This window comes from Variovorax sp. 01N425 (genome assembly GCF_056399465.1).
In genome coordinates, this window is the sequence record NZ_JBFTRJ010000008.1 from 279,486 (window position 1) to 334,164 (window position 54,679).

Annotated in this window: 53 protein-coding genes and 1 pseudogene (2 of these 54 only partly in view); 30 read left to right on the forward strand and 24 right to left on the reverse strand. The window is 66.9% G+C overall.

Going from position 1 to position 54,679, the window contains the following annotated elements; all coding sequences use genetic code 11:
* Positions 1-503 carry the end of a TRAP transporter substrate-binding protein gene (locus AC1DSC_RS16840; protein ID WP_015865771.1) on the forward strand. It extends 511 nt beyond the left edge of the window, so 503 of the gene's 1,014 nt are visible here — the last part of the coding sequence; the start codon falls outside the window, past its left edge; the stop codon is at positions 501-503.
* A 16-nt stretch (positions 504-519) separates the two neighbouring features.
* On the opposite strand, the gene AC1DSC_RS16845 is transcribed toward AC1DSC_RS16840, so the two are convergent.
* Positions 520-1,113, reverse strand: a complete 594-nt coding sequence (locus tag AC1DSC_RS16845; RefSeq protein WP_015865770.1) for an NADPH-dependent FMN reductase — start codon at positions 1,111-1,113, stop codon at positions 520-522.
* A 31-nt stretch (positions 1,114-1,144) separates the two neighbouring features.
* Here AC1DSC_RS16845 and AC1DSC_RS16850 point away from each other — a divergent pair, with 31 nt between their 5' ends.
* From AC1DSC_RS16850 to AC1DSC_RS16875, 6 genes are all read left to right on the forward strand, one after another.
* Positions 1,145-1,861, forward strand: coding sequence for a GntR family transcriptional regulator (locus AC1DSC_RS16850; RefSeq protein ID WP_015865769.1), 717 nt, complete (start codon positions 1,145-1,147; stop codon positions 1,859-1,861).
* A gap of 33 nt (positions 1,862-1,894) precedes the next feature.
* Positions 1,895-2,446, forward strand: coding sequence for a VOC family protein (locus AC1DSC_RS16855; RefSeq protein WP_015865768.1), 552 nt, complete (start codon positions 1,895-1,897; stop codon positions 2,444-2,446).
* Between the two features lie 36 nt (positions 2,447-2,482).
* On the forward strand, positions 2,483-3,346 hold the full coding sequence (locus AC1DSC_RS16860) for a fumarylacetoacetate hydrolase family protein (protein WP_015865767.1): 864 nt from the start codon (positions 2,483-2,485) through the stop codon (positions 3,344-3,346).
* Positions 3,347-3,413: 67 nt separating this feature from the next.
* On the forward strand, positions 3,414-4,418 hold the full coding sequence (locus AC1DSC_RS16865; protein WP_015865766.1) for a tripartite tricarboxylate transporter substrate binding protein: 1,005 nt from the start codon (positions 3,414-3,416) through the stop codon (positions 4,416-4,418).
* Between the two features lie 10 nt (positions 4,419-4,428).
* A complete protein-coding gene (locus tag AC1DSC_RS16870) occupies positions 4,429-5,007 on the forward strand; it encodes an amino acid synthesis family protein (RefSeq protein ID WP_015865765.1) in 579 nt (192 codons plus the stop codon).
* Positions 5,007-6,029: a zinc-dependent alcohol dehydrogenase family protein gene (locus AC1DSC_RS16875; RefSeq protein ID WP_015865764.1), complete on the forward strand. Its 1,023-nt coding sequence runs from the start codon at positions 5,007-5,009 to the stop codon at positions 6,027-6,029. Before AC1DSC_RS16870 ends, AC1DSC_RS16875 begins: the two co-directional genes overlap by 1 nt.
* Positions 6,030-6,071: 42 nt before the next feature.
* On the opposite strand, the gene AC1DSC_RS16880 is transcribed toward AC1DSC_RS16875, so the two are convergent.
* Together AC1DSC_RS16880 and AC1DSC_RS16885 are read right to left on the reverse strand one after the other, a co-directional pair.
* Positions 6,072-6,641, reverse strand: a complete 570-nt coding sequence (locus tag AC1DSC_RS16880; protein WP_015865763.1) for a flavin reductase family protein — start codon at positions 6,639-6,641, stop codon at positions 6,072-6,074.
* Between the two features lie 50 nt (positions 6,642-6,691).
* Positions 6,692-7,387, reverse strand: coding sequence for a GntR family transcriptional regulator (locus tag AC1DSC_RS16885; protein ID WP_015865762.1), 696 nt, complete (start codon positions 7,385-7,387; stop codon positions 6,692-6,694).
* 82 nt (positions 7,388-7,469) lie between these two features.
* On the opposite strand from AC1DSC_RS16885, the gene araD (AC1DSC_RS16890) reads away from it, so the two are divergent.
* From araD (AC1DSC_RS16890) to AC1DSC_RS16900, 3 genes are read left to right on the forward strand one after another with little or no spacing between them, the layout of a single operon-like run.
* Complete coding sequence (gene araD, locus AC1DSC_RS16890; protein WP_015865761.1) at positions 7,470-9,197, forward strand: L-arabinonate dehydratase; 1,728 nt, start codon at positions 7,470-7,472, stop codon at positions 9,195-9,197.
* Positions 9,198-9,217: 20 nt separating this feature from the next.
* Positions 9,218-9,928, forward strand: a complete 711-nt coding sequence (locus AC1DSC_RS16895; RefSeq protein WP_015865760.1) for a ribonuclease activity regulator RraA — start codon at positions 9,218-9,220, stop codon at positions 9,926-9,928.
* A gap of 46 nt (positions 9,929-9,974) precedes the next feature.
* Positions 9,975-10,958, forward strand: coding sequence for a Bug family tripartite tricarboxylate transporter substrate binding protein (locus AC1DSC_RS16900; RefSeq protein ID WP_015865759.1), 984 nt, complete (start codon positions 9,975-9,977; stop codon positions 10,956-10,958).
* A 103-nt stretch (positions 10,959-11,061) separates the two neighbouring features.
* Here the strand turns inward: AC1DSC_RS16900 and AC1DSC_RS16905 are convergent, their stop codons facing one another.
* Positions 11,062-12,570 carry a PPC domain-containing protein gene (locus AC1DSC_RS16905; RefSeq protein ID WP_150106890.1) on the reverse strand — a complete coding sequence of 503 codons (1,509 nt, stop codon included), beginning with the start codon at positions 12,568-12,570 and terminating at the stop codon, positions 11,062-11,064.
* A gap of 282 nt (positions 12,571-12,852) precedes the next feature.
* Between AC1DSC_RS16905 and AC1DSC_RS16910 the strand changes: the two genes are divergently transcribed.
* Both AC1DSC_RS16910 and AC1DSC_RS16915 read left to right on the forward strand, forming a co-directional pair.
* Entirely contained in the window at positions 12,853-13,125 is a 273-nt protein-coding gene (locus AC1DSC_RS16910; RefSeq protein ID WP_015865757.1) for a type II toxin-antitoxin system Phd/YefM family antitoxin, read from the forward strand.
* 4 nt (positions 13,126-13,129) lie between these two features.
* The gene (locus tag AC1DSC_RS16915; RefSeq protein ID WP_208856353.1) at positions 13,130-13,516 is read left to right on the forward strand and encodes a type II toxin-antitoxin system PemK/MazF family toxin; all 387 of its coding nucleotides are present in this window, start codon (positions 13,130-13,132) and stop codon (positions 13,514-13,516) included.
* 138 nt (positions 13,517-13,654) lie between these two features.
* On the opposite strand, the gene AC1DSC_RS16920 is transcribed toward AC1DSC_RS16915, so the two are convergent.
* Positions 13,655-14,755 carry an ABC transporter ATP-binding protein gene (locus tag AC1DSC_RS16920; RefSeq protein WP_015865756.1) on the reverse strand — a complete coding sequence of 367 codons (1,101 nt, stop codon included), beginning with the start codon at positions 14,753-14,755 and terminating at the stop codon, positions 13,655-13,657.
* A gap of 31 nt (positions 14,756-14,786) precedes the next feature.
* Entirely contained in the window at positions 14,787-15,551 is a 765-nt protein-coding gene (locus tag AC1DSC_RS16925) for an FCD domain-containing protein (RefSeq protein WP_015865755.1), read from the reverse strand.
* A gap of 164 nt (positions 15,552-15,715) precedes the next feature.
* Here AC1DSC_RS16925 and AC1DSC_RS16930 point away from each other — a divergent pair, with 164 nt between their 5' ends.
* From AC1DSC_RS16930 to AC1DSC_RS16965, 8 genes are all read left to right on the forward strand, one after another.
* Positions 15,716-17,083, forward strand: coding sequence for an ABC transporter substrate-binding protein (locus tag AC1DSC_RS16930; RefSeq protein WP_015865754.1), 1,368 nt, complete (start codon positions 15,716-15,718; stop codon positions 17,081-17,083).
* A 28-nt stretch (positions 17,084-17,111) separates the two neighbouring features.
* On the forward strand, positions 17,112-18,014 hold the full coding sequence (locus AC1DSC_RS16935; protein WP_015865753.1) for a carbohydrate ABC transporter permease: 903 nt from the start codon (positions 17,112-17,114) through the stop codon (positions 18,012-18,014).
* The gene (locus tag AC1DSC_RS16940; RefSeq protein ID WP_015865752.1) at positions 18,011-18,847 is read left to right on the forward strand and encodes a carbohydrate ABC transporter permease; all 837 of its coding nucleotides are present in this window, start codon (positions 18,011-18,013) and stop codon (positions 18,845-18,847) included. The genes AC1DSC_RS16935 and AC1DSC_RS16940 overlap by 4 nt, the downstream gene beginning before the upstream one ends.
* Positions 18,848-18,851: 4 nt before the next feature.
* The gene (locus tag AC1DSC_RS16945) at positions 18,852-19,655 is read left to right on the forward strand and encodes a shikimate dehydrogenase family protein (RefSeq protein WP_015865751.1); all 804 of its coding nucleotides are present in this window, start codon (positions 18,852-18,854) and stop codon (positions 19,653-19,655) included.
* Between the two features lie 24 nt (positions 19,656-19,679).
* Positions 19,680-20,663, forward strand: a complete 984-nt coding sequence (locus AC1DSC_RS16950) for a tripartite tricarboxylate transporter substrate binding protein (protein ID WP_015865750.1) — start codon at positions 19,680-19,682, stop codon at positions 20,661-20,663.
* Between the two features lie 20 nt (positions 20,664-20,683).
* The gene (locus AC1DSC_RS16955) at positions 20,684-21,502 is read left to right on the forward strand and encodes an aldolase/citrate lyase family protein (RefSeq protein WP_015865749.1); all 819 of its coding nucleotides are present in this window, start codon (positions 20,684-20,686) and stop codon (positions 21,500-21,502) included.
* A 26-nt stretch (positions 21,503-21,528) separates the two neighbouring features.
* On the forward strand, positions 21,529-23,292 hold the full coding sequence (gene araD / locus AC1DSC_RS16960) for an L-arabinonate dehydratase (protein WP_015865748.1): 1,764 nt from the start codon (positions 21,529-21,531) through the stop codon (positions 23,290-23,292).
* A 115-nt stretch (positions 23,293-23,407) separates the two neighbouring features.
* The gene (locus tag AC1DSC_RS16965) at positions 23,408-24,187 is read left to right on the forward strand and encodes a sulfite exporter TauE/SafE family protein (RefSeq protein WP_015865747.1); all 780 of its coding nucleotides are present in this window, start codon (positions 23,408-23,410) and stop codon (positions 24,185-24,187) included.
* Positions 24,188-24,209: 22 nt separating this feature from the next.
* On the opposite strand, the gene AC1DSC_RS16970 is transcribed toward AC1DSC_RS16965, so the two are convergent.
* From AC1DSC_RS16970 to AC1DSC_RS16990, 5 genes are all read right to left on the reverse strand, one after another.
* Complete coding sequence (locus AC1DSC_RS16970; RefSeq protein ID WP_015865746.1) at positions 24,210-24,677, reverse strand: MarR family winged helix-turn-helix transcriptional regulator; 468 nt, start codon at positions 24,675-24,677, stop codon at positions 24,210-24,212.
* A 79-nt stretch (positions 24,678-24,756) separates the two neighbouring features.
* The gene (locus AC1DSC_RS16975) at positions 24,757-25,722 is read right to left on the reverse strand and encodes a PDR/VanB family oxidoreductase (protein ID WP_015865745.1); all 966 of its coding nucleotides are present in this window, start codon (positions 25,720-25,722) and stop codon (positions 24,757-24,759) included.
* Positions 25,719-26,777, reverse strand: a complete 1,059-nt coding sequence (locus AC1DSC_RS16980) for an aromatic ring-hydroxylating dioxygenase subunit alpha (RefSeq protein ID WP_015865744.1) — start codon at positions 26,775-26,777, stop codon at positions 25,719-25,721. Before AC1DSC_RS16980 ends, AC1DSC_RS16975 begins: the two co-directional genes overlap by 4 nt.
* 44 nt (positions 26,778-26,821) lie before the next feature.
* Entirely contained in the window at positions 26,822-28,159 is a 1,338-nt protein-coding gene (locus tag AC1DSC_RS16985; protein WP_015865743.1) for an MFS transporter, read from the reverse strand.
* Between the two features lie 189 nt (positions 28,160-28,348).
* Positions 28,349-29,854, reverse strand: a complete 1,506-nt coding sequence (locus AC1DSC_RS16990) for a sensor domain-containing diguanylate cyclase (RefSeq protein ID WP_230537800.1) — start codon at positions 29,852-29,854, stop codon at positions 28,349-28,351.
* Positions 29,855-30,237: 383 nt separating this feature from the next.
* Here AC1DSC_RS16990 and adh point away from each other — a divergent pair, with 383 nt between their 5' ends.
* From adh to AC1DSC_RS17025, 7 genes are all read left to right on the forward strand, one after another.
* Entirely contained in the window at positions 30,238-31,758 is a 1,521-nt protein-coding gene (gene adh / locus AC1DSC_RS16995; protein ID WP_015865741.1) for an aldehyde dehydrogenase, read from the forward strand.
* A gap of 130 nt (positions 31,759-31,888) precedes the next feature.
* Positions 31,889-32,329, forward strand: coding sequence for a hypothetical protein (locus tag AC1DSC_RS17000; protein ID WP_041945782.1), 441 nt, complete (start codon positions 31,889-31,891; stop codon positions 32,327-32,329).
* 117 nt (positions 32,330-32,446) lie between these two features.
* Positions 32,447-32,797 carry a hypothetical protein gene (locus tag AC1DSC_RS17005; protein WP_015865739.1) on the forward strand — a complete coding sequence of 117 codons (351 nt, stop codon included), beginning with the start codon at positions 32,447-32,449 and terminating at the stop codon, positions 32,795-32,797.
* On the forward strand, positions 32,794-34,221 hold the full coding sequence (locus AC1DSC_RS17010) for a TolC family protein (protein WP_015865738.1): 1,428 nt from the start codon (positions 32,794-32,796) through the stop codon (positions 34,219-34,221). Before AC1DSC_RS17005 ends, AC1DSC_RS17010 begins: the two co-directional genes overlap by 4 nt.
* Before the next feature lie 37 nt (positions 34,222-34,258).
* A complete protein-coding gene (locus AC1DSC_RS17015) occupies positions 34,259-35,674 on the forward strand; it encodes a copper oxidase (RefSeq protein ID WP_015865737.1) in 1,416 nt (471 codons plus the stop codon).
* 58 nt (positions 35,675-35,732) lie between these two features.
* Positions 35,733-36,239, forward strand: coding sequence for a cupredoxin family protein (locus AC1DSC_RS17020; RefSeq protein ID WP_015865736.1), 507 nt, complete (start codon positions 35,733-35,735; stop codon positions 36,237-36,239).
* A gap of 30 nt (positions 36,240-36,269) precedes the next feature.
* A complete protein-coding gene (locus tag AC1DSC_RS17025; RefSeq protein WP_015865735.1) occupies positions 36,270-36,557 on the forward strand; it encodes a copper-binding protein in 288 nt (95 codons plus the stop codon).
* A 152-nt stretch (positions 36,558-36,709) separates the two neighbouring features.
* Here the strand turns inward: AC1DSC_RS17025 and AC1DSC_RS17030 are convergent, their stop codons facing one another.
* From AC1DSC_RS17030 to AC1DSC_RS17085, 12 genes and pseudogenes are all read right to left on the reverse strand, one after another.
* A complete protein-coding gene (locus AC1DSC_RS17030; protein WP_150106889.1) occupies positions 36,710-37,048 on the reverse strand; it encodes a hypothetical protein in 339 nt (112 codons plus the stop codon).
* A 216-nt stretch (positions 37,049-37,264) separates the two neighbouring features.
* On the reverse strand, positions 37,265-37,447 hold the full coding sequence (locus tag AC1DSC_RS17035) for a hypothetical protein (protein WP_086012243.1): 183 nt from the start codon (positions 37,445-37,447) through the stop codon (positions 37,265-37,267).
* Positions 37,448-37,477: 30 nt separating this feature from the next.
* Positions 37,478-37,960: a hypothetical protein gene (locus AC1DSC_RS17040; protein ID WP_150106887.1), complete on the reverse strand. Its 483-nt coding sequence runs from the start codon at positions 37,958-37,960 to the stop codon at positions 37,478-37,480.
* 253 nt (positions 37,961-38,213) lie between these two features.
* On the reverse strand, positions 38,214-38,609 hold the full coding sequence (locus AC1DSC_RS17045) for an immunity 50 family protein (protein WP_080515781.1): 396 nt from the start codon (positions 38,607-38,609) through the stop codon (positions 38,214-38,216).
* Positions 38,606-39,259: pseudogene (locus AC1DSC_RS17050) on the reverse strand (RHS repeat-associated core domain-containing protein); the annotation flags it as partial. The gene AC1DSC_RS17045 and the pseudogene AC1DSC_RS17050, both read right to left, overlap by 4 nt.
* A 64-nt stretch (positions 39,260-39,323) precedes the next feature.
* Entirely contained in the window at positions 39,324-39,767 is a 444-nt protein-coding gene (locus AC1DSC_RS17055) for a hypothetical protein (RefSeq protein WP_015865734.1), read from the reverse strand.
* The gene (locus tag AC1DSC_RS17060) at positions 39,764-44,593 is read right to left on the reverse strand and encodes an RHS repeat-associated core domain-containing protein (RefSeq protein WP_015865733.1); all 4,830 of its coding nucleotides are present in this window, start codon (positions 44,591-44,593) and stop codon (positions 39,764-39,766) included. The genes AC1DSC_RS17055 and AC1DSC_RS17060 overlap by 4 nt, the downstream gene beginning before the upstream one ends.
* Positions 44,594-44,645: 52 nt before the next feature.
* Complete coding sequence (locus AC1DSC_RS17065; protein ID WP_015865732.1) at positions 44,646-47,573, reverse strand: type VI secretion system tip protein VgrG; 2,928 nt, start codon at positions 47,571-47,573, stop codon at positions 44,646-44,648.
* 261 nt (positions 47,574-47,834) lie between these two features.
* Positions 47,835-49,001 (reverse strand): mandelate racemase/muconate lactonizing enzyme family protein, encoded by a 1,167-nt coding sequence (locus tag AC1DSC_RS17070; protein WP_015865731.1) that lies wholly within the window; start codon positions 48,999-49,001, stop codon positions 47,835-47,837.
* Positions 49,002-49,030: 29 nt separating this feature from the next.
* Positions 49,031-49,738, reverse strand: a complete 708-nt coding sequence (locus AC1DSC_RS17075) for an SDR family oxidoreductase (RefSeq protein WP_015865730.1) — start codon at positions 49,736-49,738, stop codon at positions 49,031-49,033.
* Positions 49,728-50,699: a tripartite tricarboxylate transporter substrate binding protein gene (locus AC1DSC_RS17080; RefSeq protein ID WP_015865729.1), complete on the reverse strand. Its 972-nt coding sequence runs from the start codon at positions 50,697-50,699 to the stop codon at positions 49,728-49,730. Before AC1DSC_RS17080 ends, AC1DSC_RS17075 begins: the two co-directional genes overlap by 11 nt.
* Positions 50,700-50,756: 57 nt before the next feature.
* Positions 50,757-51,695, reverse strand: a complete 939-nt coding sequence (locus tag AC1DSC_RS17085) for a dihydrodipicolinate synthase family protein (RefSeq protein WP_015865728.1) — start codon at positions 51,693-51,695, stop codon at positions 50,757-50,759.
* Positions 51,696-51,807: 112 nt separating this feature from the next.
* Between AC1DSC_RS17085 and AC1DSC_RS17090 the strand changes: the two genes are divergently transcribed.
* Positions 51,808-52,734 carry a LysR family transcriptional regulator gene (locus AC1DSC_RS17090; protein ID WP_015865727.1) on the forward strand — a complete coding sequence of 309 codons (927 nt, stop codon included), beginning with the start codon at positions 51,808-51,810 and terminating at the stop codon, positions 52,732-52,734.
* Between the two features lie 6 nt (positions 52,735-52,740).
* Here AC1DSC_RS17090 and AC1DSC_RS17095 read toward each other — a convergent pair whose 3' ends face one another.
* Positions 52,741-53,625: a LysR family transcriptional regulator gene (locus AC1DSC_RS17095; RefSeq protein ID WP_015865726.1), complete on the reverse strand. Its 885-nt coding sequence runs from the start codon at positions 53,623-53,625 to the stop codon at positions 52,741-52,743.
* Positions 53,626-53,743: 118 nt separating this feature from the next.
* On the opposite strand from AC1DSC_RS17095, the gene AC1DSC_RS17100 reads away from it, so the two are divergent.
* Both AC1DSC_RS17100 and AC1DSC_RS17105 read left to right on the forward strand, forming a co-directional pair.
* A complete protein-coding gene (locus AC1DSC_RS17100; RefSeq protein ID WP_015865725.1) occupies positions 53,744-54,295 on the forward strand; it encodes a PCC domain-containing protein in 552 nt (183 codons plus the stop codon).
* Positions 54,288-54,679 carry the 5' portion of a PCC domain-containing protein gene (locus AC1DSC_RS17105; RefSeq protein ID WP_015865724.1) on the forward strand. The gene runs 10 nt beyond the window's last position, so only the first 392 of its 402 coding nucleotides appear in the window; its start codon is at positions 54,288-54,290; the stop codon falls past the right edge of the window. The genes AC1DSC_RS17100 and AC1DSC_RS17105 overlap by 8 nt, the downstream gene beginning before the upstream one ends.

Genomic DNA, 54,679 nt, shown 5'->3' on the forward strand with positions numbered 1-54,679 from the left:
TCAAGATCCGCGTCATTCAATCGCCGATCTACATCGACCTGTTCAGCGCGCTGGGCGCCAACCCCGCGCCGCTGCCGTTCCCCGAGCTCTATCCGGCGCTCGACCAGAAGGCGGTCGACGGGCAGGAGAACCCGAACACCACCATCCTTGCCTCCAAGTTTGCCGAGGTGCAGAAGTACATCACCCAGACGCGGCACGTCTACAACCCGCAGGCGCTCCTGGTGAGCAAGAAGACCTGGGACGGCATGAGCGCCGACGAGCGGCAGATCCTCACCGAGGCCGCGAAGGATTCGACCGTGTTCCAGCGTGCGGCCTCGCGCAGCGCCGCCGACAGCGCGCTCGAGGCGCTCAGGAAGGCGGGCATGACCGTCTCGGAACTGCCGCCGGAAGAAATGGAGAAGCTGCGCGCCAAGGTGAAGCCGGTGATCGACAAGTATTCCGCATCGGTGGGCGAGGCCACGGTCAAGGAACTGATGTCGGAGATCGCCAAGGTGCGCAAGTAGCTCCGAGGCAGTCCGTCTAGAGGGACTGGAGGGACGCGGCGCCGTCCAGCAATTCGATCTCCCGGAGCAGATCGGCGAGCGCCGCCCGCAGGAAGTCGAGCGTCGGTTCGTCATGGAGCCGGCCGTCGCGGATGCGCGTGGCAACGTTCGCAATGGCGACGTGCTGCCGCACCACGGGCCGCGCGAGCGTGGCGGCCAGGGCATCGCGGATCTGCGCCTGCGCGCGCACGCCGCCCGCGGTGCCGGGCGAGGCGGTCGCGATCAGGACCGGCTTGCCCTTGAGCGGCGAGGCGAAGCTGGGCCGCGATGCCCAATCGATCGCATTCTTCAGCACGCCGGGCATGCCGTAGTTGTATTCGGGCGAGCACAGGACCAGGCCGTCGGCCTCTGCAATCGCTGCCTTGAGCCGGGCCACGGCTGCGGGCGGCGCATCGCCGTCCAGGTCGGCGTTGTAGAGCGGAACATCGTTCAGCGCAAAGAGCTCGATGGTTGCCGGCGCAGGCAGCAACGGCTGCAGGCTGCGCAGCACCGCAGTGCAGTGAGAGTCGCGCCGGATGCTCCCGGAAATGCCGAGCAGGCGGATGCCGGCGATCGATGTGCTGCGTGTCATGGTGATCCCTTATCTCCAAAATCCAGAGTTTATGCATAAAATTAACTCCATGCACAAACCAGAAGTTACCGCCAACGAGCCGCCACTGGCCGAGCAGGCATTCAACCGTTTGCGGCAGGACGTCCTGGCCGGCACCTTCGAGGCCGGCGCCAAGCTCAAGCTCGACGAGCTCCAGTCGGCCTATGGCTACTCGAGCAGTCCGCTGCGCGAGGCGCTCAGCCGCCTGGCGCAGGAAGGGCTCGTGCGCGCCGACGAGCGCCGCGGCTTTCGCGTGGCGCCGATCTCCGAAGAGGACCTGGCCGACATCACGCGCATGCGCATCATGCTGGACGTGCCCGCGCTGCGCGAATCCATCGCGCACGGCGACGACGCCTGGGAGGCCACGGTACTCGCCGCTTTCCATCGGTTGGAGAAAGTCGAGTCGCGCCTGAGCGACGGGCCGGTCATTCTCGATGGCGAGTGGTCGCAGCTGCACCGCAGCTTCCACCTCTCGTTGCTGGCCGCCTGCCCGTCGCTGCGCCAGCGCGGCTGGGGCGCGAGCCTGTTCGACCAGGCCGAGCGCTACCGGCGGTTTTCCGCGCGCCACCGGAAGACCGCGCGCCGCAAGTCGAGCGAGCACAAGAAGATCATGGACGCCGCCTTGCGCCGCGATGCGGACACGGCCTGCGCGCTGCTGGAGGAGCACATCCTGAGCACGCAGCGCAACGTGATTGCCGCACTCAAGGCGGCCCAGGCCGCGCAATCCTAGGGACGCCAGAGCCCGCCACCGGAGACAGACAGCATGCTCAAGGTCGCACGACCCACGCCTTCGCATTTCGGCATCTTCGTCACCGACCTGGAGCGGATGGTGGCCTTCTATACCGAGACCTTCGACCTCACGATCACCGACCGCGGCGAGGGCCGCACCTTCAGGAACCAGCTGGTGTTCACGAGCGCGAGCCCCGACCAGCACCACCAGCTGGTGCTCGCCTCGGGCCGGCCGGCGGAGGCGACGTTCAGCACCGTGATGCAGATCTCGTTCGTGGTGCCGAGCATCCAGCACCTGCGCGACATCTCCGCGCGCGCCGAGGCCCGGGGCGCCACCAACATCCGCGGCCTGAACCACGGCAACGCGCTCTCGGTCTACATGCTGGACCCGGAAGGCAACACGGTGGAGATCTACGTCGACACGCCGTTCTACATCGCGCAGCCGCATGGCGATCCGCTCGACCTCACCAAGGACGACGAAACCCTCATGCGCGAGACCGAGGAGGCCTGCCGCAAGGACCCGAGCTTCATGCCGCTCGCGCAGTGGCAGGCGCAGTTCGAGTCGCGTTCGCCGGCCGCGCCCTGACTCTTCATCCAACCGCACATTTCAACCGGAGTTCCCATGAAGCTTTTGTCATTTGTCCATCAAGGCCGCGAAACCTGGGGCGCCGTCGTCGGCGACGGCGTGGTCGATCTCGGCAAGGCGCGGCCGCAGCATGCGGGCCTGGTCGACTACATCGCCTCGGGCGAGTACCTGCAGGCGGCGCAGCATGTCGAAGGACTGCCCATCGCGGCCAGGCTCGCCGACATCACCTACCTGCCGCCGATCCCCAGGTCCGAGAAGATCGTGTGCGCGGTGCGCAACTACATGGACCACCACCAGGAGGTGCTGGCCGCCGGCATGCATCGCGAGCTCTCCGAGCAGCCGCCGATCTTCCTGCGCGTGTGGCGTTCGCAATGCGCACACAACCAGCCGATCGTGCGGCCGCACGTGTCGGAATCGCTCGACTGGGAAGGCGAGCTCGCCGTCATCATCGGCAAGGGCGGGCGCAACATCGCCGAGGCCGACGCCTTCGATCATGTGGCAGGCTATTCCTGCTACAACGACGGCAGCGTGCGCGAGTGGCAGTTCCATGCCAAGCAGATCGCCTCGGGCAAGAACTTCGAGTCGACCGGCGGCTTCGGCCCCTGGATGGTGACGGCCGACGAGATCGCGCCCGGCCGCGAACTCAAGCTCGAGACCCGGCTCAACGGCGAAGTGGTGCAGAGCAGCCACACGGGCCACATGATCTTCAGCATTCCGAAGCTCATCAGCTACTCGTCGACCATCTTCACGCTCGCGCCCGGCGACGTCATTGCCACCGGCACGCCGGCCGGCGTGGGCTGGAGCAAGAAGCCGCCGCGCTTCATGAAGCCGGGCGACGTGTGCGAGGTCGAGATCGAAGGCATCGGCGTGCTGCGCAATCCCATCGTCCAGCAGGACTGAGGCCCCCGGACCCGGACCGCGGCGGCACAAGCCGCGGCCTTCATTCCACAACATTGGAGACAAAACCATGTGGCACAGACGCTCGCTCGTCGCCGCAGGCCTGGCCCTGGCCTGCGCGGCACCCCTTCACGGCCTGGCCCAGGGCTTCCCGGACAAGCCGATCAAGATCTACCAGGGCTTCCCGGACAAGCCGATCAAGATCTACCAGGGCTTTGCGGCCGGCGGCAACGCCGACACCATCGCGCGCGTGGTCAGCACGGAAATGGCCAAGGGGCTCGGCCAGCCCTTCGTGGTCGAAGCGCAGACCGGCGCGGGCGGCACCATTGCCTCGGGCACGGTGGCGCGCGCCAAGCCCGACGGCTACACGCTGCTGCTGGCCACGGGCGGCCACGCGGTGGCCGGCGCGCTCTACAACAAGCTCAGCTACCAGACAGTGACGGACTTCCAGATGGTCTCGACGATCACCTACTTTCCGTTCCTGCTGGTGGTGCGGGCCGACTCGCCCTACCGCGGGCTGGCCGAGATGCTCGCCGCGGCGCGTGCCGATGCGCGCGGCGTGTCGTACGGCTCGGCCGGCATCGGCTCCACGCATCATCTTGCGGGCGAGCTGCTGGTGAAGAGCGCCAATGTCGAGATGCTGCACATTCCCTACCGCGGCGATGCGGCCTCGGTGGCGGCGCTGCTCGGCGGCGAGGTGCCGATGATCATCGCGCCGCCCACGGCCGTGCTGGCCAACATCAAGGCCGGCAAGCTCCGCGCGCTGGCCACCACCGGCGCACAGCGCTGGAGCCAGATGCCCGAGCTGCCGACCGTGGCCGAGCAGGGCGTGCCCGGCTACGACGTGCGCTCCTGGGCCGGCTTCATGGCGCCCGCGGGCACGCCGCGCCCGGTCGTCGACCGCCTGCGCGCCGAAGCGCTCAAGGCCCTGCAGGCGCCGGCCGTGCGTGCGCGGCTCGAAGAAATGGGCGGTGAAGCGCGCGGCAGCACGCCCGAAGAAATGACCGCCATGGTGGCCGCCGAGCTCAAGCGGTGGACCGCCGTGGTGAACGATGCTCACATCCCCAAGCAATAAGGACCCCTCCATGTCCCTGATCGACATCCGCAAGCGCAGTCTTTGCATCGAGACCATCTACCACGAGGGCGGTCCGCCGGCCGCGACGCCGCTCAGGCTGGCGGCCGCCTGCGCGGTCATCCACAACCCCTACGCAGGCCGCTACGAGCCGGACCTGCTGCCCTTCATGGCCGAGCTGCGCGCGCTCGGGACGCTGCTGGCCACCGAACTGGTCGAGACGCTCGGGCGCGACAAGGTCGAGGTCTACAGCAAGGCCGCGATCGTTGGCGTGAACGGCGAGATGGAGCACGGCGCCGTCTGGCACGAAGCCGGCGGCTGGGCCATGCGCGAGGTGCTCGGCGAGCCGAAGGCGATCGTGCCGTCGGCCAAGGCGGTGGCCGCCACCGGCTACCGGCTGATGGTGCCGCTGCACTACATCCACGCCGCGTACGTGCGCAGCCACTACAACTCGATGGAGATCGGCATCCAGGATGCGCCGCGGCCGAACGAGATCCTGTTCGCGCTGGTGATGGGCACCGGAGGCCGCGTGCATGCGCGCCTGGGCGGGCTCACCAAGGACAAGGTGTCCGTGCACGACGGGCAGCGTTGATGTCGCGCCCCACGATGAAGGCGATCCAGCTGCAGGCACCGGGCGGCCCCGAGGTGCTGCAGCTCGTGGAACTGCCGCTGCCGCAGCCGCAGGCCGGCGAAGTTCGGGTCAAGGCCATGGCCATCGGCGCCGGCGGCCCCGACGTGCTGATCCGCAACGGCACCTACAAATGGATGCCGCCAATGCCGGCGATTCCCGGCAACGAGATGGCCGGTATCGTCGATGCCATCGGCCCTGGCGTCACCGCGCTGCAGGTGGGCCAGCGCGTGTTCGTGAGCGCGCGCGAGCTCGCGCAGCGCGGCGGCTGCTATGCCGAAGCCATCTGCGTGCCCGAGGCCGCGCCCTTCGTGCTGCCCGATGCGATCCGCTTCGAGGATGCCGTGAGCCTCGGCAACTTCCAGTTGGCGCTGGCCATGCTGTCGAGCAACGGCAACCTGCCGGCGCAATCCGTGCTGATTCCTGGCGCGGCCGGCGGCGTGGCCACGGCACTGGTGCAGGTGGCACGCGACCGCGGCTTGCGCGTGATCGGGACCGCGTCGACGCCGCAGAAGCGGGATTTCGCGCGGGCCAACGGCGCGCACGAGGTGATCGAGAGCGACCCGCAAGGCCTGACCGAGAAGGTCATGCAGCTCACCGGCGGACGCGGCGTGGACCTGGCCTTCGACCACCTGGGCGGCGATCTTTTCATCGCCTGCCTGCGCGCCCTTGCGCCGTTCGGCATGGCGGTTTCCTACAACATCGTCAACGGCCCACCGGCCGGTGACGTGTTCGAGGAGCTTCGGCGGCTGCTGGGCAGGAGCCTGGCCGTACGCACGTTCTCGATCCACGCCATCGACGCCGACGCGGCGCAGCGGCGCGGCTTCATGGAGGCCGCGATCGCGCTGATGGCGCAGGGACGCGTGCATGCGCCCCCCGCCACCTGCTTCGCGCTGGCGGATTCGCGCCGTGCACACGAAGTGCTCGACAGCGGAAGCGCGGTCGGCAAGATCGTGCTGCTGCCTGGCGGCTCGCCTCGTGACTAGGCAACGACGCGAGAACCCGCCGCGGGCGTCGGGCGCAGCGATTCAAAGCAGCGCGCTCCGGAACAAGGATCGCCGGCTGAACGCCTTGCCCGATTCAAGAAAAACGCCGTCGCCGGTGTAGTGGATCGTCTTCGGATGCCGGGGCGACTCGGCGGCGTGGGCTTTCACCACCTCGAGGATGAAGAAGTCGTACTTGCCGACCAGGCTGCGGTCGTGAACGCGGCATTCGAAGCTTGCGTGGCATTCGCCGATGAGCGGCGCCTCCACGCGCTCGGCATTGACTGCCGTGAGGCCGAAGACCGCGAACTTGTCGATCTCGGCGCCCGAGCTGTTGCCGATGCGCACGACCTCATCGGTGAGCGGCCGCGTGGGGAGGTTGATCACGCACTCGCCGCTGCGGCGGATCATTTCGAAGCTGTGGTTCGTGCGTGCGATCACGCAGCCGACCAGCGAGGGCGTGAACTCGATCACCGTGTGCCAGCCCAGCGTCATGATGTTGTTCTTCCCCTGCCATCGGGAAGACAGGAGCACGACCGGGCCCGGCTCCAGGAACCGGCGCACCTGGGAAACAGGGAAGTCCGCCTTGGCGAAAAGCTTTTTCTTTTTCGTCATTGCGATACCTTTTCGCATTCGGAAATGCGTACGGTACCGCGAAGCGCGTCTCAGCTCCTCCCCGCAATGAAATCCGGATGCCGCGCGCAGATCTCCGGCAGCGAGCTCAGCGTGCCGGAGAGATGCTCGCGCAGCGCCTTCTGCGCCGCCGCGCCGTCGTGCTTTGCAATGGCGCGCACGATGGCGCGGTGGTCGCGCAGGATCGCCTCGGTCTTGCCGGCCGTGGGCAGGTGCAGGCGGCGCAGGCGGTCCACGTGGCCCGAGACGCGGGACACCATGTCCCACAGGCTCGGCACGCCCGCGGCTTCATACATGAGGTGATGGAACTTGCGGTCGGCGCCGACGAAGTCGCCGTACTGCCGCGCCGCCGCCAGCGTGGCCTGCAGCGCGACCTGGGCCTGCAGCTGGGCCACGAGTTCGGGCGGCGCCTCTTCGGCCAGCTGGTGCACGATCTCGAGCTCGATCGAGCGGCGCAAAAAGTGCGCCTGCTTCGCGGCGTCGACGTCGATGCGGCTCACCAAGGTGGCGTGCTGCGGGAACACATCCACCAGGCCTTCCTCGGCCAGGCGCAGCAGGGCCTCGCGCACCGGCGTCTGGCTCACGCCGAAGCGGTCGGCCAGCTCCTGGCGGACCAGCACGGTGCCGGGCACGAGTTCGAGGGAAAGGATGGCACCGCGCAGCTTTTCGAGCACCTGGGGTGCTGCAAGGCGTGTGCGGTCGAGTCGGATCCGGGGGAGGGCTGTCATTCGTTCGAATTTTCGCTTTGACCGGGTGATATATTAGTGTTTTAATGTAGTTGATTCCACGAAGAATACCGGTTCCGCCCCGATGCCACGTTCCTACGACACCCTGCGCAGCGCCCGCTGGTTCGCGCCCGACGACTTCCGCTCCTTCGGCCACCGCTCGCGCGTGATGCAGATGGGCTATGCGCCCGCCGACTGGGTCGGCAAGCCGATCATCGCCATCGTCAACACCTGGAGCGACGCCAACCAGTGCCACTCGCACTTCAAGCAGCGCGTGGACGACGTCAAGCGCGGCATCTTCCAGGCGGGCGGCTTTCCGCTCGAGCTGCCGGCCATTTCGCTCTCGGAGAGCATGGTCAAGCCCACCACCATGCTCTACCGCAACTTCCTCGCGATGGAGACGGAAGAACTCCTGCGCAGCCATCCGGTGGACGGCGCGGTGCTGATGGGCGGCTGCGACAAGACCACGCCGGGCCTCACGATGGGCGCGCTCTCCATGGGGCTGCCGTTCATCTACCTGCCGGCCGGCCCGATGCTGCGCGGCAACTGGCGCGGACAGGTGCTGGGCTCGGGCTCGGACGCCTTCAAGTACTGGGACCAGCGCCGCGCCGGCCAGCTGAGCGACCAGGCCTGGCAGGAGATGGAAGCGGGCATCGCGCGCAGCCACGGCACCTGCATGACCATGGGCACCGCCGCCACCATGATGGGCATCGCCGAGGCCGTGGGCTTCACGCTGCCGGGCGCTTCGAGCATTCCGGCGGCCGATGCCAACCACGTGCGCATGAGCGCCGAGTGCGGCCGCCGCATCGTCGAGATGGTGTGGGACGACCTCACGCCCGCCCGCATGCTCACGCGCGCCAACTTCGAGAACGGCATCGCCTGCGCGATGGCCATGGGCTGCAGCACCAACGCCATCGTCCACCTGATCGCCATGTCGCGCCGCGCCGGCCATCCGGTCACGCTGGACGACTTCGATGCGGCGAGCCGCCGGGTGCCGGTGGTGGCCAACATCCGGCCGAGCGGCGACACCTACCTGATGGAAGACTTCTTCTATGCGGGCGGCCTGCCCGCGATGCTCGAGCGCATCCGCGGCCACCTGAAGACCGAGGCGCGCACGGTCAACGGCCGCACGCTCGGTGAGAACATCGTGGGCGCCGAGGTGTTCAACGACGACGTCATCCGCCCGCTCGCCAACCCCATCTATGCCGAAGGCGCGCTGGCCGTGCTGCGCGGCAACCTCGCGCCCGACGGCGTGGTGATCAAGCCCAGCGCCTGCGCGCCGCACCTGCTGCAGCACACCGGGCGCGCGCTGGTATTCGACGACTATCCGGCGCTCAAGCAGGCGGTGGACGATCCCGCGCTCGACGTGACCGGCGACGACATCCTGGTGCTGCGCAACGCCGGCCCCAAGGGGGCGGGCATGCCCGAGTGGGGCATGCTGCCGATCCCGACCAAGCTGCTGAAGCAGGGCGTGAAGGACATGCTGCGCCTGTCGGATGCGCGCATGAGCGGCACCAGCTACGGCGGCTGCCTGCTGCACTGCTCGCCCGAGGCGGCCGTGGGCGGGCCGCTGGCACTGGTGCGCACGGGCGACCGCATCACGGTGGACGTGCCCGCACGCACCATCCATCTCGAGGTGAGCGACGAGGAACTGGCCCGCCGCAAGGCCGCCTGGACACCGCCGCCTGCGCGCTACGAACGCGGCTACGGCTGGATGTTCGGCCGCCACATCCTGCAGGCCAACGAGGGCTGCGACTTCGACTTTCTCGAAACCACCTTCGGCCGGCCGGTGCCCGAGCCGGACATCTTTTGAAGACCTGAACGGAGACCCACGTGAATCCCCAAACCCGCGAGAAGCTGATGAAGGTCAGCACCGCCACCCTGTGCACGGCGCTGTTCAAGCGCGGACTGCGCAACCAGTTCATCCAGGACGTGCATCCGCTCGACCCGACGCTTCCCAACATGGTCGGCGAGGCCTTCACGCTGCGCTACATGCCGGCGCGCGAGGACCTGAACCCGATCACCGTGTTCAACGACCGCAGCCATCCGCAGCGCCAGGCCGTGGAGCAGTGCCCGGTGGGCGCGGTGCTGCTGATGGACAGCCGCAAGGACGCGCGCGCCGCCTCGGCCGGCGGCATCCTGGTGAGCCGGCTCATGAAGCGCGGCGTGGCCGGCGTGGTCACCGACGGGGGCTTTCGCGACAGCCCCGACATCGCGAAGCTCGGCTTTCCCGCCTACCACCAGCGCCCGAGCGCGCCCACCAACCTGACCTTGCACCAGGCGATCGACATCAACGTGCCGATCGGCTGCGGCGACGTGGCCGTGTGGCCCGGCGACGTGGTGGTGGGCGATGCCGAAGGCGTCATCGTGATTCCGGCGGCCATGGCCGACGAGGTCGCGGCCGAGGCCACCGAGATGACCGTCTTCGAGGACTTCGTGCAGGAGAAGGTGCTCGAGGGCCGCTCCATCCTCGGCCTCTATCCGCCGACCGACGAGCAAAGCCGCACCGAGTTCGCCGCCTGGCGCGAGGCCCGCGGGCGCTGACGCCGGCTTTTTTCCGACGACGACCAACGACAACAGAGACAACACCATGCCCTTCATCCAACGCGCCGCGGGCCTTTTGCTCGCCGCACTTGCATTGGCCCCGGCCGCGGCCCTCGCACAAGCCGAATGGCCCGCCGCCAAGACCATCACCTACGTCGTGCCCTTCACGGCCGGCGGCTCCACCGACATCGTGGGCCGCATCCTGTCGAACAAGCTGCAGGAGAGCCTTCACCAGTCGGTGGTGGTGGACAACAAGCCGGGGCAGGCCGGCGGCATCGGAGCGGCCTACGTGGCCAAGGCCGCGCCCGACGGCTACACGCTGTTCGGCGGCACCATCAGCACGCACGCCATCAACGCCAGCCTCTACAAGAAGCTGCCCTACGATCCGATGAAGGACTTCGAGCCCGTGTCGCTGGTCGGGCGGCTGCCCAACGTGCTGATCGTCAACAGCCAGCTCGGCGTGAACTCGGTGGCCGAACTCATCGCGCTGCTCAAGAAGGACGAGTCCAAGCGCACCTTCGCATCGTCCGGCGCCGGCACCTCGACGCACCTGGCGGGCGAGATGTTCGCCGACATGATCGGCGTGAAGCTCACGCACGTGCCGTACAAGGGCACGCCGCCGGCCATGACCGACGTCGCGTCGGGCCTGGTGCCCTTCATGTTCGACCAGGTGACGGCCGCGCTGCCGCTCGTCAAGAGCGGCCGGCTCAAGCTGCTGGCCGTGACCACCGGCAAGCGCATCGCGCTGGTGCCCGAACTGCCCACCATGATCGAGTCGGGCGTGCCGGGCTTCGAGATGTCGTCGTGGCAGGCGGTCTATGCGCCCAAGGGCACGCCCAAGCCCATCGTGCAGCGTTTGAATGCCGAGATCGTCAAGGCGCTGAAGCAGCCCGACGTGCAGGCCAAGCTCTCGGGCCAGCTGGCGATGGAGATCGTCGGCAGCACGCCCGAGGAACTGCGCGACCACATGGCGCGTGAGATCCCGCGCTGGGCCGAGCTGGTGAAGAAGTCGGGCGCGACCGCGGACTGAGAGTCTGCCTGGAGCTCCCACCCCTCTCGCGGCACATCAGACCGAAGCTTTCGCCGCCGACGCCGGGTCGGGTGCACGGCGAAAGCTCTTCAGGAGGCGGGCCTCAGTCGTAGCTGGCGGTCAGGCCGACCGACGAGTACGCGCTGCGCCCGTGGATCGCGATGTAGAAGTCGCCAGGCAGGGGATTGCTGATCGCGATGGCTTCGTTGCTGCCGTTTACGTAGGGGCGATAGTCCCAGGCCGTCAACGACGGAAGTGCGCCGAGGCGGACGTACATGTCGCCATCACCACCGCCGACGGGGCCGGTCATGTTGACGTTGAGTTGCGCGACGCCGGGTGGGACGGTGATCCTGTAGTAGCTCCAGCTGTCGGTGCCGCCGGCCAGGCCTTGGACGGCCTGGTTGTCCAGGAGCTGCACAAGGGGCGGCCGGGTGTCCATCTTGAAGGAGCGCACCATGACGTCCCACCCGGTCGCGGCAGAGGTGCTAACCCATGTCACTGCAAAATTTCCCACCGGGTCCATGGCCAGCAGCGGGTTGGCTCCAAATTGGGGTTGCGGCGGGTCGACTCGGAATTCGTCGGCAATTGGAGTTCCGTCGCTGCGAAATTGCCTGGCCGCCAATGTAGAGGTCTGGGGGCCACCGACCACGCCGCTCGATGCAATCCACGAAACGACAAAATCGCCGTTCTCTGCAACCCCCGGATTCGGCCAGGGTTGGCCTTCGTGGATGCGTTGGTTGACTCGCACCAATCCGCTGCTGGGGTTGCCATTCGCGTCATAGGGGCGGGCATAGATGTTCCAGGTGTAGTTGTCATCCTGGGAAGCACTCCAGCTGATGACGGATCTTCCGCCGGGGTCCATGGCAATGCGGCCGCCCGAACTGTAGATCGATCGGATGGCGCCGACGACAAGCGCCGGAGTCAGCGCAACACCTGCGCGGCTGAAGCGCTGGATCATGATGTTGGATTGGTTTGCCGTGGGACCGGGCCTGGTCGCAAATGACAATGCGATGTTTCCTGCATCGTCGGTGGCAATCGAACTGGGGCCGGAGAGTTTGTCCGGGGCATCCGATGCAACGATGACTTCGGGACCGATGGGAACTCCGCGGGTATTGAATCGCCTGATTGCAATCGTACGAGGCGCCCCTTCCGAGGCCGAGCGCGAGTAGGCGGCAGTGATGTTGCCATCCGTGTCCATGCTGGCGACCGTGCTCGATGAATCCGGAGTGGTTTGGAAACTGGAGAGCAGAGTGCCGCTTCTGTCATAGGCCGTGACTCTTCCCGGCTCGCTTCCGAAGACGAAGTTGCCGATGCGGTCGACCGAGAAATTCGCATACGCCGGAGGCGCCTGGATCAGGTGTTTGGTCAGATAAGGCGTTCCTGACGACCTGATTCTTTGAGCGTATGTGGCATTTGCCGCGGCGTCGGACCAGATCAGAAGTTTCTCGCCGTTCGATCCTGCGGAGAAGTAGACCGGACGCTGGTTGCCCGCGGTGGCGGTATTCACCATGAAGGGATCGCCGAGCGGCGCGGCCTGCGCCAGAGAAGCAGCGGCAAATCCCGACAGGCAGCCCAGTGACATCAAAAGTCGTCGCAGCAAGGTATGGGGCATGGATTCCTTCTTTCGCGATGGGCATCGGAGGGCTTCCCCCGATCCGCGGGAATCATGATGTCGGGGTCGATGAAGTTGTCAACGTAGAGTTAAGTTGCCATCAGCCTCTGCGTAAGTCTTTTCGCAGCGGTAGTGCACGGGTAGTTCGAACCGCGACCTCAGTACGGCAAACAGGTCGTGTGCGTGCTGCAGATGCGGGTATGGCGCGAAAGCCCAGCGTGGCAAGGATGCCGCCTTCTTGCAGGCTGGACGGAATTTGCGAAAAATACGGAAAACACGGAGATGATCGTGATCACTGTTCCTTCCACCGAGTTCGCCAAGAACTTCGGCCACTATCGCGAGATCGTCCAGGCCGAGCCTGTGGCAGTCACGAGTCACAACCGTGTGACGGGCTACTTCATCTCTCGGAAGGAGTTCGACGAGCTTGTGCGCCTGAAAGCTCGTGCCACGAAGGCCTATGCCGTGCAGGACCTACCCGAAGAGGCGATTCGGGCCCTTGCAAATAGCCGCATGGATGCGCGGCACGACACGCTGAACGAACTCCTGGCCGACTGAGCGAATGGCCTTTCCTGTGCCCGAGGTGGGCCTTGTGGTGTCCTTTGCCTATCTATGGAGTCACGAGCAACAGAGCGGAAGCACCGAAGGGGCAAAGAATCGCCCCTGCGTCATCGTGACGGCCGTGGAGGAAGACGAGGGGCAGGCCGTTGTCACAGTGTCGCCAATCACGCACTCGCAACCAGAGGATGCTTCGTTGGGAATCGAGATTCCACCAAGGGTTAAAAGTCACCTTGGGCTGCACGGCGAAAGGTCGTGGGTGATCTTGACCGAAGTCAATCGCTTCACGTGGCCGGGCTATGACTGCGGCCAATTGCGACCGGGGATTCGCGTGTCGATTACGGGTTCCTCCCGCCAGCCTTATTCGACCAGATCAAGGCGGGAATTCTGACCGCGATTCGTTCGGGAAAGCGAGCCACCACGTCAAGGGATTGAGACCGGATCGGTCGACCGTGCGCGAACTCGAAGGCCTTCCGCGCCGCGCCCGCACCCAACCGTCTGCCGCGCCCCCCGCATTCACCCGAAACCTTCAAGCCGCCAGCCGCCGCTCCTCGCTGCCCAAGGCCATACCCTCGGTATCGAAGAAATGAAGCGAGGCCGGCGCGATGGCCAGGCGCAGGGTGCCCGAGAGGTCCGCCGCAGCATCGGGCGCCATGAGCACCAACTCGCCAAGCGACGAGCGCAGATAGCAGTACGCGCGATCGCCCAGCTGCTCGATCGCCAGCGTTTCGCAGCCCTGCAGTTCGAGCAGCACTTCGCCGGGCGCAGGTTCGCCGATGCGGGCCTGCTCGGCGCGAAAGCCCAGCATGACGGGCTGGCCCGGCACGTGGCGCGGGATCTGCACGCGGGCATCGCCGAGCCGCAGCCGCGTGCCGTTCGCGTCGGCCTGCGCGGCATCGATCTTGAAGAAGTTCATGCGCGGCGTGCCGATGAAGCCGGCCACGAACAGGTTGGCGGGCGAGCGGTACAGCGCGAGCGGCGAGCCCACCTGCTCGATGCGGCCCTTGCGCAGCACCACGATCTGGTCGGCCAGCGTCATGGCCTCGGTCTGGTCATGCGTCACGTAGACGGCGGTGGCCTTCAGCGTGCGCTGCATGCGCGCGATCTCCAGGCGCAGCTTCACGCGCAGCTCGAGGTCGAGGTTCGACAGCGGCTCGTCGTAGAGGAACACCTCGGGCTTGCGGATCATCGCGCGGCCCATCGCCACGCGCTGGCGCTGGCCGCCCGAGAGCTGGCGCGGATAGCGCTCCAGGAGCGGCGTGAGCTCGAGCTTGTGCGCGATCTCGTCCACGCTGCGCTCCTGCTCGGCGGCCGTGGCCTTGGCCATGCGCAACGGAAAGGCGAGGTTCTGCCGCACCGTCTTGTGCGGATAGAGCGCGTAGTTCTGGAACACCAGCGCGCAGCCGCGCTCGGCGGGCGGCACATCGTTCACCACGCGGCCGCCGACCAGCACCTGGCCGCCGCTCGGCGTCTCCAGCCCCGCGATCATGCGCAGCAAGGTCGACTTGCCGCAGCCCGAAGGCCCGAGCAGCACCGTGACCTGGCCGTCGGGCATGGTGAGATCGATGCCGGGGATCACCTCGACATCGCCGAAGCGCTTGCTGATGGATTGGAGTTGGATCTCTGCCATGGTGGTGGGTTGCTTGCTGATAAGGAGGAGGTCAGGCCGGCGGCGTGGCGCCCGACCTGGCGACCCCGCGCTGGATGTTCGATTCGGTGAGGCCGAGCAGCTCTTCCATGGCCTTGCGCGCCGCGGCCGGCTTGCGGGCCCAGATCTGGTCGAGCACCGCGCGGTGCATCGGCAGGCTCTTGCGTGGCGCGCCCGGCTGGCGCGTCGACAGCTCGAAGGACATGCGCAGCGCCGCCTCGATGGTGGCGCCGAAGGCCACCAGGAACGGATTGCCGGTGGCGCTGAGGATCGCCTGGTGAAAGCTCAGGTCCGGCCCGGCATAGGCCACCGGGTCCATGCCGGCGGCATCCATCAGGCGGTAGGCGCGCTCGATCGCGGCAATGGCCGCGTCGGGCGCCGAAGCGGCCGCAATCTCGCAGGCGGCCGGCTCGACGATGCGCCGCAGCTGCATCAGGTGCTGCGCCATCTGCGCGCGGTCGTGGCCCGACCAGGTCCAGCGCAGCACGTCCTCGTCGAGCATGTTCCATTGCATGCGCGGCAGCACCCGCGTGCCGGCCTTCTGGCGCGACGCGAGCAGGCCCTTGGCCTTCAGCCGCGTGAGCGCCTCGCGCACGGAGGTGCGGGCCACGCCCAGTTGCTCGGCCAGTTCGACCTCGGTCGGCAGTGTCGATTCGTCATCCCATTCGCCGCCGATCACGCGCCGCGCGAGCGCCTCCGTCACGGCCAGCGGACCGCGCCGGGCAGGCGTCTCCGGGGCGGCGGGTTTCTTCGGCGTTTTGGTTTTATGGTCTGACATATTTATTGATGGAATGAGATTATATGGATGAGTGGCGCAGGGAATTTCGGGTTTTCCATGATCTTTGGAATCTTATTTGTCTGTCATATTCGCTTCCACGAGCAAGTTGAACATGCCGGCCGCCCTCGTTGCGCCGCGTGATTCTGATCGAAAGAGAGACAAGCATGAGCCTCCTGCAATCCCCCGCCGTCGACACGCAGCGCCGCCGGTTGATCAAGGCCGCGGCCGCCACGGCGGTGGCCGGCGCCGGCAGCGCGCTGGCCTTTCCCGCCATCGCGCAGGCCAAGCCCTTTGCCGGCCTCAAGCTGCGCGGCGCGGCGTACCAGCACGGCTTCTTCAACATCCTGCGCAAGTACATCCCGGAGTTCGAGCAGCAGACCGGCATGACGGTCGACCTCCAGCTGTCGGCTTTCCCGGTCTACAACCAGCAGGCCGACCTGGAGCTGTCCTCGGGCGGCAGCGCCTGGGACTTCTGCAACGTCACCTTCATCCTTGCCGCGCGCTGGGTCGCGGCCGGCCTGCTTGCCAACCTGAGCGACTTCGCAGCCGACCGCAAGCTCACTCCCGCCAGTTGGAACCCGGACGACTTCGTCAAGGGCGCGCAGCTGCCGTACCTCGACAAGGCCGGCAAGGCCTACGGTTTCGCATGGGAAGGCGGCGCGATGCTCATGGGCATGAGCCGCACCGACCTGATGAAGAAGCGCGGGGTCGAGGCGCCGCAGACCTTCGACGAGCTGATGAAGGTCTGCGAGGCGGTGCACGGCCAGGACGGCGTGACGGGCTTCGTGAGCTCCAACCTGCACCACTGGTTCCTGCCGCCGTACATCCACGGCTTCGGCGGCGACCTGTTCGCGAATCCGCCCGCGGACATCAAGCCCACGCTCGACTCGGCCGCGGCGGTGCAGGCGGCGGGCTTCTATTCGACGCTGCTGTCCAAGTACAGCCCGCAGGGCGTGCTCGGCTACACCGAGGATCAGGCGCGCGCCGCGCTGATCGGCGGCCGCTCGAACATCTTCATCCATTCGAGTTCCTGGGTCACGGCAATGCTGAGCTCGCCGGAGAGCAAGGTGAAGGACACCGCGCGCGTGGTGCGCATGCCAGCCGGGCCGAAGGGCGACTTTCCCGCCGCCAACAGCCAGGGGCTGGGCATTCCGAAGAACGCGAAGAACAAGGAAGCGGCCTGGGAGTTCATCAAATGGGCGCTGAGCCCCGAGCTCACCGCGCGCATCGTGAAGGACACCGGGCATCCGTCGATCTGCCGGCGCTCGGTGATCGAAAGCGCCGAGTACAAGCGCATCAACACCATCAACGGCCAGGACATCGGCAAGCTCTACCTCGAAGTGCTCGAGCAGCCCGGCAAGACGCGCAACTACATGGCGTACCGCACGGTCAAGGAGTTCCCGCTGGTGGGCGACGTGCTGAACAAGGCCGTGGAGCGCGTGGTCTCGGGCCAGGCGCCGGCCGCGGATGCCATGAAGACGGCGCAGGAGGCCGCGCTCGGCAGCCTGCGGCGCGCCGGAGCCAAGGTATGAGCGCAGCAGCAGCGCCAAGGGTGCAGCAATGAGCGCAAAAGGGGCCTCCTACGAGGCGCAGCGGAGCCGCTTCGTGCGCATGGCGATGGCGCCGAGCCTGCTGTTCCTGCTGGTGGTGGCGGGGCTGCCCACCGTCTTCCTGCTGGTCACGAGCCTCACGCCCGGGGCGCTGGTGAACCCGGGCTCGCTGGGCGACTTCTCGGAGCCGCTGCGCAACTACAGGCTGCTGGGCAGCGACGAGCGCTTCGTCGGCTCGCTGGGCGTGCAGGCGCGCCTTTCGGTCTACACGGTCGTGCTGCAGGTGCTGCTGGGCACGGGGCTCGCGCTGCTCGTGCATTCGGGGCAGGAGCGCTGGAAATCGCTGCGCCACCTGTTCGTGATTCCGATGGTGCTGCCGCCGATCGTTGTCGCAGTGATCTGGAAGCTGGTCTACACGCCCGACATCAGTCCGATCTACCAGGCCGCCCGCATGCTCGGCGTGACACTGCCGGCGCTCACCACGCACGTCGACTTCGCGCTGTGGTCCATCGTCATCGCCGACACCTGGGAGTGGGCACCGTTCACCTTCCTGATGGTGCTGGCCGCCTTGCAGACGCTGCCGGCCGAATACGTCGAGGCCGCCCGCATGGACGGCGCCGATGCCTGGCGCGTGTTCGGCCACATCGTGCTGCCGTACATCGCACCGGTGCTGCTGGTGTGCACCCTGTTCCGCCTCATCGACAGCATCAAGGCCTTTCCGCTGATCTTCCTCTTGACCGGCGGCGGGCCGGGTTCGGTGACGGAGGTGACCAACTACTACGCCTACCTCGTGGCGTTCAACTTCGGCGAGCTCGGCTATTCGAGCGCGATCACCGTCGTGCTGCTCGCGGCCACCGTGCTGATCAGCTGGGGTGCGATGCGCGTGAGCCGCAATGCGGGAGGTGCGGAATGAGCACCAATCGAATGGCGTCGCTGCGCCGGCGCTGGCCGCTCGCGCGCTGGGCCGTGCCGCTCGTCCTGTTCGCGATGCTGCTGCCGTTCCTGTGGCTGCTGCAGATGTCGTTCAAGCCGACGCCGCTGATCCTCGAGTTTCCGCCGCGGGTCTTCTTCATGCCCACGCTGGAGCACTACGTGGGGCTCTGGCAGGCCGGCTTTCCGGAGTCCTTCGCCAACAGCCTGGTCACGAGCATCGTGTCGACGCTGCTCGCGCTGGTGTTCGGCATTCCGGCGGCCTATGCACTCTCGCGCTGGACCGGGCGCGGGCGCTTCGGTCTCGGCCTGGGCATCCTGCTGACGCGCATGGCGCCGCCGATCGCCTTCACGATCCCGTTCTTCCTGGCGTATCGGTATCTCGGCCTGCTCGACACCCGCACCGGCCTGATCCTCATCTACATGACCTTCAACCTGCCGCTGGTGATCTGGATGATGCAGCCCTTCTTCGACGCGGTGCCGGCTTCGCTCGAAGAGGCGGCGCTGATGGACGGCGCGGGCTACGCCACCGTGTTCATGGAGATCGTGATGCCGATGGCGGCCGCCGGCATCGCGGCCACCGCGATCCTGTGCTTTCTCTACGCCTGGAACGACTTCTTCTTCGCGCTGATCCTCACGCGCACCGATGCGCGCACCGCGCCGGTCGCGGTGGTCAACTTCATGAACTACGAAGGCTGGGAGTGGGGCAAGATCGCTGCCGGCGGCTCGCTGGTGATGGCGCCCGTGCTGGTGTTCTCGATGCTGGTGCGGCGCTACCTGGTCAGCGGCCTCACGGCCGGCGCGGTGAAGGGCTGAGGCAATGGTCCCCGCAAACCCCAGCGGCGCGACGCGCCTCGTGCCGATCCTCGCGCACCCGGTCGACCACGTGCGCGCGCCGCGCATCTACAACCCGGCCTTCGCCGCCGCCGGCCTCGACTGGTGCCTGGTGCCGATGGGCGTGCATCCCGGCGACTTCGCAGCCACCGTGGCGCAGCTCGCGCGCGTGGCCAACCTGCAGGGCCTGAACCTCACGATCCCGCACAAGGCCGCGGCGCATGCGCTGTGCGCGCGCCTCGGCCCCGAGGCGCGGCGCACCGGCGTGGTCAACACCATGCGCATCGATGCCGATGGCCAATGGTCGGGCGAGAGCTTCGATGGCGTGGGCTTTGTCGATGCCGCACGCGCACACGGCGTGCTGCGCACCGATCGGCCGGTGGTGCTGGTGGGCGCGGGCGGTGCGGGCACCGCCATTGCCTTCGCGCTGGCCGCGGTCGGCCTGCGCGAGCTGCACGTCGTCAATCGCGAAGCCGAGCGCGCGCAGCAGCTGTGCACCGAATTGCGCAAGGCGTATCCGGACATCCATGCCGACACCAGCGCCGGCAGCCTGGGGCGCGCCGGCCTCGCCATCAACGCCACCTCGGTCGGCCTGCATGCGGGCGACCCGATGCCCTTCGACCCGGCGCAGCTGCCGGCCGATGCGGCGCTGTTCGACATCATCGCCGCGCGCGACACCGAGCTCATGGCCGCCTGCGCCGCGCGCGGGCTGCGGGTGGTCGGCGGCAAACCCATGATCGACCACCAGGTCGCCGCGCAGATCGCTTTCTGGCGCGGCGCCGCCGCATGAACAACACTTGATCCAGGAGACCCCATGAAGAAATTCGCAAGGGCCGCGATGGCCCTGTCGGCCATGGCGCTCGCCGCCGCATCCTCGCTGGCGCAGCCCAAGGCCGACTATCCGCACAAGCCCATCGTGCTGGTCGTGCCGCAGCCCGCGGGCGGCGCGGCCGACCAGTTCGCGCGGCCCTTCGGCCAGGCGCTGTCGCAGCGGCTGGGCCAGCCGGTGGTCATCGACAACCGGCCGGGCGCCAACGGCAACATCGCGGCCGCCTACGTGGCGCGCAACCAGCCGGCCGACGGCTACACCATCTTCTTCGGCTCGGTCAGCACGCTGGCCGTGAACCCGCACCTCTACAAGGCCACGGGCTTCGACGCGCTGAAGGACTTCCAGCCGATCACGCTCACCAACCAGACGCCCAACGTGCTGGTGGTGGGCGCGGGCACGCCCTACAAGACCGTGGCCGACGTGGTGGCGGCCGCCAAGAAAGAGCCTGGCACGCTGAGCTTCGGCTCGGCCGGCAACGGCAACACCATGCACCTCACGGGGCTGCAGTTCGAGGCGAAGACGGGCACCCGGCTGATCCACGTGCCCTACAAGGGCGGCCCCGCCGCGCTCAACGACGTGATGGGCGGGCAGATCCCGATGATGTTCCACAACCTCTCGGCCGTGCTGGGCCAGGAGAAGGGCGGCCGCGTGCGCGTGCTGGCCGTGGCCGACACGCAGCGCTCGAAGCTGCTGCCCAACGTGCCGACCATGGCCGAGGCCGGCGCGCCCGGCGTGGTGCAGCTCGCATGGAGCGGCATGCTGGTGCGCAGCGGCACGCCCGCGCCGGTGGTCGAGCGGCTGCACAAGGAGATGGTTGCGATCCTGAAGGAGCCCGCGTTCCGCAAGCCGCTGGAAGAGCAGGGCTTCGATGTACTCTCATCGACGCCACAGGCGTTCGCCGAACGCCTGAAGGCCGACCACGCCTCGATGGGCGAGGTCATCAAGGCCGGCAACGTGAAGATCGATTGACCCCGCAAAGGACCGAACCCATGCCCTCGCGCAACACCTTCAAGCACGCCCTCGCGGCGAAGATCCCGCAGATCGGCCTCTGGTCGACGCTGCCCGACCCCTACATCTCCGAGCTGCTCGCGGGCGCCGGCTTCGACTGGATGCTGCTCGATGCCGAGCACACGCCCGGCGATCCGACCACCATGCTGCGCCAGCTGCAGGCGGTGCAGGCCGAGCGCGATCGGCCCACCTCGGCCGTGGTGCGCCCGCCCTGGAACGACCCGGTGCTGATCAAGCAGTACCTGGACATCGGCGCGCAGACGCTGCTGCTGCCCTTCGTGCAGAACCGCGCCGAGGCCGAGGCCGCCGTGGCCGCCACGCGCTATCCGCCGAACGGCATCCGCGGCATGGGCGGCACGGTGCGCGCCACCCGCTTCGGCCGCGACACCAGGTACGTGGCCGAGGCCTCCAGCGAGATCTGCGTGCTGGTGCAGGTGGAGACCGTGGAAGCGCTCGAGCACCTGGAGGACATCGCAAACGTCGACGGTGTGGACGGCGTCTTCATCGGCCCCGGCGACCTGTCGGCCAGCATGGGCGTGGCCGGCCAGGTCAACCACCCCACGGTGCGCGCCGCCATCGACCGCGCCATCGCGCGCATCCTCGCCTGCGGCAAGGCGCCCGGCATCCTCATGAACGACGAGCCGCGCGCGCGCGAGCTGCTCGACCTTGGCGCGCTCTTCGTGGCGGTGGCCAACGACCAGCTGCTGCTGCGCAAGAGCGCCGACGACATCGCCGCGCGTTTCAAGCAGCGCGGCGCACCCGCCGCCCCCGCCTCGGCGCCGGCCCCCGCCACCTATTGAACCCAGAGATCCAGAGAACACACCGCATGTCCACAGAAGCCGCCCGCCCCAAGACCCTGCAGGAACTGCGCAGCCAGCGCTGGTTCGCGAGCGACGACATCCGCGGCTTCGCGCACCGCCAGCGCATGCAGCAGCAGGGGCTCGCGCGCGAGGAGTTCATGGGCCGGCCGGTCATCGGCATCGTCAACACCTGGAGCGAGCTCTCGCCGTGCCACGCGCACCTGCGCGAGCGCGCCGAGTCCGTCAAGCGCGGTGTGCTGCAGGCCGGCGGTTATCCGCTCGAGCTGCCCGCGCTGAGCCTGGGCGAAGTGATGGTCAAGCCCACGACCATGATCTACCGCAACCTGCTGGCCATCGAATGCGAGGAGCTGCTGCGCAGCCTGCCGATCGACGGCGTGGTGCTGATGGGCGGCTGCGACAAGACCACGCCCGGCCTGGTCATGGGCGCGCTGTCGATGGACATCCCCGCCATCTTCCTGCCCGCCGGCCCGATGATGAATGACCGCTACAAGGGCCAGGCCGTGGGCGCGGGCACCCACACCAAGAAGTTCTGGGCCGAACGCACCATCGGCAACATCGACGAGGCCGAATGGATCCACCTCGAAGCGCGCATGACGCGCACGCCCGGCACCTGCAACACCATGGGCACGGCCAGCACCATGACCGCCATTGCCGAGGCCATGGGCCTGTCGCTGCCCGGCGCGATGAGCATCCCGGCCGTCGACTCCGAGCACAGCCGCATGGCATGGCGCTGCGGCGAGCGCATCGTCTCGATGGTGTGGGAAGACCTGAAGCCCTCGCGCATCGTTACCAAAGCCTCGTTCCTCAACGCCGTGGCCGCCTACATGGCGCTCGGCGGCTCGACCAACGCAGCGGTGCACCTGCCCGCGATGGCGGGGCGCGCAGGCATCGAGCTGAACATCGACGAGCTCGACGCGATCGCGCGGCGCGTGCCCGTCATCGCCAACCTCTATCCGTCGGGCGAGAAGCTGATGGAAGACTTCCACTACGCCGGTGGCCTGCCGGCGGTGCTCAACAGGATCGCGGCGCACCTGGACCTGTCGGCGCGCACCGTCACCGGCCGCACGCTCGGCGAGGACATCGCGGGCTGGCCCGCGGAGGACGACGGCACCATCCTCGACCCGGCCTCGCCGCTCAAGCAGGGCACGCCCGAGTGCCCCGAGGCCGGCATTGCGCTGGCCGTGCTGCGCGGCAACCTGTGCCCCGACGGCGCGGTCATCAAGCCTTCGGCCGCCACGCCCGAGCTGCTGCGCCACACCGGGCGCGCGCTGGTGTTCGACTCGAACGCCGAGATGCTCGCGGCCATGGCCGACGAAGAACTCGACTGCGACGCGTCGACCGTGCTGGTGCTGCGCAACGGCGGCCCGGTCGGCGGCCCCGGCATGCCCGAGTGGGGCAACCTGCCGATTCCCAAGAAGCTGCTGCGGCAGGGTGTGCGCGACATGCTGCGCATTTCCGATTCGCGCATGAGCGGCACGCACTACGGCACCTGCGTGCTGCATGTGTCGCCCGAGTCGGCCATCGGCGGTCCGCTGGCGCTGCTCAAGACCGGCGACACGATCCGCCTGGACATCGGCGAGCGCCGCCTCGACATGCTGGTGTCCGACGAAGAGTTGGCCGAGCGCCGCAAAGAGTGGACGCCGCCCGCGCCGGCCTACGCGCGCGGCTACACGAAGATCTTCCAGCACGAAGTGACGCAGGCGCACCTGGGCTGCGACTTCGCGAGCCTGGCCGGCAACGCGCCCACGCCCGAGCCGCCGATCTACTGAAAAAAGCGCCCCGCGCCTTGCGCGCGGCGCAGCGGAATCGGCCACCGGCCGTTCGGGGACAATACGGCCCGCGACATTCGGGCCCGACGCGGCCTCTCGACGATTTTCTTTTCCGGTGCAAGCGATTCTTTCCGAAGCCGGCCCCGTGCTGGTCTTCATGGCCTGCGTGGCGCTGGCCACTTATGCGCAGAACCTCACGGGGTTCGCATTCAGCCTCATCCTGCTCGGCCTGGTGTCGGTGTTCCACGTCGCCAGCGTGGGCGACACGGCCAACGCCGCCACGGTGCTGAGCCTGATCAATGCATGGACCTATTTCCGCGCGCGGCCCGGCGTGGTGCCGTGGCGGCTGATGAAGCCGGCGCTCAACGGCAGCACCGTGGGCGTGATCGCGGGGCTCATGCTGCTCACCTGGCTCAGCGGCGGCGCGGTGAACTGGCTGCGCGGCCTGCTGGGCATGTCGATCCTGGGCTGCGCGCTGCTGCTGGTGCTGCAGGGCCGGCCGCAGCCCGCGGTGTCGGGCCGCACGAGCTTTGCCGTCATCGGCGGGCTCTCGGGCGTGCTGGGCGGGCTGTTCTCGAGCTCGGGGCCGCCCATCGTCTTTCACATGTACCGCCAGCCGCTGGAGCGCGAACTGGTGCGCCGCGCGCTGCTGCTGATGTTCGCGTTCAATTCGCTGGTGCGGCTGGTGATCGTGCTGCCCACGGGGCACTTCTCGTGGCGCGCGGCGCTGTTGGCCGCCTGCGCAATGCCGGTGGTCTACGGCGTGACGCGGTTGCACCACCGGCTGCCCAACAAGCTGCAGCCGCGCACCCTCCAATGGCTGGTGGGCGGCCTGCTGGCCGCGGCGGGTTCGACGCTGGTCGCGAGCGCGTGGCTGGCGATTGCGCAGGGCTGAGCGGGCCCGCCCGCTCCTTGCCTCACGCGCGCATCGGCGCGCGGCTTCTGTCGTTGTTGGCCGTGACGAACTTGGCGAGCAGCTTCATGAAATCGCGGCGCTCCTGCTCGCTCATGGTGCTGAAGAGCGCATCCTGCATCTCGGCCATGGCCGGCACCGTCTGCGCGAGCAGCCCGGTGCCCTCGGCCGTGAGGCGCAGTTCGCGCTGGCCGCGCGCGAGCACCTGGCGCGTGATCCATCCCTTGGTCTCCAGCCGCGCGGCAATGTCGGCGGCGGTGGAGGTGTCGAGCGCCACCTGCTGGGCCAGCGTGACCTGGTCGATGCCCGGCTTCTTCTGCAGGGTGCGCAGGATCGCGTACTGGACCGGTGTGATGTCGCGCCCCAGCTTCTCGTGGAACACCGACACCGCGATCTGGTGGGCCCGGCGGATCAGGTGTCCGGGCTGGTCATTGATGTCGATCTCGGCGGCGTCGGAAGTGGGGCTGGGCATGGATGTCGAAACCTGAATCGGGTCCCGGCGGTAAGGACGGAGCCTGCAATTCTATGGCGCCGCTGCGACGCGCCGGCCCCTACAGGTCGAGCACCAGCATCGGCGAGCGCGAGCGCGAGCAGCAGGGAGTGAACTGGTCGTTGGCCGCCTGTTCTTCGGGCGACAGGTACATGTCCTTGTGGTCCGGCTCGCCTTCGAGCACGCGCGTGAGGCAGGTGCCGCACACGCCCTGTTCGCAGGAGGTCGCCACCTCGACGCCCGCCGCGGCAAGCGCCTGCACCACCGTGCAATCCTTGGGCACCGTGACGATGCGCCCCGAGCTTGCGAGCTTGACCTGGAATTCCGCATCGGTGTCCGACGCGGCGATCTCGGCCGAGAAGAACTCGTAGTGCAGCTGCTCGGCCGGCCAGCCGGCGGTGCGCGCGCCATCCAGCACCCAGTCCATGAAGCCCTTGGGGCCGCAGACATACAGGTGCACGCCGGGCTGCGGCGTGCCGATTGCCGCCGGCAGCGACAGCTTCTGCGCCGCGTCCCCGTCGTCGAAGTGAAACTGCACCTGCGATGCGAACGCGGACTGCGCGATGCGCCCGGCAAAGGCGGTGCGCTCGCGCGAGCGCGTGCAGTAGTGCATCTCGAACGGCGCTGCGCTCAGTGCCAGCCGCTCGGCCATGCACAGGATCGGCGTCACGCCGATGCCGCCTGCGATCAGCACGCTGCGGGTGGCCGCGTGGGCCAGCGGAAAGTGGTTCTTCGGTGCGCTGATGCGCAGCAGGCTGCCTTCCTGCACCAGCTCGTGCATCGCCTGCGAGCCGCCGCGCGATGCAGGATCGCGCAGCACGCCGATCAGGTAGCGGTGGCTCTCCTGCGGATCGTTGCACAGCGAGTACTGGCGCGTAAGGCCGTTTGGCAGGTGCACGTCGATGTGCGAGCCGGCCGAGAACGCCGGCAGGGCCTGCCCCTCGGCGTGCACCAGCTCGAAGGTGCAGATGTCCAGCGCCTCCGCATGCTTGCGGGCGACGCGCACGTTCAGTTCGGAGGCGTTCATGCCGCACCTGCCGGAGCCGTCGCCGGGGCCTGGCCTTCCTGCGCGATCAGGCGCTCCAGCACGCGGCGCGACTGCACGCCGCCCGAGTCGATGTTGAGCTTCAGCAGCGAGCGGTTCGGATGCGCGAGCAGGTTGCGCTGCTGGGATTCGAGCATCTCCAGGTCTTCGCTGAAGATCTTGCCCTGGCCTTCGCGGATCGATGCGGTCAGCGCCTTGTCGTGCGGCTGGAAGTTGCGCGCCATGCCCCAGAAGTACCAGTGCGAGGTCTCGGTCTCGGGCGTGATGAAGTCCACCACGATGCTCGACACCTTGTGCGCCGGATCGGCGTCGTAGCCGCCCTTGCCGGCGTGGGCGACGCCCACTTCGATCAGCACGTGGCTGGGCGGCGTGAAGCGGCAGATCTGCCAGCGGTCGACCGGCACGTCGTCGGCCAGGTGGTTGCCGCGCAGCGCCATGCGCCAGAAGGGCGGCGCCGAGATGTTCTCCATGAAGCGGCTGGTGGTGACCTGGTCGCCCTCGGTCTTGGTGGTGGTGGGCGTCTCGTCGATTTCCTTCTGGCCGATGCTGGTCGAGTGCACGTAGGTCTCGTGCGTCAGGTCCATCAGGTTGTCGATCATCAGGCGGTAGTCGCACTGGATGTGGAACAGGCCGCCGCCGTAGGCCCAGTCGGGGCTTTCGGCCCATTCGAGGTGATGCAGCTTGGCCGGGTCGGCCAGCGCAGGGTCGCCGGGCCAGATCCAGACGAAGCCGTAGCGCTCGATCACCGGGAAGGAGCGGATCGGCGGAAAGCCGCGCACGCGCTGCCCGGGCATGGCGACGGTCTTGCCGTCGCAGCCCATCTCCAGCCCGTGGTAGCCGCACACCAGCTTGCCCTCGACCACGCGGCCCAGCGACAGCGGCGCGCCGCGGTGCGGGCAGAAGTCTTCCAGCGCCGTGGCCTTGCCTTCCGCTGCGCGGTAGAGCACCAGGTTCTCGCCACAGATCTTGCGGCCCAGGGGCTTGTCGTCGATCTCGTTGCCTGTGCAGGCCACGTACCAGGTGTTTTTCGGGAACATATGGCTTTCCTTTTGGATGGCTGGGTTGGGAGGAGAAGGGGCGTTCAATGGGCGCTGGCCACGCGGCCGGCCGGCTGTGCCTTGGCGCTGCGGCGCAGCGCGAGCACGGCCGCCATCGCCGCCACCAGCGGCAGCGCGTAGGCGTAGTAGAGATGCGGCGGCTGCCAGCCGCGGTCGAGCAGCATCCCGGCGATGAGCGGCGCGAGGATGGCGCCGATGCGGCCGATGCCGATCGCCCATCCCATGCCGGTCGTGCGCACGGCGGCCGGGTAGATCACCGGTGCGAACGCATAGAGCCCGGCCATCGAGCCGAAGATGAATCCGCCGATCAGGAAGGCGATCGCGAACGACGCGCCCAGGTGCCCGGTGGCCGCGCCGAATGCCGCCATGGCCAGCGCCGTGATGACGAGGCTGGCGGCCGTCAGGCGCCCCAGGTCCAGCCGCGCGACGAGCAGCCCGAACAGGCTGCCGCCGACGATGCCGCCGATGTTCAGCAGCACGCCGCCGGTGATGCCCTCGCGCGCCGACAGCCCCGCCGAGACCAGCAGCTTCGGCGTCCAGCTGAGCGCAAAGTAGAAGCCGAACATCAAGAGGAAGAACGCGGCCCACAGCAGCAGCGTCGAGCGCGCCAGGCCTGCGTTGAACAGGCTCGCCACCGTGGAGGCGGAGCGCTCGCCGGCCGGCGGCAGCGGCGGGAGTTCGGCCAGTTCGGGGCGCTTCATCTGGCGCAGCAGCGCGTTGAGCTTGCGCAGCGCGCCGGCGGGGCGCCTGGAGACGAGGAAGTCGACCGATTCGGGAAGGCGCCACAGCACCAGCGGAATCATCAGCGCCGTGGCCAGGCCGCCGAAGACGAAGACCGAACGCCAGCCGTAGTGCTCCAGCAGCACCGCGGCAATGCTGCCGCCGATGGTCGCGCCGATCGGATAGCCGGTCGCCTGCAGGGCCACCGCGGTGCTGCGCCATTTGTTCGAGGCGTATTCGGAGGTGATGACGCCCACGCTGGCCAGCATGCCGCCGATGCCCAGGCCGGTGAGCGCGCGCAGCGCCGCCAGCTGCGTGCTGCTCTGGGACAGCGCCGACAGCCCCATGCCGAGCGCGATCACCACCAGGCACAGCAGGATGACGGTTTGCCGTCCGAAGCGATCGGCCAGCGGCGCGAGGAACAGCGAGCCGGCAGCCATGCCGAACAGGCCGGCACTGAACAGCACGCCGAGCTGCGCGCCGCTGAGCTTCCACTCGGCCGACACGCTGGCCGCGGTGAAGGCCATGACCAGCACGTCGAAGCCGTCGAGCATGATCAGCGTGATGCAGATCGTGATCGCGCTCCACTGGAAGCGGCTCATGGGGCCTTCATCGAAGGTCTTGCGTAGATCGTGGGTCAAATTTTGTCTCCTTGTGCAGGGCAGCCAAGTACATTGCCGGCGCTCCTGGATTCAGTACACTGAACGACAATCAGTGTACTGAACCATCGCGGGTGGAATCAAGGGGCCAAGTACTGGGGTTTACCCTGCGTAGAGCCGCGGAAGGCTTCTTCGAAGCCGAGGGAAGGCGGGCTGAGGCTCAGACCCGCGTCACGCCGCCAGCGGCTGTCCGGTCGAGGCGCACACGCGGTTGCGTCCGCCCGACTTGGCGGCGTACAGCGCCTTGTCCGCGGACCGGATCAGTTCCTTGGGCTGGCCGCCGATGCCGGCCTGGGGACTGAGCGCATCCACGCCGGCGCTCAGCGTCACGAATCCGTCGGCGGTGCCCGCATGTTCGATCTTCAGCTCGCGCACGGCGCTGCGGATGCGTTCGGCCAGCATCACGGCGCCCGCGACGTCGGTGTTCGGCAGCAGCACCGCCAGCTCTTCTCCGCCATAGCGCGCCGCAAGATCTCCCGGGCGCCGCGACGCGACGCGCGCGATGGTGCGGCCGATGGTCTGCAGGCACTCGTCGCCCGCCGCATGGCCGTAGATGTCGTTGTATTGCTTGAAGCAATCCACATCCATCATGATCAGCGCCAGCGTGCTCGCGTTGCGCGCGGCGCGGCTGTATTCGCTGTCCAGCGCCACGTCGAACTGCCTGCGGTTCGCGAGCCCGGTCAGGCCGTCTTCCATGGCCAGGGTGTTGAGGGTCTTGTTGAGCGTTTCGAGCGCATCGCGCGCCTGCCGCAGCTCGGCCTCGGTGCGGGTCTGGAGCTGGAACTGCCGCACCAGGCGCCATCCGATGAAGCCGACGATCAGGCTCAGCAGAACGACGCCGCCCGAATGCCACAGCGTGTCGCGCCACCAGTTGGCCAGGATCTCGTCCTTGGACAGCGCCGCGGAAACGAACAGCGGGTAGTTGTCCAGGCGCCGGAAGCTGTTCAACCGTGTCACGCCGTCCTGCGCCGACTTGATGTAGGCCGTGCCGACCGGCCCATGCGCGGCGTAGGAGCGAAAGAGCTGGGTCTCCAGCATGTTCCGTCCCACCATGTCGGGGCTGTAGGGCCGCCGGGTCATCATGGTTCCGTTCTCGAGCACCAGCGCCACGGCGCCGGCCTGGCCGATGTCCAGGCTGTCGTAGAACCTGGAGAAGAAGTCGACGTGGATCGTCGCGAGCGCCACGCCGGCAAAGCTGCCGTCCGCATGGTTGATGCGCCGCGAAACCGGCACCAGCAGCCGGCCGCTGGTACGGCTTTGAACCGGAATGCCGATGTGCGGTCCGCGCTCTGCGTGCGTGCGGTGGAAGGCGAAGTACTCGCGGTCCGCGTTGTTCAGGTTCTCCGGCCGCGTGGGGCGGGAGTTCGCAATCCAGTTGCCGTCCTGGTCGTAGATGTGCAGGCCGTCGAGCTGGGGGAGCTCGGCAACGCGCAGGGCCAGCAGCTGGCGAAGCCGCGCCACGTCGGATGGATCGGTGCCGTCGTGCTCCACGCGCTCGACCATGCCGACCAGCACGGTGTCGGCCTTCTTGATCGTGTCGTCGGCCTGCTGCGCCATGGCGCGCGAGAGGTTCGACGTGGCCACGTTCATCTGCTGGAGCTGGTCGGTGCGCGCCTCCCAGCTGTTCCAGAAGTCGATCGCCAGCAGGCTGAGGCAGACGACGGCCACGAAAGCCATGGTCCGGGCGGTGATGGAGGGTCCGCGAATCACTACGCGCTTTCGGGGCAAGGAAGCATGGCGGCGGAAGGAAGGATGGGGTGGCTCGCCGAAGGCGAACGCGGCCCCAATGTATCCGAATGCGACGCCCAGCGCGCATCCGGCAGCCGCTTGATCTTGTGTGCCAGCGGCGGGTGTCTTGTCCCGTTTCGTGACAGCTGCTCACCGCGACACGCAGCGCTGTTGCAGCCTGGCGCAGGAAATCGGGCCGATGCATGTGCCAGATCGGGCGAATGGCCTCCAGGACCGCGTGGCATGGCCCGTGCAATGCAGCACCCGGGACCGCGCGGCATCCGGCTTGCGCGGCCGCCTTCCACCCCTTTACCCGACGGAGACAAGAGACCATGCAATACGCGAGCCCCAACACCCCCGGTGCCAAGATCGACTTCAAGCCGGCCTACGACAACTTCATCAACGGCAAGTTCGTGCCGCCCGTGAAGGGCCAGTACTTCGACGTGATCACGCCGATCACCGGCAAGCCCTACACGCGCGCCGCCCGCTCGGGCGCGGAGGACATCGAGCTCGCGCTCGACGCCGCCCACGCGGCCGCGGGCCAATGGGGACGCACCTCGCCGGCCGAGCGCGCCAACCTGCTGCTGAAGATTGCCGACCGCCTGGAGCAGAACCTCGAGCTGCTCGCCTATGCGGAAACCGTGGACAACGGCAAGCCGATCCGCGAGACGCTCAACGCCGACATTCCGCTGACCATCGACCACTTCCGCTACTTTGCCGGGTGCCTGCGCGCACAGGAAGGCGCGCTGAGCGAGATCGACGAGAACACCATCGCCTATCACTTCCATGAGCCGCTGGGCGTGGTGGGGCTGATCATTCCGTGGAACTTCCCGATCCTGATGGCCGCGTGGAAGCTCGCGCCCGCCATTGCCGCGGGCAACTGCGTGGTGCTCAAGCCCGCCGAATCCACGCCCGTGAGCATCATGGTGATGGCCGAGCTGCTGGCCGACCTGCTGCCGCCCGGCGTGCTCAACATCGTGAACGGCTACGGCCGCGAAGCCGGCATGGCGCTGGCGGGCAGCAAGCGCATCGCGAAGATCGCCTTCACGGGCTCCACCGCCACCGGCCGCGTCATCGCGCAGGCCGCGGCCGGCAACCTGATCCCGGCCACGCTGGAGCTCGGCGGCAAGAGCCCCAACATCTTCTTCGAGGACATCGCCGACGCGGACGACGACTTCTTCGACAAGGCCATCGAAGGCCTGGTGCTGTTCGCCTTCAACCAGGGCGAGGTCTGCACCTGCCCGTCGCGCGCGCTGATCCAGGAATCGATCTACGACAAGTTCATGGCGCGTGCGCTCGAGCGCATCAAGGCCATCAAGCAGGGCCATCCGCTGGACACCGACACCATGATGGGCGCGCAGGCCTCGGCCATCCAGATGGACAAGATCATGAGCTATCTCGCGCTCGGCAAGGAAGAGGGCGCGCAGTGCCTGACCGGCGGCGGCCGCGCGCAGCTCGGCGGCGAGCTGGCCGGCGGCTACTACATCGAGCCCACGCTGTTCAAGGGCCACAACAAGATGCGCATCTTCCAGGAGGAGATCTTCGGCCCCGTGCTCGCCATTGCCACCTTCAAGACCGAGGCCGAGGCGCTGGAGATTGCCAACGACACGCCCTACGGCCTGGGCGCCGGCGTGTGGACGCGCAACGGCAGCACCGCCTACCGCATGGGCCGCGCCATCCAGGCCGGCCGCGTGTGGACCAACTGCTACCACGCCTACCCCGCGCACGCCACCTTCGGCGGCTACAAGGAATCGGGCATCGGCCGCGAGACGCACAAGATGATGCTCGACCACTACCAGCAGACCAAGAACCTGCTCGTGAGCTATTCGCCGAAGAAGCTCGGCTTCTTCTGACGGCACGGCGGCGCCCGAAGATGACGGCGCTGTAATCCGGCCGACGGGAAACCGTCGGCCTGGATGGCTAGAGTGGCATGCATGCCCGTCGAATACGGACAGGCATTGCTGCTCTATCTACAATCCTCGCATGCACCGGGTTCGCCTCTTCGTCCTTTGGATCGTGATGTTTGCCGTGCCCTTCCAGGCGTACGCGGCTGCCGCCATGGTCTTTTGCGGACCGGGCCATGAGGGTGCTGCCCTGGCTGCTGCGGCAGCCGCCGCGCCGGCCGCTGCGCATCGGCATGCGCAGCAGGCGCACGGCGATGGGCATGCAGGCCATCAGCACCACGAAGCTGCCGCGCAGGACGCCGGGACATCTTCCGGCGACCAAAGCGCCCACGCCGACACCCACGCGTCGCCCGATGGCATGCACAAGTGCGGCACCTGCGGCGCCTGCCACGCCACCGCGCTCACCAGCACGCTGGAACTGATCGTGTTCCAGGGCCTTCCCCGCGCCGACCTCGCCGAGCCCGCCAGCACGGTGGCCACGGTCGCGCCGCGCCTTCTCGACAAACCTCCTCGCGCCTGAAGCGTTCGTGCGCCTGCGCGCGCCCGGTCACGGGCCGCAGCAGCGCGCATGCATCGCCTGCGTCACACCCCTTCGGGCGGCAGTGACGCGTTCCGTTCATGAACACGCGAGGATTCCATGTTCCATTCATTGCCGGCCCGTTGGCTGGCTGTTCTTCCGGCCATGGCAGCGGCGCTCGCTGCCGCGGCCCAGCCGGCACCGGCCTCCGCGCCGCGCGCTGAAGAGGCAGCCACCCGTGCGCCCACCACGCTGAGCTACAAGTCCGCGCTCGAGGGCTATCGGCCCTTCACCGACGACAAGCCCATTCCCTGGAAGGAGGCCAACGAGACCGTCCGCCAGCGCGGCGGCTGGAAGGCCTATGCCGAAGAGGCGGCGGGTGGGGCAGGTGGCGGCGCCTCCGAGGCACCCGCCGCGCACCAGGGGCACGCGATGCCCATGCCTCCCGCCAGCAAGGAGAAGAAGCCATGAAGCGCGCCTTGCGCCTCACGGCCGCGGCCGCTGCTGCGGCCCTCTTGCTGGCCGGCTGCGCCTCGGTCGGCATCGACGACGCGCTGCAGGACACCAACACCCAGGCCCAGCAGTTCACCGGCGGCAAGCTCGAACTCAGCCGCACGCAGGAACAGCGCGACCGCCGCGCCGCGCTCGCGCAGGAGCTGCTGTCCAGGCCGATTTCGCAAAGCGACGCGGTGCAGCTCGCGCTCACCAACAGCCCCGCGGTGCAGGCGCTGGTCGCGCAGAGCTGGGGCGACATCGCCGCGGCCAACCAGTCGAGCCGGCTGCCCAACCCGGTCTTCAGCTTCGAGCGCATGCGCCTGGGCAGCGAGCTCGAACTCGGGCGGCTCCTGTCCTTCGGCCTCGTGGACCTCATCCTGCTGCCGCAGCGCCTGTCGATCTCGCGCAGCCAATCGAGCCAGGCCAAGGTGCAGCTCACCGGCGCCGTGGTGGACCAGGTCACGCAGGTGCGGCAGGCCTGGGTCCGCGCGGTGGCCGCGCAGCAGATGCTGCGCTATGCCGAGCAGGTCAACCGATCGGCCCAGGCCAGCGCGGAACTCGCGCGGCGCATGCAGCAGATCGGCAACTTCAGCAAGCTGCAGCGCGCGCGCCAGCAGGTCTTCTATGCCGACGCGACCGCGCAGCTGGCCTCGGCGCAGCACGCCGCCACTGCTGCGCGCGAGGAGCTGGTGCGTGCCTTGGGGCTCGACGATGCGCAGGCCGCTCAACTGGCCTTGCCCGATCGGCTGCCCGATCTGCCAAAGGCGCCGCGCGAGGCCAAGGAAGTGGCCGCCACCGCGACCGAGCAGCGGCTGGACGTGCAGCTCGCGCGCGCGCAGCTCGACGTGGCGGGCAAGTCGCAGGGCATCAACCTGCTGTCGACCTTCGTCGACGTGGAGGTGGGCGGCCGGCGCGACACCGTGTTCGACAACGCCGAAGGCACCAAGGGCACGCGGCGCGGCTTCGAGCTCGACATCCGGCTGCCGCTGTTCGACTGGGGCTCGGCGCAGCGCGATGCACTGAACGCGCAATCGCTCGCCGCAGCCAACCGCTACGACGCCACGGTGCGCGGCGCTTCTTCCCAGCTGCGCGAAGGCTACTCGGCCTACCGCACTGCCTACGACATCGCGCGGCACTACCGCGACGAGATCGTGCCGCTGCGCCAGGCCATGGCCGACGAGAACGTGCTTCGCTACAACGGCATGCTGATCGGCGTCTTCGAGCTGCTGGCCGAGGCGCGCGACCAGATCGCGAGCGTGAGCAACGCCATCAACGCCCAGCAGCAGTTCTGGCTGGCCGATGCCGCGCTGGCGGCCTCGGTGATCGGCAAGCCCACGGCCATGGGTGCTTCGACCGCCAGTGCGGGCGCTGAAGCCGCCTCCGCAAATGCCGGCCACTGAGCGCAGCACCTGCACTCACCAAAACGATTCGAACGACATGACAAACAGACGCAACTTTCTCGGCGGCGCCGGCGCCATCACCGGCGCCCTTGCCGCCGCGAGCGTGAGCAAGGTGGCCATGGCCGCGCTGCCCGAGCCCGTGACCCAGACCACGCCCAACACCATGCCGCCGCTCATGCCACCCGGTGGTCGGCCCTACAACCCCGTGGTCACGCTCAACGGCTGGACGCTGCCCTGGCGCATGAACAACGGCGTGAAGGAATTCCACCTGGTGGCCGAGCCTGTGGTGCGCGAGATGGCGCCCGGCTTCAAGGCCAACCTGTGGGGCTACAACGGCCAGTCGCCAGGCCCGACCATCGAGGTGGTCGAAGGCGACCGCGTGCGCATCTTCGTGACCAACAAGCTGCCCGAGCACACCAGCGTGCACTGGCACGGCCAGCGCCTGCCCAACGGCATGGACGGCGTCTCGGGTCTGACCCAGCCGCCGATCCGCCCCGGCAAGACCTTCGTCTACGAGTTCGTCGCGCGCCGCCCCGGCACCTTCATGTACCACCCGCATGCGGACGAGATGACGCAGATGGCCATGGGCATGATGGGCTTCTGGGTGACGCACCCCAAGGCCGAGCATCCGCTGATCGAGAAGGTCGACCGCGACTTCGTGTTCCTGCTCAACGCCTACGACGTGGAGCCCGGCAGCGCCACGCCCAAGATCATGACCATGCTGGACTTCAACCTGTGGTCCTGGAACAGCCGCATCTTTCCGGGCATCGACTCGCTCAACGTGCGGCTCAACGACAAGGTGCGCATCCGCATCGGCAATCTCACGATGACCAACCACCCGATGCACCTGCACGGGCACGAGTTCCTCGTCACCGGCACCGATGGCGGGCCGACGCCCAAAAGCACGCGCCAGTACGAGGTGACCACCGACGTCGCCGTCGGCCAGATGCGCCAGATCGAGTTCCTGGCCGACGAGGAGGGCGACTGGGCCTTCCACTGCCACAAGAGCCATCACACCATGAACGCGATGGGCCACGACGTGCCCACCCTCATCGGCCTGGACCACAAGGACGTGGCCCGGCAGATCACGAACCTGGTGCCCGACTACATGGTGATGGGAGAGCGCGGCATGGCCGACATGGGCGAGATGGAAATGCCCATTCCCGACAACACCGCGCGAATGATGACCGGCGAAGGGCCCTTCGGCTCGGTCGAGATGGGCGGCATGTTCAGCATGGTGAAGGTGCGCAGGAACCAGAAGCCCGGCGACTACAGCAACCCCGGCTGGTTCAAGCACCCCAAGGGCACCGTGGCCTACGAGCTCGACGGACCCGCGCCCGAAACCTCGCGCCAGCGCGATGCCGGCGCGGCCGCGATGCCTGCGCGGAACATGCCCGCGAAGAACATCGAAGTGCAGATCCGCAAGCCCGGCAGCGGCCATTCCGGCCACTGATTTTTTTGTGTCCGTTCCTTCTTTCTCTTTCTTCCAACCAACCTTCCAAAGGAAAACCATGAAGCACAGCATCCTCCGCAACGCTGCCCTCGCAGCACTCTGCGCCCTGGCGGCCGCAGGCGCCTCTGCCACCGGCAACCACGCCGGCGGGCATGGCCACGGCGACGCCGAAGCCGCGATCGGCCAACCCGGCGTGGCCGCCAAGGCCACGCGAACCATCAACGTCGACATGACCGACGGCATGCGCTTCACGCCCGCCGACATCAAGGTGAAGCAGGGCGAGACCGTGCGCTTCGTCGTCAAGAACTCCGGCCAGCTGAAACACGAGCTCGTGCTCGGCACCGAGAAGGAACTCAAGGAGCACTACGAAGCCATGAAGAAGAACCCCGAGATGGAACACGCCGATCCCAACATGGTGACCTTGGCCGCAGGCAAGAGCGGCGAGATCGTGTGGCAGTTCACCAAGGCCGGCAAGGTCGACTTCGCATGCCTGCAACCGGGCCACTACGACGCCGGCATGAAGGGCGCCGTGACGGTGGCCGGCAAGACCGCTGCCGCCAAGTAAGACAACCCAACCTCCAGGAGAAACACGACCATGTCGAAGATTCGCATTGCACTCATGGCGGTGCTGGCCGCGTTCGCTTTCACGGCCTCTGCCGCGGAGCTTGCCGATGGCGAGATCCGCAAGGTGGACAAGGACAACAAGAAACTCACGATCAAGCACGGCCCGCTCAAGAGCCTGGACATGCCCGGCATGACCATGGTTTTTGGAGTAAGCGACGAGACCGTGCTGGACAAGTTCCAGCCGGGGGACAAGGTTCGCTTTGATGCGGGGAAGGCGGATGGGAAGATTGTGGTGACGCATATCGAGCCTGCGCGCTGAGAAGGGCAGGAGCTTCGGCGACCGGGCACCCCGCGTCATCTGGGGTGCTGAGGTGTCTATTGCCCGATCCGACCTTGTGCCGGCCGGCTTCGTCGTCCCTCTAAGAAAACTGTTCGGTCGCCATCGGAGCCGAAAAGAAGATGGTGCCCCGACTATGTCGAATAGTCCAAACCACTCGGCCCGATTTCGTCGATCAAAACAAAATCGTCCACATTTGTCGAATATGGAGGGATATTTAACGCAAAGAGAATGCCCTCCAAATAACCGCGCCTATCTGCTACGCGATTAAGGGGGAGATCGTGCGGGATGGCGCTTCGCCATAGCGAGTCATTGGAAAAATCCGCCAAAACGTAGCTTAATCCGTTGATGATATTCTCTTTTGATATAGGTCCAAATGTCAAAAAACTACGCCTCATTTCTTCAAAGAGAATTTTCTGATTGGCAGTGGAATTAATGTCAAATCGCTCCAGCTCCTCATCGCTTTTGCTCATTAAAAAATCATAGAGGCCTCGTAGGTAGCCAAGATTTAATGAATTCATACGGATAACTGTTTGGATTTAGCCGAAACTGGTTTTTGGACCGTGACGTGCGACATAGTGGCAGGTGACGTCATGCTCGGAGCGCTTGGCGATGCGCCGGCCCCGGGCGTCGTAACTGAAGGTGGTGGTCTTGCCGCAACTGGTCCCGCTGCGCATGCGGTTGAATTTTCATGAGTTGTCGAGCTGATCAAGCAGATCGGCAAATCTCTTGAGTTGATCAGCCAATGCCCTGGCTTCACTTGCGGTGAGCTCAACTGGATCACCAAATTTGCTGATCGACTTCAGCTGAATTGATGATTCTTGCTCGACCCACAAGTCGATGGCGCCGTCTTTGAATGTATGCCGATCCATTGGTCCTCAGTTATTCAAATTCCCTTGGCCTTACCAAGTGGTAATTTGGCAAATCTCTTTGTTCGTGCCATGAATCTCTGGATTTCCTGCGTAAACATCTAAAACAACGCCATACTTAAGTTTCTCAGAAACCAAGGCTAAGTAGTCTACTTGAGTCAATCGTTTTCGCATTGATTCAAGAAGTAGGTGTAATTGGGCTGCCTCTGCTTTTATTGCAGGATATTGCGTATAAATAAACCCGCTTTGAGGCGAAAGACCGGGAAGAATGAGGAGGCATGCATCACTTTGATTGGCTGCAAAATCGAATAAATGTTCGAATAAATGCGCGGTTCCCTGTACTTCCGTGCCATCCTTGAATTTTGTAATATTTTTTATTTTTTCCAGAAGAATTGAAGATTCTGGAAATTGGATCAAATCTATAATTGAATCCGAATCGAGAAATAATTCCTGGAAGTTTTTTTGCTGCAGAAGAGTAAATCTCTTCTCCTGGGCTTTTGTCAAATTGAATGCCATTATTCATACTCCACTGAGGCCTATTTACTCGGTATGCGCGCCGCGGGCATTTACAGCGCTAACCATCTGTCTATCCATGCCTGAAGTGATGACGCGCTATGAGAGTCACCTTGCTATCGGAGTCTTGCTAGTTGAATGGACCATTTCTCATCTGGGACTGAACCGGTGCGAAGGCTTGCACTTGACGAATCTACGGTAACGCCGTGAAGAAGTAGAAGCTCTTGGGTCTATTGCGCACTGTCAGATTGAATTGCTATGGAGTCCCAATGCTTCCTGGGGCAACGCTGTCAACTGAAATCCAGTCGCAATCAAAGGAGAATGAAAAATCATTTTTACAGGATATGCGCACTGACACCGAGTCATTTGGATTTTCAATGTTAAATTGATCCACGGTGTTGGTGTGTCCCCAACCACTTTGAGTAATTTTTTTGACCCCAATAAAAGATATGCCCAAATAAACCACGTCAAAGCCTTGGGGCCATCTGGCGGGAGTTTTTTCTGGTTTATTGCTGGTCATGATTTTCATAGAAACCCTAGGCTCGTCGCGCTTAAATAGGATTTCCATTATTTCCGATCCATTTAAGGATGGAAATTCTTCATACATTGACAATAGTGCTTGGGGATTTATAATTCTATTAGGGGTATTCATTTTTTATTCCGGCAATTGAAATGGTAATGATCGTCCATTCCGTCAACTTTTCCAGTTCGGGTATTTTCTTCTGGGCGAACATTATGATGGGATGGTTGGTCTCCAACTCCACCTTCGCCGTAATAGTGGCCGGCAGAGTGGTCTTGAACGACTACGTTCTTTCCGTTGACCTGATAAGTCAACTCCCGGGTCATGATCGGCTTCTTATTCTCCCCCAGAATCCAACCGCCTGTTGAATCGGTCAGTGGAATCATTTTTTGACCTATGGGTTGCTGAGACATTGAAATTCCAAGCTGTCTGCGAATTTCTCTCAGACTAGCACGCCTAGTGGAATGGCACGTCAACCCAAATGGATCGATCCACTGCACAGGATTTGGCACAAACAGATGAAGGTTCGTGCCTCCTGCCAGCCCAATTGGATCTCCCGAGACGAACCGTCCGCCCACCGGGTCGTAATACCGATACCGGTTGTAGTGCAGCCCCGTCTCGTCGTCAAAGTACTGCCCCTGGAACCGGATCGGATTCCTGAACCCCGCCTTCCGTCCCGCCTCGCTAATTGCCTGCCCGGCTTCGCCCCAGGCCTTGTACTGCGCCGACCAAGCGATCCGCCCCTCATGATCCGCTAGTTCCTGCGGCGCATTCAAGTGGTCGCGTGTTTATGGGGTCGGCATTTTGCGACGTTCGCGATCATTCATAGTGGGAGGACGCAACCTCTTAGCGGAGGAGTGAATTTTTGAAATACCTAATAAAGTCGGGCTCTATATCCGGAAGTATTTTCCTTAGATAAAAGAGGCAATAAAATACCGGGGAGTCTTGGGCTACATCCCAGTCTTCCATCTTCCCGTAGATAATTATTGTGCACCTCGCCAAGTTATACAGATCTGGGTTCGTTTCGCGATTTTCGTCGGCCAGGGCCCACAAGCTATTTCTTATCGCCTTTCTCTCTTCTTCTTTTCCTTCGGCTAACAACCGTATCGATTTTTTAAGGCAATCACGAATATATGTGAGGCTTTTTTTGGGGATTGCCGTGAATTTTTCGTTGTTCGCGAGATCTTCAAGAAAATCCCTGTATATGGAAAGTAAATCTTCAATTGGGATGTTATTTTCGTTGAGCGCCTCTTCCAGTGCATCAAAATCTTCAGAATTTTGGGTGTTCATTTTCCTCGATTCCTTGCATTATCTCGAATTCCGAGAGTTCCTGTTACGTGCCTGCAAGAAGAACAGCACACCATAAGTTTTCCATCATTTCTAAGTGTTTCGGTGGCACTTCCGTTGGTGAGAGCTTGTAGCTGCTCGATGCTTTTAGCATTATTTAACGATGCAATTTTGCTCAATGCGTCTGCCTCGCCGCAATCACCGTGGAAGACGGATCGTTCATCTCGAGGAACAGAGTCATACAGGTCTCGAACAACAGGATGGGAGGCGCCATTTCCGCCCGCTTTTGTGCTATATCCGGCAACTGGTTGAGGCAGATTGCCTCCTTCAATAGTGGTACGAGTTCCCTTGTTGTTCGGTGTAATTCCCTTACCGGCCAGTCCCAACGGGTCTATCCAACCGAGTGGATTGGGGGCGTACTGCTGGAGATTGCTCCCGCCGGCCAGTCCGATGGGATCTTTCGAGACAAACCGCCCGCAACTCGGGTCGTAATACCGGTGTCGGTTGTAGTGCAGCCCCGTCTCGTCGTCAAAGTACTGCCCCTGGAACCGAATCGGATTCCTGAACCCCGCCTTCCGTCCCGCCTCGCTGATCGCCTGCTTGGCTTCGCCCCAGGCCTTGTATTGCGCAGACCAGGCGATCCGCCCCTCATGGTCCGTCAGCTCCTGCGGCGTGCCCAAGTGGTCGCATTGGTAGAACGCGATCTCTTCTCTCGCAAAGGCCTGCGGCGTCTTGAGTTGCTCCCCATTCCATAACGGATCCTGCTCGATGTCGTAGCGCCCGCCATTGGCCGCGATCAGCGCCTTCACGTCGGTGGTCTGGCTCAGCGCCACGGCTTGGGCCTGCCTGATCTGCACCAGCGGCACGAAGGAGCCGGGCTCGTGGATGTAGTGCACGCTGTCACCGCGCCAGGCCTGCAGCTCCTGCTGGCCCTCGGTGCTCTGCGTGCTCTCGAAGGCCAGCGTGTCGCCGTCCCAGCCGAACAAGGTCGTCGCGTGAGAGCTTCGCTTGGCGATGCGCCGGCCCAGCGCGTCGTAGCTGAAGCTTGTGGTCTCACCGAAGGTCTCGGCGCTGCGCATGCGGTTGAAGCCGTCCCAGGTGAAGGTGGTGATTTCTCCGTTGCGGCTGCGCTCGATCAGGTTGCCCCGCTCGTCCCAGGTGTAGTGGGTGCCCGCATAGTCCTTGAGCAGGTTGTCCATCAGCCGACCGGCCATGCTGCGGCCATCACCGCCCAGGCGCACCGCGACGCGGGTGGTCATGCGACCTGCGGCTTGGGTGTCGGCTCCGACGTCGGATGGACTGCCGATGTTGCCCGCCGGATCGAACGCGAAGGTCTCGCGTCCCAGGCGGCTGTGGGCTTCCAGCAGGCGCCCCACGGGGTCGTAGCGGTAGCTCAGGTTGCCGCGGCGGCTGTCGCCGATGGCCACCAGCTGCCCCGCCTTGTCGTAGGCATAGCTGCGGCGGATGCCGACGGCCTCGATCGCGCCGGGCCTGGTCTGCGAAATCTGCTGCTCCAGCAGCCGGCCGGCCGGGTCGTAGTGCAGCTTCTGCGTCAGCCCGTTGCCCTGTTCGCGGCCGATCTCGCGGTGCAGGTCGTCGCGCTCGAAGCCCAGGATGTCCTGGCCGTCCACGAGCAGGCCGTGCACGTGGCCGGAGCCGTAGGTGAGCCATTGGGTGACGTGGCCGTCGGGGCGGATGCTGGCGATGCGCTGGTTGAGCTCGTCGTAGCCGTGCTGCCAGACGGCCGTGTGGCCGTGGTCCAGGTAGTGCTGGTGCTCGCGCACGAGGTTGCCCGCGCGGTCATAGAACCACTGGAGCCTGGCCTCGGCGTTGGTGGCCTCGACCAGGCGGCCGTTGCGGTCGTAGGCGAAGCGCTCGGCATCGTCGCCGGCCTGGCGCTCGCTCAGGCGGCCCAGGGGGTCGAACGCGAGCCGGGTGCTGTGGCCGGCTTCGATGACCTCGGCCAGCACGCCGCTGGCTTCGTCGTAGCGGTACTGGGTGCCCTTGCGGTCGAAGCCGGTTTCTTCGAGCAGCTTGCCGACGGGGTCGTAGCGGAAGTCGTAGCGGCTGCCGTTCTCGTTGTGCAGTTCGCGCAGGCGGCCCAGCAGGTCCCAGTGGTATTTGAGGGTGTGGCCGGCCGCATCGGTGCGCTGGGCGACGAGGCCGGCGCGGGTGTAGCCGTAGCTGGTGCGGCGGCCCAGCGCATCGGTGTGCGCGAGCAGGCGGCCTTCGGCGTCGTGCGCGAAGTACTCGCTGGTGTTGTCGGGGTGGACGATCTCCTCGAGCTGGCCCGGGTGGTTGTTGGCCTGGCCGGGCATCGCGGACTGCGCGGCTTCGCCGGCTTCGGTGTAGCGAAAGCGCGTGGCCTGGCCCAGGGCGTTGGTGATCCTGGCCAGGCGGCCGCGGCCGTCGTAGGCCCACTGGGTGGTCTTGCCCGAGCAGTCGGTGTGGCTGGCCAGCTGGCCGTCGGGGGTGTAGGCGAGGGTCTTGATGCCGCCCTTGGCGTCGGTGATGCGCACGGGGCGCCCGGCGTTGTCGTAGGCGTATTCGGTCTTGTGGCCGAGCGGGTCGATCTCTTCGGTGAGGTTGCCGCTTGCGTCGTAGTCGCGCTTCCAGGCGCCGCCTTCGGCGTCGAGGATGCCGGTGATGCGGTGGCGCGCGTCGTAGGCGTAGTGCACGCTGCTGCCGTCGGCGCGGGTGTGGGTCTTGAGGTTGCCGTGGGCGTCGTAGACGTAGTCGTCGGTGGTGCCGTCGGTGTGGATGTGGCGCGTGATGTTCTTGGCGTCGTCGCGCAGGAACCATTCCTCGCGCTTGTCCGGGTGGATGATCCGGTAGGTGTAGCCGAGCACGTCGTAGTAGTACCAGGTCTCGCCGCCCATGGCGTCGGTCAGGTAGGTGAGGCGGATGTTCTTGTCCCACTCGAGCGTGAGCGCAAAGCTGCCGTCGTCGGACCATTCGCGCACGGCCTTGGCATCGGCGCCGGTGCCGTCGTACTGCAGGTTCATGCCGCGGCCGGTGCGGTCGGTGTAGCGGGTGACGAGGTGGTGGCTGTAGCTGTACTGCCAGCCGGCGCCGTTCTCGTCCTGCGCGGCGACGAGGTCGCCTTCGGCGTCGTGGATGTAGGCGGCCAGCTGGCGCACGACGCGGCCTTCCTTCAGCTCCCACAGGGCCTTGATGAGGCCGGTCTGCGCATCGGGCTGGGTGCCGACATGGGCGATGATGGCCTCGCCCTGCCTGCTGATGATGTCGCTGAGCACCTGCTCGCCGGTGGCCGCGATCACGTGGTCGTAGCGCAGGCCGACGGCGGCGCCGCTGTTCGTGTGCTGCGCCACCAGCCGGAAGTGCTGCTTGCCTTGCGCGGCGGCCTTGGCGGGCACGGTGTCGACCAGCTCGTAGGTCTCGCGCCAGTCGGGGGCCTGGCCGGCCGGCATGGGCTTGCCGAAATCGACCGCGAGCAGCCGTTCGCCGAGGCGGGTGAGGGTGATCTCCTCGATCGGGTTGCGATGGCTCTGGCCCACGGCCAGCAGCGGGAAGGCGTGGCTGCGGCCGTCGGCACCGCGATAGATCAGGCTCATCTGGCCCTGGCGGCGGCCCCTGGCGGGCTTGGCAACATCGACGCGCGTGCTGAAGGGCGTGATCCAGCGCGCGCCGAGGCTGCCCTGGTCGAAGGCGGCAAGATCGCTGCGGTAGGTGCGCGTCCAGGTGATGGGCAGGGGGGCGCCCAGCACGAAGTCGGTGTGGTCGAAGCTCTCGCAGCCGGTGGCCAGGCTGATGGCGCCGCCCGCGGCGGCGCTCGTGCAGTTCTTGCAGCCGGGGTCGCCGCCGGCTGGCACCTGGGCGGAGGTGGCGGCCTGTTCGCCGCCGGGCTTCTTGCTTTCGACCTGCGTTCCGTTGTTCGCGGAAATGTTGGCGCTGTGCTTTCCCTTGCGCCTGAGCAATGCATCCTTGAGGATCTTGATCATCCACTTGATGCCGTACTGCAGGCTCTCGTCGCCCAGCCGCATGATCTGCCGGCGGGCCGCGCCCTTGAGGTCGGTCAGGCTGGCGACGGTGTCCCGGATCATGGCCTTGGCGCTGTCGGGCAGCGCATAGTGGCTCGCGGTGGCCGCCGCGTAGTTGGCGGATTTCTTCGCGGCCTCGGCCGCGGCGGCCATCATGCGGCTCCAGGTGCTCTGGGTCTTGGGGTCGTAGGTGTTCCGCTCGGCAGCGGCGCCGGTTGCGAACACCGGCTTCTCGCCCAGCGCCACCTGCAGCGCGCCGATCAGCGCATCGGCGATGCCGTCGACCTTTTTTGCGCAGGACTGCAGGAAGTCGTCGAGGTAGCCGAGCGCCTCGTCCACGAACTTGTCGAGCGTGCCGGCGATGGTGTCGTTCAGGTGCGTGATGAGCACGGCAATGAACGCCTCGCCGATGTTCGGCACCGCGTTCTTGGCCGACTTGGCGATCTCCTGCTTGAGCAGGTGCAGCATGGGCCGCAGGCTCATGCGCGCTGCGCCGGTGGCGGGCGGAAACGGGATCACGCCCAGCAGGTTGATGGCCAGGCTGACCCACTGCAGCACGTCGCTGTACGCCTTCTTGGTGACCATCTCGATGAGGTCCCAGACCGCGTCGATGAGCGCCATGATGTTGCCGATGACCGGCAGGCTGCCCGCGAAGGTTGCCAGCACGTTCAGCGTGACGTAGTCGTTGGTGAGCTTGCGCAGCCACTTGTCGATCTTGGCGGCGCCGGCGCCGATGTCTTCCTCGCCGATGGTGTTGAGCGGTGCCACCGCGGTCTGGCGCTCGCGCTCCTTGGCTTGCGCGTCGTTCTGGGGGGCCTGGTCAGCCATTCGCGGATCTCTCCCGTGTTCTCTTGTGGTCGTCGTCTTGCGGTGCCGGCGATCAGCCCGCAAAGCCCGGCGTCTGGCCGCGCGGCAGCGTGGCCAGGGACTTCAGCGAGGGCATCGAAGGCAGCGACGCGGGCAGCTTGGGCACCATGGCGCCCACGGTCTGCGCGGCCATGCCGCTGGCCGCCTGGCCGACCTGGCCCAGCAATGCCTTGGCGCCGCCTTGCTGGATGGCCTGCACGGCACCGACGGCCTGCTGCGCGGTGCTCGCTGCCTCGCTGGCCTGGCTTTCGAGGCCGCCCGCCTGGCCCAGCAGGCCCGCCGCTGCGCTGCCGAGTCCGCCCGTTCCGCCGACGAAGCCCGCTCCACCGCCTCCCGCGTCGACGGACTTGTCGCTCGCAGGCCGGGTGGGCCAGCGGTTCGGCTGGCCGAAGTAGCTGCCGGTGTCCCAGGGGTCGCTCGGATCGCCGCCGAACGTGACCTTGGCCTGCCCGAGCGGAAGGCCCGCCACGGAGGCGAAGCCGTTCGCGTCCAGCTTGCCCGTGTGCGTGCCCCCGTCGGAGTCCACCACCGTGTAGTCGCCTTGCTTCACGCCTTGGCGCGTGGCGCCGTCGGCCTTGACGTACTGGTGGTACAGGTCGAGCTGGCCTCTCGGAAGCTGGGGCGGCTGCGGCAGCCGGGGCTGTCCGTCGCTCTTGGGCCCCACCATCGAATGCGAAGCCGCATGCGCGCGCCACAGCCCGTTGGTGCCGCTCTCGATGCCGCCGGCCGTCCAGCGCGTGTAGCTGGAGCCGCCGTTGATGAGCACCTCTTCCTTCGCCGTGATGGTGATCCGGTTGGCCTCCATCTTGATGTCCAGCTTGGCCAGCGCGTTGATGCTGTCCTTGAGCGCCGTGAGGTCGATGTCGGCGGCCGCCGCCGCCAGGCGGATGCCGTGGTTGAAGGCGACCATGCGCACCGCGTCCTTGGCGCTCACCAGGAAGCTGTTGCCCGTGGCCACGCTGGTGTGCGCACCGCTGCTGATGGCCGTGTGCTCCACGCTCACGAGGTGGGTGCTGGCGGCCGTGGTGGCCTGGATGCCGGCCGGGCTCGCCAGGGTCAGGTGCGGCTCCTGGAACTCCGGGAACTCGCCCGGGCCCGAGGGGCCGCCTTGTCCCCTGATCGCGTCGTTCTGCGCCTTCAGCGCGCGGGCCACCTCGTCCTGGTCGCCGGCCTCGTGAGCCTTGGCCTGCTGCGCCACCTGCGCCAGGCTCTCGTGCAGGTCGCGCCCCTCGGTGAGCCTGGCGATGGTCTCGCGCATGTCGGTGATGTGGCCCTGCGCATTGGGCCGCGCCTCGGTGCTCAGCAGCAGGCCGCGGGCGGCGCGCACGGCGCCATGCCCGTCGGTGCGCAGCTCGAAGCCCTGGCCGCGGTCGTCCTTGCGCCCGGCCGTGTCCTCGATGCGCCCGATGTGGCCCAGGCTCAGGCTGGTGCTCTGGTGGTCGCTCTTGAGCTGGGCCTGCACCTTGCCGCTCGAATCGTCGAGCGCGAGGTGGTTGCTCTTGCCGCCGCCGAGCTCGCGGCTGCGGATGCCGGTGAGCTGCTTCTGCTGAGGCAGTTGCCAGGCGGGCATCTCGTCGGCGTTGTGCACCCGGCCGGTGACGATCGGATAATCGGGATCGCCGTTCAGGAAGTCGACGATCACCTCCTGCCCGATGCGCGGCAGCGCGGCCGCGCCGAAGGTGGCGCCGGCCCAGGCGGTGGACACGCGCAGCCAGCAGCTCGAATTCTCGTTGCGCTGGCCCAGGCGGTCCCAGTGGAACTGCACCTTGATGCGGCCGTAGGGATCGGTCCAGATCTCCTCGCCGGCCGGGCCGACCACCACGGCGGTCTGCGGGCCGCGGGTGCGGGGCTTGGGCGTGCTGCGGCGCGGGCGCCAGGCGTAGCTGGTGGGCTGGGCCTCGAAGGCAAAGCGCTGCACCGAGCCTTCGGAGGCATTGGCGCCTTCGCTGGCCTGCAGGTTCTCCTGAAGGTCGTAGTCCACGGCCAGCAGCAGGTGCTGGCGGTTCTGGTCCTCGCGCGGATGGTCCCGCAGGCGGAAGGTGTGGCCCGGCGCCAGTTCGCGCAGGTTGGAACGGCCGCTGACCCGGCTGCGCTGGCTCAGTTGCTCTTCGGTGCGGAGGCGCGCGTAGGTCTCGCCGTCGTCGTGCTGCAGGTAGTCGCCCGGCCATTCGTACTGCTCGAAGCCGTCGTGCTCGTGGCCCGGCGGCATCTGGCGCCGGCTGGCGAGGTCGGCCTGGGGCTTCTCGAAGTCGTAGTGGTTGCGAAAGTGATGGCCGGGGCGGATCTCCTCGGCCTGCGCCCATTCGTAGATGCGCTCGCTGGCCTCCAGCCCGCCGGTCATGCCGGCTTTCTCGTGCGGGTGGTAGCGCACGGTCTCGCCGCCGGGCAGCGGGGCGTGGGAGGCGGCGATGTCGTCGGCGAAGACCAGCACATGCTGCTCCGCTTCGTGTCTGAACCAGAAGTAGATGCCTTCGTGCTCGCACAGGCGCGAGATGAAGTCGAAGTCGCTCTCGCGGTACTGCACGCAGTAGGTCCAGGGGCGGTAGCTGCGGTGGAGCTTCTGCTCCATCGGATGGCCGTAGCGGCCCAGCACGGCCGCAACGATCTCGGGCACGGTCTGGTCCTGGAAGATGCGGAAGTCGGAGCGGCGCGTGGCCAGCCAAAGCCACGGGCGAAGCCGCATGCTGTAGAAGGCCTGGCGGTCGTCTTCGTGCGACAGGCCGAAGCGGGTGACGAGGCCGCCAAGGTGACGCACGCCGCTCTCGGTCTCCATCACGACGGTGGCGGGCTTGCCCAGGATGGACTTGGGGTCCAGCGCATTGCTGCTGCCCAGCAGGTCCAGGTCGAAGGCGTAGGCCTGGCTGAGCGCCTCGCGCCCCGCCAGCCGGTGGAATTGCAGTGCCTCGCCCAGCGGCGTCTGGATGGTGACGCGGCGCTTCACGAGCCGCCACCTTGCAGGAACGTGGTGTCCATGTGACCTCCCTGATCTTTTTCTTCTTCTGGAGAAGAAACTAGCCAATCAACTGTCTGGATGCAATGTGTGTGACAGGACGCATCAAAACAGCTGGATTATGCAAGAGGCCTTGACTCATTCCCTGGTAATTCGGCACGGATCGGGGCTATTTGATCGCAGTTGCCGAAAGATGTAATCCATACGGGCTACATCGCGCGCATTCTGCGAAGCCCGATGAAGCCCTTCGGGTTAACCCGCGAGCGCGCGCATCTCCGCGATGAGGTCGGCCTTGCCTTCGAACCCGATGCCGGGCAGCGGCGGCAGCGTGACGTAGCCGTCCTGCACCTTCACGCCGTCAGGGAAGCCGCCATAGGGCTGGAACAGGTCGGGGTAGCTTTCGTTGCCGCCGAGGCCCAGGCCCGCCGCAATGGCCAGCGACATCTGGTGGCCGCCGTGCGGAATGCAGCGCGAGGGCGACCAGCCGTGCTCCTTCAGCATGTCGAGCGTGCGCAGGTACTCGACGAGGCCGTAGCTCAGCGCGCAGTCGAACTGCAGCCAGTCGCGGTCGGGCCGCATGCCGCCGTGGCGGATCAGGTTGCGCGCGTCCTGCATCGAGAACAGGTTCTCGCCCGTGGCCATGGGGCCGGCGTAGACCTCGCCGAGCTTGGCCTGCAGCTCGTAGTCGAGCGGATCGCCGGCTTCCTCGTACCAGAAGAGCGGGTATTGCGAGAGCGCGCGGCCGTAGTCGATGGCGGTGGCCAGGTCGAAGCGGCCGTTGGCGTCCACCGCCAGCTGCTGGCCGGGGCCGAGGATCCTGAGCACCGACTCGATGCGCTCGCAGTCCTGCGCGAGCGTGGCGCCGCCGATCTTCATCTTGACCACCGAGTAGCCGCGCTCCAGGTAGCTGGCCATCTCGCGCTGCAGGCCTTCGACGCCCTTGCCGGGGTAGTAGTAGCCGCCCGCGGCATAGACGAACACGCGCGGGTCGGGCGTGCCGCTGCCGTAGCGTTCGGCCAGCAGCTGGTAGAGCGGCTTGCCGGCGATCTTGGCGACCGCGTCCCACACGGCCATGTCGATGGTGCCCACGGCCACCGAACGCTCGCCGTGGCCGCCGGGCTTCTCGTTGATCATCATGCGGGCCCAGATCCTGTGCGGATCGAGGTTGTCGCCGGTCTCGTCGAGGAGCGAGGCGGGCTCGGCCTCGAGCAGGCGCGGCAGGAAGCGCTCGCGGATCAGCCCGCCCTGGCCGTAGCGCCCGTTGGAGTTGAAGCCGTAGCCCACCACCGGCCGGCCGTCGCGGATCACGTCGGTGACCACCGCCACGAGGCTCAGGGTCATCTTGGAGAAGTCGATGTAGGCGTTGCGGATGTCCGACTTGATGGGACGCGTGGACTCGAGGATGTTGACGATCTTCATGGTGCTTGTAGCTGGAGGAAAAAAAGAACTCAGCGGTGCAGCGACGCACCGCCGCAGATGGCGATGTCCTGGCCGGTGATGGCCGCGGCCGGCGCCGAAAGAAGAAAGGCCACCAGCGCAGCGATTTCCGCGGGCTGGATCAGCCGGCCGATGGGCGGCAGGCGCGGCGCGCTGCCGGCGCGCGCCGGGTCCTGCAGCATCGCGGTCTGCGTGGCGCCGGGCGACACCACGTTGAGGGTGACGCCGCGCTCCGCGACCTCGGCCGCCCAGCTGCGCGCGAGCGCGACCAGCGCCGCCTTGGTGGCGGCGTACTGGCCGCGGCCCGGCATGCCGTGCGCCACGCGGCTGCCGACGAACACCACGCGGCCATGGCCGCGCGCGGCCATTGCGGGCACCAGCGCATCGGCCAGCCGCGTGGCGGCATCGACATGCAGGCGCCACATCAGCTCGCCGCCCGCATGGTCGAGCTGCCCGAGCGGGCCCACGCGCAGCACGCCGGCCGCATGCACGAGCGCGCCGGCATCCTGGAGAGCGGCCGCGGCGCGCGCGATGGCCTCGGCGCTCGACAGGTCGGCCGCCGCGTGCGTGAAGCCCGCGTGCGAGAGCGTGGGCGCCGCCAGGTCGAGCCCGCTCACGCGCCAGCCTTCTTCGAGCAGGTGCAGCGCAATGGCGCGGCCGATGCCGCTGCTGCTGCCCGTCACCACGGCATGCGGGGCTGCTGCCGCTTCATTCGACACGGATGTTGCCCTCCACGATGATCTTCTTCGAGCGCTCCATGTCGGCCTGCTGGAACTTCGCGAAGTCGTCGACGCTGCCCGGCGTGAGCAGCAGGCCCTGTGCGTTGAGCGTCTCGCGCATGTCGGTGCCCAGCGCCTTGTTCACTTCGGCATTGAGCCGCTGCGTGATCGCGGCCGGCAGCCTGGCCGGACCCCACAGGCCATACCAGCTGTAGAACTCGTAGCCCGGAATGGTCTCGCCCACCGTGGGCACGTTCGGCAGGCTGGTGGCGCGCTGGGCCGAGGTGACGGCCACCACGCGCAGCATGCCGCTCTTGTGGTATTGCAGCGAGCCCAGGATCGGATCGATGAAGCCGTCGATCTGCCCGCCGATCAGGTCCTGGAAGGCCGGCGCCGTGCCCTTGTACGGCACGATCAGGTAGTCGAGCCCGCCCGCGCGCTTGAGCAGCTCGGTCGACAGGTGGCCGGCCGAGCCGATCGAGCCCACGGCGAAGGTCATCTTGCCCGGATGCGCCTTGGCGTAGGCGATGAGCGACTTGACGTCGGTGATCGGCAGGTTCTTGTTGATGGCCACCGACAGCGGCGCCTTGGCAACCAGCGCCACCGGCGTGAAGTCGCGCGCGACCTCGTAGGGCACGGACTTCATCGTCATCGGCGCCGTGGTGAAGGTCGAGGCGTTGAACAGCAGCGTGTAGCCGTCGGCCGGCGCCTTCGACACCACGTCGGCGCCGATCACGCCATTGCCGCCGGGCCGGTTCTCCACGATGAAGGGCTGGCCCAGCTGGTCGCCGAGCTTCTGCGCGAGCAGGCGGCCGACGGTGTCGAGCGTGCCGCCGGGCGGGAACGGGATCACCATGCGCACGGGGCGGGCGGGCCAGGGCTGGGTCTGCGCAAAGCCGGAGGATGCCGCGGCGAGCGCGAGGGCCGCGAGCGCGGCGCGCAGGAAATGGGTGCGTTGCATGTCTCTTGTCTCCTTGTGTTTTTCGGGGGGAGGGCGGCGTGCCTTCCGTGTGTTCGCTCAGCGCCTCGACAGCCCGGCCTGCGCCACGGCGGCGCGCAGCGCGTCCATCTCGCGCGCATTGGGCGCCTCGGTCGGCGGGCGCACCGTGGCGTTGTCGAGCACGCCGGCCAGGTACATGCCGCCCTTCATGCGCGCATGCGCCTCGCCGGTCGGCTCGCCGCCGCCGTACACCGCGTCCTTCAGCGGCGTGATCAGGGCCTGCACCGCCATCGCCTTCTTCAGGTCGCCGGCCTTGACCGCGTTCCACAGGTCGATGATCAGTTGCGGGATGAAAGTGGCAAAGCCGACCAGCGCGCCGTCCACGCCTTGCACCATCGAAGCCAGCAGGTACTCGTCGTGGCAGGTGAGGATGGCCTTGGAGGCGTCGGCCTCGCGGATCGCCTGGATGTCGCGGGCGTACTTGTTCATGTCGCGCTGGCCGACCTTGAAGGCCTGCAGGTAGGGCAGGCGGGCCAGCTCGGCCAGCAATTGCGACGAATAGGAGGCGCGGGTCCAGGCCGGGTACACGTGGCAGACCAGGTCGAGCTCCGGCGCCGCGCGGTGGATGGCCTCGAAGTACTGCAGCGCATGGCCTGGCGTGAAGCCGAAGCGCAGCCAGTGGTGCGGCGGCATCACGTCGAGCGCGGCCGCGCCGGCGGCCTGGGCGGCGCGCGCATGCTCGGCGGCCTCGGCCAGGCCTTCGCACACGATCGACGAGATCACCGGCATGCGGCCGCGCAGCTCGTCGGCGACGATGCGCGTCACCTCGGCGCGTTCGGCCGGCGTCAGCGAGAACACCTCGCCGGTGTGGCCGTTGGTCATGACCGCCACCACGCCGTCGTGCCCCGCCAGCCACGAGGCCAGCTTGCGCAGGGCCGGCTCATCGATGCGGTGGTCCGCGGTGAAAGGGCAGGAAATGGCGGGAATGATCCCGCGATAATTCGCGATGGAAGGCATGCTGTGTCTCCGTTGGGGTTCAAGGTGCAGGAATGCCCGCATCTTTGGCCGGCGGGGCCTGCACCGTCCAATACTCGAATCGCATACAACTATTCAACCGCTCGCACTGCGCATGGGCCCCGGCAACCGACCCCTCGACCTCGAATGGCTGGAAGACTTCCTGGCCCTGGCCGAGAGCGGCAATTTCTCGCGCGCGGCGCAGGCGCGCTCCATCGCCCAGCCGGCCTTCAGCCGCCATATCCGCGCGCTCGAGGAGTGGGTGGGGGTCGACCTGTTCGACCGCAGCGCGCACCCGGCCGCGCTCACGGCGGCGGGCAAGCGCTTCCAGCCGCTGCTGCAGGAGGTGCTGGCCGCGCTGGAGGCCGCGCGCATCAAGACGCGCGCGGCGCACGACATGGCCGCGGCGAGCCTGAGCTTTGCCGCCACGCACGTGCTGTCGCTGACCTTCTTTCCGCGCTGGCTGGCCAGCGTGGAGGCGCGGCTGAGCCTGGGGCCGATCCAGACCATCTCCGACAGTTCGCAGGCCTGCGAAGACCTGATGCTGCAGCGCCGCGTGCAGTTCGTGCTGTGCCATGGCCATGCGCATGCGCCCGGCCGGCTCGACGAAGCGCAGTACCCGATGCAGCGCTTGAGCGACGACGTGCTCGTGCCGGTGGCGGCGCCGGATGCGCGCGGCCTGCCGCTGCATGCGCTGGGCACGCAGCAGGCGCCGTCGGTGCTGGCCTACAGCGAGGCCTCGGGGCTGGGGCGGATCATGCGGGCGATCCAGGACATCGAGTTCGGCAAGGACTTCGCGCCTTCGCTGTCGGTGGTCTTCACGGCGCACCATGCCGCGCTGCTGCGGACCATGGCGCTCGAAGGGCGCGGCCTCGCATGGCTGCCGATGAGCCTGGTGGCGGACGACCTGCGCGGCGGCACGCTGGTGGATGCCGGTGCAGGCGGCTGGCGGGTGCCGGTGGACATCCGGCTGTACCGGCAGCAGGCCCACATGGCGCCCATGGCCGAGGCGCTGTGGGACCTGGTGAAGGACGGCGCCTGAGCGCCCTCAGACGCTGCTGAGCGTCGGCAGCAGCGCCAGCAGTGCGCGCACCAGCGGCGAATCGTCCGCCTTGCGCCACACCGCCAGGGTGTCGATGTAGGTCTTCTCGCCCTTGAGCGAGCGGTACGCCACGCCTTCGCGGTGCAGCGCCTTGACGCAGGCCGGCACCAGCGCCACGCCCAGCCCGCCCGAGACCAGGCTCACGATGGTGTGCATCTGGCGCGCCGGAAACAGGCGCGGGCTGAAGCCGCGCCGCATGCAGGTGGCCACGATCGCATCGAACACCTGCGGCCCGAAGTGCCGCTCGAAGCCCAGGAAGCGCTCGCCCGAGAATTTTTCGAGCGCAATGCTGCCGGGCCGCACCAGCGGATGCGCCTCGGGCATCGCGAGGATCAGCGCATCCTTCTGCACCAGCCGCGAGCCCAGCGAGGCGGGCATGCTGGACGGCTGCAGCACCAGGCCCACGTCGAGCCGGCCCGATTCGACGTCGCCGATGATCTGGTCGGTCGTGCCCTCCCACAGCGCGATCTCGGCCCGCTCGTTCTCGTCCGAGAACTGCCGCAGCACCCGCGGCAAGAACGAATAGGCCGGCAGGCTGATGAAGCCGATCGAGATCGATCCCATGAGCCCGGCCGCGGCCTCCTGCGCGCGCCGGCGCAGCGTGTCCATGCCGAGCAGCACGGCGCGCGCATCGCGAAGCGCTTCGTCCCCAGCGCGCGTGATCGCGATGCGGCGCGAGGTGCGCTCGAACAGCGTGACGCCCAGTTCTTCCTCCATCTCCTTGATCGCGAGGCTCACGGGCGGCTGCGACAGGTTCAGGCGCTGCGCCGCGCGCCCGAAGTGCAGCTCTTCGGCCACGGCGATAAGGCAGCGGAGGTGGCGGATTTCCATCTATCTGAATTTTGTATTGATCGATACGAATTCTAAATTTGTTGCTATTGATGTCAACTTCTAGACTTTGCCTCCACCAGCGCTGACGATCCGAACGGCGCGGCAAGGAGACAAAGCGATGGTCGAGAAACTGATGGGGCTGCCGCGCTCGCGCACGGTGGTGCATCCGGGGCCTTTCCGGCCCGTGCGCATCGATCGCATGCGCGACCAGAAGGGCCGGCACTTCCGGCTTGCGCTGCCCGGCGGCCGCACGCTGCACGAGAGCCTCGTGCAGGCGCTGGCGGACGAAGGCGTGGCCAGCGCATCGATGACGCTGATCGGCGGCGAGCTGGCCGAGCTCGGCTTCTGCCTTGCGTTGCCCGATCCCACGGGCCGCGTGCTCGCCACCTACGGCGCGCCGCACACGGTGCAGGGCGCCTGCTTCATCTTCGGCAACGCGACGCTCGGCAGCTCCGCCGGCGGCACGCCGGTGGTCCATTGCCACGGCGCCTTCCGCACCGCCGACGGCGCGGTGCGCGGCGGCCACATCCTGACCGACCGCACGGTGGTCGGACGGCGCAGCGTCACCGCCGTGGTCACCGCGCTCGACAGCTTCGAACTGCGCGTGGTCTACGACGACGAAACCCGCATGCCGCTGATGCGGCCCCAGGCCAGGCGCATCCATGGCTGAGATGCGCATGATCGAAAGCGGGTGCATGGGCCGCGTGGCCTATGCGCGCATCGCACCCAACGAAGACCTCGTCTCGAGCGTCGAGAAGCTCTGCCTCGCGGAAGGCTTCGGCCATGCGTTCGTGCGCGGCGCGCTGGGCAGCCTCGTCGATGCCTGCCTCGAGCGCGCCGACGGTTCCTGCCAGGTGATCCGCGGTCCGGCCGCCGAGATCGTGAGCCTGGCCGGCGAGGTGCGTTCGCAGCCCGACGGATCCCTGCGCGCCGCGCTCACCGGCGTGGTGGCGGACACGCACGGCCACCTGTATGGCGGGCCGTTCGTGGCGGGCGCCAATGCCGTCTGCGTCACCTTCGAAGTCACGCTCGAAGAGTGGCTGCCATCGCCGGG

What these genes read in the sequence shown, in the direction of transcription:
- AC1DSC_RS16845 (WP_015865770.1), bottom strand. Translation starts at nt 1,113, where the DNA reads ATGACACGCAGCACATCGATCGCCGGCATCCGCCTGCTCGGCATTTCC.
- AC1DSC_RS16850 (WP_015865769.1), top strand. Translation starts at nt 1,145, where the DNA reads ATGCATAAAATTAACTCCATGCACAAACCAGAAGTTACCGCCAACGAG.
- AC1DSC_RS16855 (WP_015865768.1), top strand. Translation starts at nt 1,895, where the DNA reads ATGCTCAAGGTCGCACGACCCACGCCTTCGCATTTCGGCATCTTCGTC.
- AC1DSC_RS16860 (WP_015865767.1), top strand. Translation starts at nt 2,483, where the DNA reads ATGAAGCTTTTGTCATTTGTCCATCAAGGCCGCGAAACCTGGGGCGCC.
- AC1DSC_RS16865 (WP_015865766.1), top strand. Translation starts at nt 3,414, where the DNA reads ATGTGGCACAGACGCTCGCTCGTCGCCGCAGGCCTGGCCCTGGCCTGC.
- AC1DSC_RS16870 (WP_015865765.1), top strand. Translation starts at nt 4,429, where the DNA reads ATGTCCCTGATCGACATCCGCAAGCGCAGTCTTTGCATCGAGACCATC.
- AC1DSC_RS16875 (WP_015865764.1), top strand. Translation starts at nt 5,007, where the DNA reads ATGTCGCGCCCCACGATGAAGGCGATCCAGCTGCAGGCACCGGGCGGC.
- AC1DSC_RS16880 (WP_015865763.1), bottom strand. Translation starts at nt 6,641, where the DNA reads ATGACGAAAAAGAAAAAGCTTTTCGCCAAGGCGGACTTCCCTGTTTCC.
- AC1DSC_RS16885 (WP_015865762.1), bottom strand. Translation starts at nt 7,387, where the DNA reads ATGACAGCCCTCCCCCGGATCCGACTCGACCGCACACGCCTTGCAGCA.
- araD (WP_015865761.1), top strand. Translation starts at nt 7,470, where the DNA reads ATGCCACGTTCCTACGACACCCTGCGCAGCGCCCGCTGGTTCGCGCCC.
- AC1DSC_RS16900 (WP_015865759.1), top strand. Translation starts at nt 9,975, where the DNA reads ATGCCCTTCATCCAACGCGCCGCGGGCCTTTTGCTCGCCGCACTTGCA.
- AC1DSC_RS16905 (WP_150106890.1), bottom strand. Translation starts at nt 12,570, where the DNA reads ATGCCCCATACCTTGCTGCGACGACTTTTGATGTCACTGGGCTGCCTG.
- AC1DSC_RS16910 (WP_015865757.1), top strand. Translation starts at nt 12,853, where the DNA reads ATGATCGTGATCACTGTTCCTTCCACCGAGTTCGCCAAGAACTTCGGC.
- AC1DSC_RS16915 (WP_208856353.1), top strand. Translation starts at nt 13,130, where the DNA reads ATGGCCTTTCCTGTGCCCGAGGTGGGCCTTGTGGTGTCCTTTGCCTAT.
- AC1DSC_RS16920 (WP_015865756.1), bottom strand. Translation starts at nt 14,755, where the DNA reads ATGGCAGAGATCCAACTCCAATCCATCAGCAAGCGCTTCGGCGATGTC.
- AC1DSC_RS16925 (WP_015865755.1), bottom strand. Translation starts at nt 15,551, where the DNA reads ATGTCAGACCATAAAACCAAAACGCCGAAGAAACCCGCCGCCCCGGAG.
- AC1DSC_RS16930 (WP_015865754.1), top strand. Translation starts at nt 15,716, where the DNA reads ATGAGCCTCCTGCAATCCCCCGCCGTCGACACGCAGCGCCGCCGGTTG.
- AC1DSC_RS16935 (WP_015865753.1), top strand. Translation starts at nt 17,112, where the DNA reads ATGAGCGCAAAAGGGGCCTCCTACGAGGCGCAGCGGAGCCGCTTCGTG.
- AC1DSC_RS16940 (WP_015865752.1), top strand. Translation starts at nt 18,011, where the DNA reads ATGAGCACCAATCGAATGGCGTCGCTGCGCCGGCGCTGGCCGCTCGCG.
- AC1DSC_RS16945 (WP_015865751.1), top strand. Translation starts at nt 18,852, where the DNA reads ATGGTCCCCGCAAACCCCAGCGGCGCGACGCGCCTCGTGCCGATCCTC.
- AC1DSC_RS16950 (WP_015865750.1), top strand. Translation starts at nt 19,680, where the DNA reads ATGAAGAAATTCGCAAGGGCCGCGATGGCCCTGTCGGCCATGGCGCTC.
- AC1DSC_RS16955 (WP_015865749.1), top strand. Translation starts at nt 20,684, where the DNA reads ATGCCCTCGCGCAACACCTTCAAGCACGCCCTCGCGGCGAAGATCCCG.
- araD (WP_015865748.1), top strand. Translation starts at nt 21,529, where the DNA reads ATGTCCACAGAAGCCGCCCGCCCCAAGACCCTGCAGGAACTGCGCAGC.
- AC1DSC_RS16970 (WP_015865746.1), bottom strand. Translation starts at nt 24,677, where the DNA reads ATGCCCAGCCCCACTTCCGACGCCGCCGAGATCGACATCAATGACCAG.
- AC1DSC_RS16975 (WP_015865745.1), bottom strand. Translation starts at nt 25,722, where the DNA reads ATGAACGCCTCCGAACTGAACGTGCGCGTCGCCCGCAAGCATGCGGAG.
- AC1DSC_RS16980 (WP_015865744.1), bottom strand. Translation starts at nt 26,777, where the DNA reads ATGTTCCCGAAAAACACCTGGTACGTGGCCTGCACAGGCAACGAGATC.
- AC1DSC_RS16990 (WP_230537800.1), bottom strand. Translation starts at nt 29,854, where the DNA reads ATGGCTTTCGTGGCCGTCGTCTGCCTCAGCCTGCTGGCGATCGACTTC.
- adh (WP_015865741.1), top strand. Translation starts at nt 30,238, where the DNA reads ATGCAATACGCGAGCCCCAACACCCCCGGTGCCAAGATCGACTTCAAG.
- AC1DSC_RS17000 (WP_041945782.1), top strand. Translation starts at nt 31,889, where the DNA reads ATGCACCGGGTTCGCCTCTTCGTCCTTTGGATCGTGATGTTTGCCGTG.
- AC1DSC_RS17005 (WP_015865739.1), top strand. Translation starts at nt 32,447, where the DNA reads ATGTTCCATTCATTGCCGGCCCGTTGGCTGGCTGTTCTTCCGGCCATG.
- AC1DSC_RS17010 (WP_015865738.1), top strand. Translation starts at nt 32,794, where the DNA reads ATGAAGCGCGCCTTGCGCCTCACGGCCGCGGCCGCTGCTGCGGCCCTC.
- AC1DSC_RS17015 (WP_015865737.1), top strand. Translation starts at nt 34,259, where the DNA reads ATGACAAACAGACGCAACTTTCTCGGCGGCGCCGGCGCCATCACCGGC.
- AC1DSC_RS17020 (WP_015865736.1), top strand. Translation starts at nt 35,733, where the DNA reads ATGAAGCACAGCATCCTCCGCAACGCTGCCCTCGCAGCACTCTGCGCC.
- AC1DSC_RS17025 (WP_015865735.1), top strand. Translation starts at nt 36,270, where the DNA reads ATGTCGAAGATTCGCATTGCACTCATGGCGGTGCTGGCCGCGTTCGCT.
- AC1DSC_RS17030 (WP_150106889.1), bottom strand. Translation starts at nt 37,048, where the DNA reads ATGAGCAAAAGCGATGAGGAGCTGGAGCGATTTGACATTAATTCCACT.
- AC1DSC_RS17035 (WP_086012243.1), bottom strand. Translation starts at nt 37,447, where the DNA reads ATGGATCGGCATACATTCAAAGACGGCGCCATCGACTTGTGGGTCGAG.
- AC1DSC_RS17040 (WP_150106887.1), bottom strand. Translation starts at nt 37,960, where the DNA reads ATGGCATTCAATTTGACAAAAGCCCAGGAGAAGAGATTTACTCTTCTG.
- AC1DSC_RS17045 (WP_080515781.1), bottom strand. Translation starts at nt 38,609, where the DNA reads ATGAATACCCCTAATAGAATTATAAATCCCCAAGCACTATTGTCAATG.
- AC1DSC_RS17055 (WP_015865734.1), bottom strand. Translation starts at nt 39,767, where the DNA reads ATGAACACCCAAAATTCTGAAGATTTTGATGCACTGGAAGAGGCGCTC.
- AC1DSC_RS17060 (WP_015865733.1), bottom strand. Translation starts at nt 44,593, where the DNA reads ATGGCTGACCAGGCCCCCCAGAACGACGCGCAAGCCAAGGAGCGCGAG.
- AC1DSC_RS17070 (WP_015865731.1), bottom strand. Translation starts at nt 49,001, where the DNA reads ATGAAGATCGTCAACATCCTCGAGTCCACGCGTCCCATCAAGTCGGAC.
- AC1DSC_RS17080 (WP_015865729.1), bottom strand. Translation starts at nt 50,699, where the DNA reads ATGCAACGCACCCATTTCCTGCGCGCCGCGCTCGCGGCCCTCGCGCTC.
- AC1DSC_RS17085 (WP_015865728.1), bottom strand. Translation starts at nt 51,695, where the DNA reads ATGCCTTCCATCGCGAATTATCGCGGGATCATTCCCGCCATTTCCTGC.
- AC1DSC_RS17090 (WP_015865727.1), top strand. Translation starts at nt 51,808, where the DNA reads ATGGGCCCCGGCAACCGACCCCTCGACCTCGAATGGCTGGAAGACTTC.
- AC1DSC_RS17095 (WP_015865726.1), bottom strand. Translation starts at nt 53,625, where the DNA reads ATGGAAATCCGCCACCTCCGCTGCCTTATCGCCGTGGCCGAAGAGCTG.
- AC1DSC_RS17100 (WP_015865725.1), top strand. Translation starts at nt 53,744, where the DNA reads ATGGTCGAGAAACTGATGGGGCTGCCGCGCTCGCGCACGGTGGTGCAT.